General features: G+C 68.2%; 58 protein-coding genes and 2 tRNA genes (2 of these 60 cut by a window edge). 32 read left to right on the top strand and 28 right to left on the bottom strand.

Annotation, left to right across the window (positions count from 1 at the left end; translation table 11 throughout):
* The 3 genes in view from IEX71_RS17740 to IEX71_RS17730 are tightly spaced (at most 45 nt apart) and all read left to right on the top strand, a layout consistent with a single transcriptional unit that may run on beyond the window.
* Window positions 1-115: the 3' portion of a sugar ABC transporter permease gene (locus tag IEX71_RS17740; RefSeq protein WP_188838356.1), read on the top strand. It extends 1,253 nt beyond the left edge of the window; only the last 115 of its 1,368 coding nucleotides appear in the window; the start codon falls outside the window, past its left edge; the stop codon is at window positions 113-115.
* A 45-nt stretch (window positions 116-160) separates the two neighbouring features.
* A complete protein-coding gene (locus tag IEX71_RS17735; RefSeq protein WP_505674077.1) occupies window positions 161-1,384 on the top strand; it encodes an ROK family transcriptional regulator in 1,224 nt (407 codons plus the stop codon).
* Between the two features lie 33 nt (window positions 1,385-1,417).
* Complete coding sequence (locus IEX71_RS17730) at window positions 1,418-2,251, top strand: hypothetical protein (protein ID WP_188838354.1); 834 nt, start codon at window positions 1,418-1,420, stop codon at window positions 2,249-2,251.
* A gap of 37 nt (window positions 2,252-2,288) precedes the next feature.
* On the opposite strand, the gene IEX71_RS17725 is transcribed toward IEX71_RS17730, so the two are convergent.
* The gene (locus IEX71_RS17725) at window positions 2,289-2,813 is read right to left on the bottom strand and encodes a YflT domain-containing protein (protein WP_229749834.1); all 525 of its coding nucleotides are present in this window, start codon (window positions 2,811-2,813) and stop codon (window positions 2,289-2,291) included.
* Window positions 2,814-2,893: 80 nt separating this feature from the next.
* Here IEX71_RS17725 and IEX71_RS17720 point away from each other — a divergent pair, with 80 nt between their 5' ends.
* On the top strand, window positions 2,894-3,676 hold the full coding sequence (locus IEX71_RS17720) for a lysoplasmalogenase (protein ID WP_188838353.1): 783 nt from the start codon (window positions 2,894-2,896) through the stop codon (window positions 3,674-3,676).
* On the opposite strand, the gene IEX71_RS17715 is transcribed toward IEX71_RS17720, so the two are convergent.
* A complete protein-coding gene (locus IEX71_RS17715; protein WP_188838352.1) occupies window positions 3,577-4,770 on the bottom strand; it encodes a PucR family transcriptional regulator in 1,194 nt (397 codons plus the stop codon). The two genes, IEX71_RS17720 and IEX71_RS17715, sit on opposite strands and share 100 nt — an antisense overlap.
* Before the next feature lie 69 nt (window positions 4,771-4,839).
* On the opposite strand from IEX71_RS17715, the gene IEX71_RS17710 reads away from it, so the two are divergent.
* Genes IEX71_RS17710 through IEX71_RS17700 form a run of 3 tightly spaced genes read left to right on the top strand, consistent with a single transcriptional unit; the run spans window position 4,840 to window position 8,203 of the window.
* On the top strand, window positions 4,840-5,961 hold the full coding sequence (locus IEX71_RS17710; RefSeq protein WP_188838351.1) for a ferredoxin reductase: 1,122 nt from the start codon (window positions 4,840-4,842) through the stop codon (window positions 5,959-5,961).
* A 53-nt stretch (window positions 5,962-6,014) separates the two neighbouring features.
* Window positions 6,015-7,199 (top strand): fatty acid desaturase family protein, encoded by a 1,185-nt coding sequence (locus tag IEX71_RS17705; protein ID WP_188838350.1) that lies wholly within the window; start codon window positions 6,015-6,017, stop codon window positions 7,197-7,199.
* A gap of 20 nt (window positions 7,200-7,219) precedes the next feature.
* Window positions 7,220-8,203: a 2-dehydropantoate 2-reductase gene (locus tag IEX71_RS17700; protein ID WP_188838349.1), complete on the top strand. Its 984-nt coding sequence runs from the start codon at window positions 7,220-7,222 to the stop codon at window positions 8,201-8,203.
* Window positions 8,204-8,223: 20 nt separating this feature from the next.
* Here IEX71_RS17700 and IEX71_RS17695 read toward each other — a convergent pair whose 3' ends face one another.
* Window positions 8,224-8,985 (bottom strand): alpha/beta fold hydrolase, encoded by a 762-nt coding sequence (locus tag IEX71_RS17695; RefSeq protein WP_188838348.1) that lies wholly within the window; start codon window positions 8,983-8,985, stop codon window positions 8,224-8,226.
* Between the two features lie 195 nt (window positions 8,986-9,180).
* Here IEX71_RS17695 and IEX71_RS17690 point away from each other — a divergent pair, with 195 nt between their 5' ends.
* Entirely contained in the window at window positions 9,181-9,930 is a 750-nt protein-coding gene (locus IEX71_RS17690) for a hypothetical protein (RefSeq protein ID WP_188838347.1), read from the top strand.
* Between the two features lie 32 nt (window positions 9,931-9,962).
* On the opposite strand, the gene IEX71_RS17685 is transcribed toward IEX71_RS17690, so the two are convergent.
* From IEX71_RS17685 to IEX71_RS17675, 3 genes are all read right to left on the bottom strand, one after another.
* Window positions 9,963-10,613 (bottom strand): 4a-hydroxytetrahydrobiopterin dehydratase, encoded by a 651-nt coding sequence (locus IEX71_RS17685; protein ID WP_188838346.1) that lies wholly within the window; start codon window positions 10,611-10,613, stop codon window positions 9,963-9,965.
* Window positions 10,614-10,650: 37 nt separating this feature from the next.
* Window positions 10,651-11,118 (bottom strand): hypothetical protein, encoded by a 468-nt coding sequence (locus IEX71_RS17680; protein WP_188838345.1) that lies wholly within the window; start codon window positions 11,116-11,118, stop codon window positions 10,651-10,653.
* Between the two features lie 310 nt (window positions 11,119-11,428).
* Window positions 11,429-11,505: transfer RNA gene (locus tag IEX71_RS17675), tRNA-Ile, on the bottom strand.
* A gap of 151 nt (window positions 11,506-11,656) precedes the next feature.
* Between IEX71_RS17675 and IEX71_RS17670 the strand changes: the two genes are divergently transcribed.
* The 5 genes from IEX71_RS17670 to IEX71_RS17650 all read left to right on the top strand — a co-directional run bounded on the left by IEX71_RS17670 (window position 11,657) and on the right by IEX71_RS17650 (window position 16,688).
* Window positions 11,657-12,439 carry an amino acid ABC transporter ATP-binding protein gene (locus IEX71_RS17670; RefSeq protein WP_188838344.1) on the top strand — a complete coding sequence of 261 codons (783 nt, stop codon included), beginning with the start codon at window positions 11,657-11,659 and terminating at the stop codon, window positions 12,437-12,439.
* Window positions 12,440-12,530: 91 nt separating this feature from the next.
* Complete coding sequence (locus IEX71_RS17665) at window positions 12,531-13,376, top strand: glutamate ABC transporter substrate-binding protein (RefSeq protein ID WP_188838343.1); 846 nt, start codon at window positions 12,531-12,533, stop codon at window positions 13,374-13,376.
* A 106-nt stretch (window positions 13,377-13,482) separates the two neighbouring features.
* Window positions 13,483-14,163, top strand: a complete 681-nt coding sequence (locus IEX71_RS17660; RefSeq protein WP_188838342.1) for an amino acid ABC transporter permease — start codon at window positions 13,483-13,485, stop codon at window positions 14,161-14,163.
* 67 nt (window positions 14,164-14,230) lie between these two features.
* The gene (locus IEX71_RS17655) at window positions 14,231-15,154 is read left to right on the top strand and encodes an amino acid ABC transporter permease (RefSeq protein WP_188838341.1); all 924 of its coding nucleotides are present in this window, start codon (window positions 14,231-14,233) and stop codon (window positions 15,152-15,154) included.
* Between the two features lie 91 nt (window positions 15,155-15,245).
* Entirely contained in the window at window positions 15,246-16,688 is a 1,443-nt protein-coding gene (locus IEX71_RS17650; RefSeq protein ID WP_188838340.1) for an amidohydrolase family protein, read from the top strand.
* Window positions 16,689-16,707: 19 nt separating this feature from the next.
* Here IEX71_RS17650 and IEX71_RS17645 read toward each other — a convergent pair whose 3' ends face one another.
* From IEX71_RS17645 to IEX71_RS17595, 11 genes are all read right to left on the bottom strand, one after another.
* A complete protein-coding gene (locus IEX71_RS17645; RefSeq protein WP_188838339.1) occupies window positions 16,708-17,328 on the bottom strand; it encodes a class I SAM-dependent methyltransferase in 621 nt (206 codons plus the stop codon).
* Between the two features lie 154 nt (window positions 17,329-17,482).
* Window positions 17,483-17,555 (bottom strand) — tRNA-Asn (locus IEX71_RS17640).
* Window positions 17,556-17,617: 62 nt separating this feature from the next.
* The gene (locus IEX71_RS17635; RefSeq protein ID WP_188838338.1) at window positions 17,618-18,136 is read right to left on the bottom strand and encodes a hypothetical protein; all 519 of its coding nucleotides are present in this window, start codon (window positions 18,134-18,136) and stop codon (window positions 17,618-17,620) included.
* A gap of 31 nt (window positions 18,137-18,167) precedes the next feature.
* Window positions 18,168-20,051, bottom strand: a complete 1,884-nt coding sequence (dnaG, locus tag IEX71_RS17630; protein ID WP_188838337.1) for a DNA primase — start codon at window positions 20,049-20,051, stop codon at window positions 18,168-18,170.
* A 59-nt stretch (window positions 20,052-20,110) separates the two neighbouring features.
* Window positions 20,111-20,818 carry a DinB family protein gene (locus IEX71_RS17625; RefSeq protein ID WP_188838336.1) on the bottom strand — a complete coding sequence of 236 codons (708 nt, stop codon included), beginning with the start codon at window positions 20,816-20,818 and terminating at the stop codon, window positions 20,111-20,113.
* Between the two features lie 51 nt (window positions 20,819-20,869).
* On the bottom strand, window positions 20,870-21,895 hold the full coding sequence (locus IEX71_RS17620; protein WP_188838335.1) for a nitronate monooxygenase: 1,026 nt from the start codon (window positions 21,893-21,895) through the stop codon (window positions 20,870-20,872).
* Between the two features lie 76 nt (window positions 21,896-21,971).
* Window positions 21,972-23,204 carry a deoxyguanosinetriphosphate triphosphohydrolase gene (locus tag IEX71_RS17615; RefSeq protein ID WP_188838334.1) on the bottom strand — a complete coding sequence of 411 codons (1,233 nt, stop codon included), beginning with the start codon at window positions 23,202-23,204 and terminating at the stop codon, window positions 21,972-21,974.
* Window positions 23,205-23,214: 10 nt separating this feature from the next.
* Window positions 23,215-23,691 carry a hypothetical protein gene (locus tag IEX71_RS17610; protein WP_308420994.1) on the bottom strand — a complete coding sequence of 159 codons (477 nt, stop codon included), beginning with the start codon at window positions 23,689-23,691 and terminating at the stop codon, window positions 23,215-23,217.
* Window positions 23,688-24,107 (bottom strand): DUF3806 domain-containing protein, encoded by a 420-nt coding sequence (locus IEX71_RS17605; protein ID WP_188838333.1) that lies wholly within the window; start codon window positions 24,105-24,107, stop codon window positions 23,688-23,690. The genes IEX71_RS17610 and IEX71_RS17605 overlap by 4 nt, the downstream gene beginning before the upstream one ends.
* Window positions 24,104-24,379 carry a DUF2277 domain-containing protein gene (locus IEX71_RS17600; protein WP_188838332.1) on the bottom strand — a complete coding sequence of 92 codons (276 nt, stop codon included), beginning with the start codon at window positions 24,377-24,379 and terminating at the stop codon, window positions 24,104-24,106. Before IEX71_RS17600 ends, IEX71_RS17605 begins: the two co-directional genes overlap by 4 nt.
* Before the next feature lie 84 nt (window positions 24,380-24,463).
* Complete coding sequence (locus IEX71_RS17595; protein WP_188838331.1) at window positions 24,464-25,228, bottom strand: DoxX family protein; 765 nt, start codon at window positions 25,226-25,228, stop codon at window positions 24,464-24,466.
* Window positions 25,229-25,365: 137 nt separating this feature from the next.
* On the opposite strand from IEX71_RS17595, the gene IEX71_RS17590 reads away from it, so the two are divergent.
* On the top strand, window positions 25,366-26,196 hold the full coding sequence (locus IEX71_RS17590) for a sulfurtransferase (protein WP_188838330.1): 831 nt from the start codon (window positions 25,366-25,368) through the stop codon (window positions 26,194-26,196).
* 19 nt (window positions 26,197-26,215) lie between these two features.
* Here the strand turns inward: IEX71_RS17590 and pdxR are convergent, their stop codons facing one another.
* Window positions 26,216-27,625 carry a MocR-like pyridoxine biosynthesis transcription factor PdxR gene (gene pdxR / locus IEX71_RS17585; RefSeq protein WP_188838329.1) on the bottom strand — a complete coding sequence of 470 codons (1,410 nt, stop codon included), beginning with the start codon at window positions 27,623-27,625 and terminating at the stop codon, window positions 26,216-26,218.
* Between the two features lie 81 nt (window positions 27,626-27,706).
* Here pdxR and IEX71_RS17580 point away from each other — a divergent pair, with 81 nt between their 5' ends.
* A complete protein-coding gene (locus IEX71_RS17580) occupies window positions 27,707-29,011 on the top strand; it encodes an amino acid permease (RefSeq protein WP_188838328.1) in 1,305 nt (434 codons plus the stop codon).
* 4 nt (window positions 29,012-29,015) lie between these two features.
* Window positions 29,016-30,131 (top strand): threonine aldolase family protein, encoded by a 1,116-nt coding sequence (locus IEX71_RS17575; RefSeq protein WP_188838327.1) that lies wholly within the window; start codon window positions 29,016-29,018, stop codon window positions 30,129-30,131.
* A gap of 6 nt (window positions 30,132-30,137) precedes the next feature.
* Here IEX71_RS17575 and dusB read toward each other — a convergent pair whose 3' ends face one another.
* Window positions 30,138-31,343, bottom strand: coding sequence for a tRNA dihydrouridine synthase DusB (gene dusB / locus IEX71_RS17570; RefSeq protein ID WP_188838326.1), 1,206 nt, complete (start codon window positions 31,341-31,343; stop codon window positions 30,138-30,140).
* Between the two features lie 164 nt (window positions 31,344-31,507).
* Between dusB and IEX71_RS17565 the strand changes: the two genes are divergently transcribed.
* The 5 genes from IEX71_RS17565 (at window position 31,508) to IEX71_RS17545 (ending at window position 36,139) form a co-directional block, all read left to right on the top strand.
* Complete coding sequence (locus IEX71_RS17565; RefSeq protein WP_188838325.1) at window positions 31,508-32,212, top strand: GntR family transcriptional regulator; 705 nt, start codon at window positions 31,508-31,510, stop codon at window positions 32,210-32,212.
* A 73-nt stretch (window positions 32,213-32,285) separates the two neighbouring features.
* Entirely contained in the window at window positions 32,286-33,842 is a 1,557-nt protein-coding gene (locus IEX71_RS17560) for an NCS1 family nucleobase:cation symporter-1 (protein ID WP_188838324.1), read from the top strand.
* Window positions 33,843-33,874: 32 nt separating this feature from the next.
* Window positions 33,875-34,804, top strand: a complete 930-nt coding sequence (locus tag IEX71_RS17555; protein WP_188838323.1) for a universal stress protein — start codon at window positions 33,875-33,877, stop codon at window positions 34,802-34,804.
* The gene (locus IEX71_RS17550) at window positions 34,801-35,529 is read left to right on the top strand and encodes an aspartate/glutamate racemase family protein (RefSeq protein ID WP_188838322.1); all 729 of its coding nucleotides are present in this window, start codon (window positions 34,801-34,803) and stop codon (window positions 35,527-35,529) included. The genes IEX71_RS17555 and IEX71_RS17550 overlap by 4 nt, the downstream gene beginning before the upstream one ends.
* A 304-nt stretch (window positions 35,530-35,833) precedes the next feature.
* Window positions 35,834-36,139 carry an EthD family reductase gene (locus IEX71_RS17545; RefSeq protein WP_188838321.1) on the top strand — a complete coding sequence of 102 codons (306 nt, stop codon included), beginning with the start codon at window positions 35,834-35,836 and terminating at the stop codon, window positions 36,137-36,139.
* 47 nt (window positions 36,140-36,186) lie between these two features.
* Here IEX71_RS17545 and IEX71_RS17540 read toward each other — a convergent pair whose 3' ends face one another.
* Genes IEX71_RS17540 through IEX71_RS17525 form a run of 4 tightly spaced genes read right to left on the bottom strand, consistent with a single transcriptional unit; the run spans window position 36,187 to window position 39,900 of the window.
* Window positions 36,187-36,795 (bottom strand): response regulator transcription factor, encoded by a 609-nt coding sequence (locus IEX71_RS17540; protein ID WP_188838320.1) that lies wholly within the window; start codon window positions 36,793-36,795, stop codon window positions 36,187-36,189.
* 55 nt (window positions 36,796-36,850) lie between these two features.
* Entirely contained in the window at window positions 36,851-38,113 is a 1,263-nt protein-coding gene (locus IEX71_RS17535; protein ID WP_188838319.1) for a sensor histidine kinase, read from the bottom strand.
* A 26-nt stretch (window positions 38,114-38,139) separates the two neighbouring features.
* A complete protein-coding gene (locus IEX71_RS17530; protein ID WP_188838318.1) occupies window positions 38,140-38,952 on the bottom strand; it encodes an ABC transporter permease in 813 nt (270 codons plus the stop codon).
* 3 nt (window positions 38,953-38,955) lie between these two features.
* Window positions 38,956-39,900 (bottom strand): ABC transporter ATP-binding protein, encoded by a 945-nt coding sequence (locus IEX71_RS17525; protein ID WP_229749833.1) that lies wholly within the window; start codon window positions 39,898-39,900, stop codon window positions 38,956-38,958.
* Window positions 39,901-40,068: 168 nt separating this feature from the next.
* Here IEX71_RS17525 and IEX71_RS17520 point away from each other — a divergent pair, with 168 nt between their 5' ends.
* Together IEX71_RS17520 and IEX71_RS17515 are read left to right on the top strand one after the other, a co-directional pair.
* On the top strand, window positions 40,069-40,380 hold the full coding sequence (locus IEX71_RS17520) for a DUF6703 family protein (RefSeq protein ID WP_188838316.1): 312 nt from the start codon (window positions 40,069-40,071) through the stop codon (window positions 40,378-40,380).
* Window positions 40,381-40,385: 5 nt separating this feature from the next.
* On the top strand, window positions 40,386-40,790 hold the full coding sequence (locus tag IEX71_RS17515) for a Fur family transcriptional regulator (RefSeq protein ID WP_188838315.1): 405 nt from the start codon (window positions 40,386-40,388) through the stop codon (window positions 40,788-40,790).
* Between the two features lie 76 nt (window positions 40,791-40,866).
* Here the strand turns inward: IEX71_RS17515 and IEX71_RS17510 are convergent, their stop codons facing one another.
* Both IEX71_RS17510 and recO read right to left on the bottom strand, forming a co-directional pair.
* Window positions 40,867-41,646 (bottom strand): isoprenyl transferase, encoded by a 780-nt coding sequence (locus IEX71_RS17510; RefSeq protein ID WP_188838314.1) that lies wholly within the window; start codon window positions 41,644-41,646, stop codon window positions 40,867-40,869.
* On the bottom strand, window positions 41,643-42,392 hold the full coding sequence (recO, locus tag IEX71_RS17505) for a DNA repair protein RecO (RefSeq protein ID WP_188838313.1): 750 nt from the start codon (window positions 42,390-42,392) through the stop codon (window positions 41,643-41,645). Before recO ends, IEX71_RS17510 begins: the two co-directional genes overlap by 4 nt.
* 105 nt (window positions 42,393-42,497) lie before the next feature.
* On the opposite strand from recO, the gene IEX71_RS17500 reads away from it, so the two are divergent.
* Window positions 42,498-44,048, top strand: a complete 1,551-nt coding sequence (locus IEX71_RS17500; RefSeq protein WP_188838312.1) for a phytoene desaturase family protein — start codon at window positions 42,498-42,500, stop codon at window positions 44,046-44,048.
* 39 nt (window positions 44,049-44,087) lie between these two features.
* Window positions 44,088-44,723: an alpha-ketoglutarate-dependent dioxygenase AlkB gene (locus IEX71_RS17495; protein WP_188838311.1), complete on the top strand. Its 636-nt coding sequence runs from the start codon at window positions 44,088-44,090 to the stop codon at window positions 44,721-44,723.
* A gap of 15 nt (window positions 44,724-44,738) precedes the next feature.
* On the opposite strand, the gene IEX71_RS17490 is transcribed toward IEX71_RS17495, so the two are convergent.
* Complete coding sequence (locus tag IEX71_RS17490) at window positions 44,739-45,296, bottom strand: GNAT family N-acetyltransferase (RefSeq protein ID WP_188838310.1); 558 nt, start codon at window positions 45,294-45,296, stop codon at window positions 44,739-44,741.
* A gap of 92 nt (window positions 45,297-45,388) precedes the next feature.
* Here IEX71_RS17490 and IEX71_RS17485 point away from each other — a divergent pair, with 92 nt between their 5' ends.
* Window positions 45,389-46,228 (top strand): serine hydrolase, encoded by an 840-nt coding sequence (locus IEX71_RS17485; RefSeq protein ID WP_188838309.1) that lies wholly within the window; start codon window positions 45,389-45,391, stop codon window positions 46,226-46,228.
* Window positions 46,229-46,234: 6 nt separating this feature from the next.
* Here IEX71_RS17485 and IEX71_RS17480 read toward each other — a convergent pair whose 3' ends face one another.
* Window positions 46,235-46,804, bottom strand: coding sequence for a hypothetical protein (locus tag IEX71_RS17480; RefSeq protein WP_188838308.1), 570 nt, complete (start codon window positions 46,802-46,804; stop codon window positions 46,235-46,237).
* Window positions 46,805-46,904: 100 nt separating this feature from the next.
* Here IEX71_RS17480 and IEX71_RS17475 point away from each other — a divergent pair, with 100 nt between their 5' ends.
* Window positions 46,905-47,690 carry a maleylpyruvate isomerase family mycothiol-dependent enzyme gene (locus tag IEX71_RS17475; protein WP_188838307.1) on the top strand — a complete coding sequence of 262 codons (786 nt, stop codon included), beginning with the start codon at window positions 46,905-46,907 and terminating at the stop codon, window positions 47,688-47,690.
* 9 nt (window positions 47,691-47,699) lie between these two features.
* On the opposite strand, the gene leuA is transcribed toward IEX71_RS17475, so the two are convergent.
* Window positions 47,700-49,451: a 2-isopropylmalate synthase gene (gene leuA, locus IEX71_RS17470; RefSeq protein WP_188838306.1), complete on the bottom strand. Its 1,752-nt coding sequence runs from the start codon at window positions 49,449-49,451 to the stop codon at window positions 47,700-47,702.
* A 264-nt stretch (window positions 49,452-49,715) separates the two neighbouring features.
* Here leuA and IEX71_RS17465 point away from each other — a divergent pair, with 264 nt between their 5' ends.
* From IEX71_RS17465 to IEX71_RS17445, 5 genes are all read left to right on the top strand, one after another.
* Window positions 49,716-50,912: a sensor histidine kinase gene (locus IEX71_RS17465; RefSeq protein WP_188838305.1), complete on the top strand. Its 1,197-nt coding sequence runs from the start codon at window positions 49,716-49,718 to the stop codon at window positions 50,910-50,912.
* Between the two features lie 23 nt (window positions 50,913-50,935).
* On the top strand, window positions 50,936-51,565 hold the full coding sequence (locus IEX71_RS17460; RefSeq protein ID WP_188838517.1) for a response regulator: 630 nt from the start codon (window positions 50,936-50,938) through the stop codon (window positions 51,563-51,565).
* Between the two features lie 103 nt (window positions 51,566-51,668).
* The gene (locus IEX71_RS17455; protein WP_188838304.1) at window positions 51,669-52,439 is read left to right on the top strand and encodes an ABC transporter ATP-binding protein; all 771 of its coding nucleotides are present in this window, start codon (window positions 51,669-51,671) and stop codon (window positions 52,437-52,439) included.
* A complete protein-coding gene (locus IEX71_RS17450; RefSeq protein ID WP_188838303.1) occupies window positions 52,436-53,833 on the top strand; it encodes an ABC transporter permease in 1,398 nt (465 codons plus the stop codon). Before IEX71_RS17455 ends, IEX71_RS17450 begins: the two co-directional genes overlap by 4 nt.
* Window positions 53,834-53,886: 53 nt before the next feature.
* Window positions 53,887-54,703: the 5' portion of a M4 family metallopeptidase gene (locus IEX71_RS17445; protein WP_188838302.1), read on the top strand. The gene runs 350 nt beyond the window's last position; only the first 817 of its 1,167 coding nucleotides appear in the window; it begins with the start codon at window positions 53,887-53,889; its stop codon lies beyond the right edge, outside the window.

The following is a 54,703-nucleotide window of genomic DNA, read 5'->3' as shown; positions in this document are numbered from 1 at the left end:
GCGCGGCGCGAACAACTCGGCCTGGCAATGGATCGTCACCGGCCTGGTGCTGTTGCTCGCCGCGACCGTGGACGCCGTGTCCCGGCGTCGTGCCGGCGCATCCGGACTCGGCTGAGCTGCTGATGCTGCTGCTGAACGCCGCCATTCGGCCGGTCTGCTGATGGCCACGGGCGCTTCATCTGTCTCGCGTCCCGAACAGATCCGCCGGCACAACCTGTCGGTGGTGTTGCGCCACGTCCATCTGCACGGAGCCGTGTCCCGGCCTGACCTGGCCCGCAGCACCGGGCTCAACCGGAGCACGATCGGCGCGCTGGTGGGTGACCTCGTCGACCTCGGCATGGTCACCCAGCGCACGCCGGAGCGTCACCGCGACGGGGCAGGGCGTCCGCCATACCTGGTGGTGCCCTGTTCCGACGCGGTGCACGTGATCGCGGTCGACATCGATGTCGCGCGAGTCCAGGTGGCGGCGGTCGGTCTGTCCGGCGCGGTCCTGGGCCGGGTCGAATGGCGTGCGTCCGGGCGCGACCGATCCGCGGTGAGTGTCGCGGACCGCGTCGCCGCGGCCAGCCGGGACCTCACCGCCGCAACCGGCGGGACCAGGGTCGGCATCGGGGTGAGCCTGCCGGCGATGATCGACAACCCCCGCGGCATCGCCGTCTACGCGCCCAACCTGCAGTGGAGCTACGAGCCGGTCGGCGACCTGCTGCGGGAGCGTCTCGGCGACCACGTGGTCGTCGGCAACGACGCCGACCTCGCTGCGCTGGCCGAACACCGGCGCGGAGTCGCCGTCGGTTACACCGACGTCGTCTACGTCCTCGGCCGCGTCGGTGTCGGTGGCGGGGTCATCATCGGCGGTGAGCTGCTGCGCGGCAGCCGTGGGTACGCCGGGGAGATCGGCCACATGTCCGTACAGGCGAACGGCCCGGTCTGTCATTGCGGCAACCGCGGCTGCCTCGAGGAGTATGTCGGCGAGGCGGCGATCCTGCGTGCCGCGGGTGCCGCGGGCATCGTGTCCCCCGAGATGGACACCCTCTTCGATCGCGCAGAGGCAGGCGACGAGGTCGCGACCGAGGTCGTCGCATCCATCGGCCAGTGGCTCGGTCGCGGACTGTCCAACATCTCACACGTGCTCAACCCGGCGGCGATCGTCGCCGGCGGACACCTGGCCGACGTCCTGCGGCTCGCCGAACCATCGTTGCGCATCGGCCTGCAGCGCGGCATGGTCACGATCGGTCGAGCGCCGATCACCTTGCTACAAGGGCAGATTCGCGAGGCGCCACTGGTCGGAGCAGCCGAGCTCGCCTATGAGCAACTGCTCGCCGCCCCCGACCTGGTGACCTCGTTCGTCCACAACGACGCTGCCGATCCGGCGCTGGGCGGTTAGCCTGGAAGGACAGTTCACGGGACGGGGAGAGCCATGGAGTGGATCCTGCACCTCTTTGCGGTAGGTGCTTTCATCACACTGTTGACCTGCGCCTTCGGGCGCGGGGTCGAAGCCCGACTACGGACAATGGCGTGCTCGGCGGCGATGGTCGCCCTGGCATTCACGCCGGCCGGTTGGGTCGTCAATGTCGGCATGGTGATCCTGATGTTCTCCAGCGTGGAGTTCCTCTTCCGCCCCTTCCACAAGGTGCGTGACGAGGTGCTCACCGCGTTCGGCTGCCTCGCCGCGGTGACCTTCGCGGGTGCGGTCACGGGCCACTTCCCCTGGGTGGTCTTCCCTCTCGGTTGCCTGATCGCCCTCTGGTACCTCACCGGCGGGCCGCAACGCAACCGGCGGCGTAAGGCTCGCGAGCTGCAACGCAACGCATTCCATCAGGCAGCGGCACGGGAGCACTCGATGCACAACTCAAGGTTCGAGCTGAACCGCTTGTTCAACGACCCGCGGCTGCCCGTTCCCATCCGGCACAACCTGCACAGGCTGCTGCGCCGTGCCGACGGTCTCTACGCCGAGCTGCGCTCCCACCAGGCCAGCGCCCGACTGATCTTCGAGGTCGAGCAGATCCACGAGGACTTCGCACCGACGGCCGTGCGCGGCTATCTCGCGCTGCCGCCGTCGGTCGCCAACACCCAGCCGCTGCAGGACGGCAAGACCGGCGCGATGCTCCTGGAGGAGCAGATCACGCTGATGCACGGTGCGCTGGACGACATCGCCGCGGAGGCACGCACCCACGGCGCGGAGGGCCTGCTGGCCAGCTACCGGTTCCTGCAGGACAAGTTCGGCGCGACCGACGACGAGCTGAAGCTCTGACCCGGTCAGGAATCGGCTTCCCCGGCGTCCTTGCCGGTCAGGTCAGCGTCGGCCCGCCACCGGGCATGTTGTCGAGCAGCTCGTGCGCCTTCATCGCGAACTTGTGCTCCACCAGCACTTCATACTTCGTCGCGACCACCTGCGTCACCGACTGGAAGTCACGCTTTCCACCGGTGAGGCTGTACCCGATCGCGGCCCATACAGCGCCGAATACGGCGCCGAAGATAACCGTCGAGATGACGACGCCGAGCACGTTCACGCCGGACTCGAACATCGACAGGATCAACCCGATGAAGGCGCCGAACCAGGCTCCGGAGAGCGCTCCACCGGCGAGCACCCGGCCCCACGTCAGTCGGCCCACGACACGCTCGATCTGTTTCAGCTCGGTGCCGACGATCATGCAGTTCTCGACCGGGAACTCGTTGTCGGAGAGATAGTCGACGGCACGCTGAGCGTCGGCATACTCGGTGAAGACCCCCAGCGACATGGGGTATTCGAGGGTCAGGCCAGCTCGGAGGTTGGCACCTTGGCGGCCGAAGCCGCCGCTCATCGGACTCGACATACATCCAGCCTATCGACGCGCGGCGCAGAGCGGCTCAACGCCCGAGCCAGGGACAGGCGAACACCCAGTACGTTGGCCGGATGAATCGGCTGCGCAGGACACTGCACTCGGCATACCGGTCCGTTGCCGGGAGCGCCCGGGGTCGGGCCGCACTCGCCGGATTCGGGGTGGTGGCAGCGGTCCACCTCGCGTGGCAGTTCGTCGACGAGGACGAGCTGGTCAGCTCGGCGTCCCAGATCCTGCTGATGCCGGCGCTGGCCGGCGTGCTGCTCGCCGCGGACTCCGAACGCTCCCGGCTGAGGCGACTGGTGCTGGTCGCGCTCGGTGCGTCCTGGCTGGGCGACTCCGTGCCACGCTTCCTCGCCGCGGACCCCGGCTTCCTGGCCATGGTCGGCAGCTTCCTGCTCGCACAGGTCGCCTACATCGTCGGCTTCCTCCCCTATCGCGAGCAGTCGGCACCGTGGACGCGGTGGCGGGCGCGGTGGCCCTACCTCGCGGCGTTCGTCGGCCTGGTCGGCTGGTGCCTGCCCGGCGCGGGCGCCCTCGCTCCCCCGGTGATCGTGTATGGCGCTGCCCTCACCGCGATGGCGCTGCTCGCACCGGGCGTGTCGACGACTGCCGGGGTCGGTGGGGCGGTCTTCATGGCTTCCGACGGCCTGATCGCACTGCATGCGTTCGCCGATGTCACGCTTCCGGTCCACGACTTCTGGGTGATGCTGACCTACCTGGCCGGGCAGGCGCTGATCGTCGCCGCGGTCATCGCTCAGCGTCGCGAGACGCCGAGCCCGATCACCAGATCGCGCACGACGTCCGGATCGGAGAGCCGTTCGCCATACAACTCCCGGATCTGGCCCATCCGATAACGCACGGTCTGCGGGTGCACGTGTAGCTGCGCGGCGACGGCGTCGCGTCGGCCCTGCTGCAGCAGCCACGAGCGCAGCGTCTCGGCGAGCCGGTCCGCCGTCGCCGGCGGCAGGTCGGCCAGTGGCTCGAGGACGGCCGCTCGCAGATCGGCATGGGCGCTCGGATCGGCGAACGCCACCAGCGCCGCCAGGTGTTCCTCGGTGTCGACCGGCTCGCGTCGGGCCAGGCCGAGCTCGTGCGCCCGCAGTGCGCGGTTGTATGACGTGGCCGCAGCCAGCCACGGTCGCACCGGGCCGACATACGCCGGCCGTCCGGCGAGGATCCGCAACAGGTGCACCCGGCCCGGGCCGTCGGCGTCGGGGACGAGCAGCACCGCCACGGCGGGCTCCTGCTCGGACTCGTCCTCGGCGCGCAGGCAGCCCGCGCCGAGCTGGGCGGTGACCGCACTGACCCGCTCAGCCGGCAGCACCACCGCGGTCAACGTCTCCGGCGGTGACCAGTCGGCGCGATCGGCGAGCTTGCGCACGGTGGCCTCGTCGCGACCGTCGAGCAGGGCTCCCGCGAGTCGTTCGCGGCGCCGCTCACGGACGCGTCCCTCGACGGCCAGCTCCTCGGCGTGGCCGGCGACGCTCGCCGCGGAGAGGCTGTCGATGTAGGCGAAGACGAGCTCGGCGAATCGCGCGAGAGTGGACGCGTCCAGACCCGCGTCGACGGCGGCTGCGGACATGTCCTGCCAGGCGACCCGGGCACCGACGCGGTATGCCGCCAGCAGTGCGTCCATCGACCGGCCGCTGCGGGCTTCCCCCCGACCCAGGGAGTAGGCACCGTGCACCGACGCCTGCATCGGGGTGCCGGGGTCACCGCCGGGTCCGGCACCGGCCAGGCGCAGGAACCCCGCCAGCGCCAGCTGCACCGCCTGCTCGATCGCCTCCCGCATCTCACCGGCGAGCGCGCCCGCATAGCTGGGCACGCCGTCGACGACGGCGCCGACCACCCGCTCACTGACCGCAGGCAGCATCTCGGTGAGCGTGCTGATCACCGAGTCCGGTACCTCGAGGCCGACATCAGCAGAGTGAGATTGTTCGCTGCGCATAATTTAAGTATGCCGGTTCACCCGCTGAGGGCAAGAATTTGACCCTGTTGGGCAGGCACTCTGGTAGACATGACAGCTTCAGCGCACACCCGTACGCCGTCCCGCGAGGCCCCATCGGGCCGCGGCACCTGGCGCACGCACGCGTTCCGACTGGTGAAGGCAGCCACCACGCCGTTGCTGCCGGAGGACTACGTCGACCTCTTCGACCCGCTGCGCACCACATCCCAGCTGCGCGGCCGGGTCGTGTCCATCAGCCACGAGACCGCCGATGCGGTGACGGTCACCATCCGCCCCGGGCGCAGCTGGCGGGGTCACCGCCCCGGCCAGTACACCCGGATCGGGGTCGACGTGGACGGCGTGCGCCTGTGGCGCGCCTACTCGATAACCTCTGGCCCGACCTCCGGCCACGACACCGACGGTTGCATCGCGATCACCGTCAAGGCGATCAGCGGCGGCGCGGTCAGCACTCACCTCGTGGAGTCGCTGCGCACCGGACAGGTCGTTCAACTGGAGCAGGCCGACGGCGAGTTCGTGCTACCCGAGGCCCTGCCGTCGAAGATGCTGCTGCTCACCGGCGGTAGCGGCATCACACCGGTGATGGGCATCCTGCGCCATACGATCAACCGCCTGGACGACGTCGTCCTACTGCACTCGGCCCCGCGTCCCGAGGACGTCATCTTCGCCGCCGAGCTGCGCACGCTGGCTGCAAATGGCCGAATCTCCTTGCAGGAGAGGCACACCGACGTCCACGGCATGCTGGACACGGCCGAGCTGGACGAGCTGGTGCCCGACTGGCGTGAGCGTGAGACGTTCGCGTGCGGGCCGGCCGGCATGCTCGAGGCCCTCGAAACCCATTGGGAGACAGCAGATCTGGCCGACCTCCTGCACACCGAGCGGTTCCGGCCCGCCCTCGCCGAGCCCGGCAACGGTGGCACCGTGCACTTCACCGGCCTCGACCGCGACGTCGAGTGCGACGGCGCGCAACCGATCCTCGATGCCGGCGAGGAAGCCGGCGTGCTCATGCCGTCCGGCTGCCGGATGGGCATCTGCTTCGGCTGCGTCCTGCCCCTGCGCGAAGGCTCCGTCCGGGACCTGCGCACCGGCGAGACGACGACCGCCTCCCCCGGCGACGGCGTCCTCGTCCAGACCTGCATCTCCGCGGCTGCCGGCCGCTGCGACATCGATCTCTGACCCGACCACTTCACTCGACCTCTGACCACCATTCCGATCCGGAAGGACACACCATGACTGCCCTGCAGAAGAAGGAACACAACCCGGTCGCGCACCTGACCCGCGACGACATCGAGGCACTCGGCAAGGAGCTCGACGCCGTGCGCGCCGACGTCCTCGAGGCTCGAGGCGCCAGCGACGCGGCATACATCCGCAAGGTCATCAAGACGCAGCGCGGCCTCGAGATGGGCTCCCGCGCACTGCTGCTCGGCTCGCGCTGGAAGTCCGCGTTCGTCATCGGCACCATCGGCCTGACGGTCTCGAAGGTGTTGGAGAACATGGAGATCGGGCACAACGTCATGCACGGCCAGTGGGACTGGATGCGTGACTCGAAGATCCACTCCACCACCTGGGAGTGGGACAACGCCTCGCCGGCCGACCTGTGGAAGCACAGCCACAACGAGCTGCACCACACCTACACCAATGTGCTCGGCCGCGACAACGACCTGGGCTACGGCATCATGCGCGTCGACGAGGATCAGCCCTGGACACCGTTCTACCTCGGCCAGCCGGTCTGGAACTTCGTCAATGCCTGCTTCTTCGAGTACGGCATCGCGGCATACGACCTCGAGCTCGGCAAGTACTTCATCGGGCGCAAGGACAAGGCGGTCTTCAAGCGCGACGCGAAGAAGGTCGTCAACAAGATCCGCGCGCAGGTCACCAAGGACTACGTCGTGCACCCGGCACTCGCGCTGCTCACCGGCTCAGCTCGCCGTACCCTGATCGCGAACTACACGGCCAATCTCGGCCGCAACCTGTGGACCCACTCGGTCATCATGTGCGGGCACTTCCCCGAGGGCGTCGAGACGTTCACGAAGACCTCGATCAAGGGCGAGACCCGCGGCGACTGGTACCTGCGGCAGATGATCGGCTCGGCCAACATCCACGGCTCCAAGGCGATGCACATCGCGACCGGCAACCTGTCCTTCCAGATCGAGCACCACCTCTTCCCCGACCTGCCGAGCAATCGGTACTCCGAGATCGCGCCGAAGGTGCGCGACATCTGCGAGCGCTACGGCCTGCAGTACACCTCGGGATCGCTGCCGCGACAGGTGGGTTCGGCGTGGATGAAGGTCATCCGGTTGTCGCTGCCCAACCACCTGGCGGCACGCCTGAAGCGCCAGAAGCGCCGCACTCCGGTCGTGCCCACCGCACTGCCGTCGCAGCAGCCCGCGAGCGCTACGCCGACCGCCGCCTGACCACTCCCTAGGGTGTGGCAATGACGATCTGTGTCTTCGGGGCCGGCAGCATCGGGTGCTACGTAGGTGGCCGGCTCGCCGCGACCGGCACGCCGGTCACCTTCGTGGGTCGCGAGGCCATGCGCGAGCAGGTTTCGGGCGGCATACACCTGCGGGGCCGAGACGGTGGATCCCTAGAGGTGACACCGGATTTCGGCACTGATCCGGCTGTCGTCGGCGACGCCGATCTGGTGGTCGTGACGGTCAAGTCCGGCGCGAACAAGCAGGTGGCCGATCAGTTGCGGCCGCTGCTCGCCGCGGGCGCGGTGGTGCTCAACCTGCAGAACGGTATCCATGGCGGCGCGGAGTTGCGCGACCGGCTGCCCGGTCATCGGGTGGTCACTGGCATGGTCGGCTTCAACGTGGTGCGCGACGGCGCGAGCTTCCAACAGACCACCGCCGGCGAGATCATGGCCGCCACCGACCCGGTGTGGGAGACGTATGGCGCAGCGTTCGCGACCGCCGGCGTCCCGGTGGAGCAGCGCTCGGACATGGACGCGGTGCTGCGCGCCAAGTTGCTGCTCAACCTCAACAACGCGATCAACGCCCTGTCCGGTCTGCCGCTGCGGACCGAGTTGAGCGACCGTAGTTTCCGGCGCTGCCTGTCGCTGGCGCAACAGGAGGCGCTGCGGGTGATGGCGCGTTCCGGGCCGGCGCCGGCGCGGCTCACCGCGTTGTCGCCGTCGCTGATGGCGCGTGCGCTGCGGGTGCCGGACCGGGTGTTCCAGAGGCTCGGCAGCAAGGTGCTGGCCATCGATCCCACCGCACGATCGTCCATGGCGGACGACCTTGCCGCGGGGCGTCCCACGGAGGTCGACTGGATCAACGGCGCCGTGGTCGACCTCGCCGGTGAAGTGGACCTGGAAGCGCCGGTGAATGCCCGCCTGGTTGCGCTGGTGCACGACGCGGAGCGCGCCATACATCCGCGGTGGACGGGTGCCGAGCTGCTCAACGCCCTGCGCTGATCAGCCGGGATCGGCAGAGTTCAGGCGTCACGGATCAGTGCTGCGACCTCCCGCGGACACTGTTGCGGCAGGCCGTGGCCGGCGCGCGGCACGGTCCGCATCGACGCGCCCACAGCGTCGGCCAGCGCGCGACACCACTGCTCGCTCACGACCCGGTCGTTCTTCCCGCGCGCGACCGTGACAGACGCCTGCACCCCGGCGAGGACCGCCTGCGCGGATCGGCCGAGCTCGTCGCTGAAACCCGTCATCACGGACGGGTCCGCCGTCACGTAGTCACGCGTCGCCTGCACGAGCGTGCGCGGCGCCTCCCGGAACACCCCGCGGGCCAATGCCCACATGTGCTGTTTCAGCTCCGGCCATCGGCCGTCCGGCGACGGTGACAGCAACACCAGTTTGCCGACGACATCCGGTGCGGCGGCAGCGAACCGGGCGGCCGTCATGGCTCCCATCGAGTGGCCGACAACGTCCGCGCGCTCGATTCCCGTGCTGCGCAACCACTTGAGCAGATGGCGCGCTTGCGCGTCCGCACTCATCGAGTCCGCGAGCTCAGCACTGTCCCCACAACCCGGCGGGTCGACGATCAACACTCGTCGTTCGGGCGACAACATCGGCACCAGCCAGGAGTAGGCGCGGAAGGTCATGCCGAGACCGGGGACAAGCAGCAACGGAACCGTCCCGTAGTTGACACCGGGTCGCTCTATCCAGCAGAGCTTCGAACCGGCGACATCCGAGGCGTCGGACACGAAGCCGTCGGGCATCCCGAGCCGTTGCACCAAGCGCATCGTCCAAGGATGCCTGAGCCAGGAGCTTCGTTCGACATCGCGTGACTGCTCGGTGGTCGGCTGGTGACCAGCGAGTGAACATGTCCTCGAATCGTGAGCTTTTGCAGCAGCTTCCGGCTCATCAACTATGGCGGTCAACCGTGTCTCGGCCTACTGTGTCTCGCAGCGCCGCGCTCCGGCACGAGGAGGACAACCATGAGGAACAGAGCTGTTGCCACAGTCGTCACCGCACTGTTGAGCCTCGCTGTGTGGTCGACAGCGACGACTTCGTCAGCCGCACCTCCCGTAGCGGTCACCGGAGCAACCGTGGACGACGGATGCGTGGCGAGCCTCCATCTGCCGGAGCGCCTCGTGGTCAGAAACGCCGGGAATGACATCTCCGCTTATCTCAATGCGGCGGTCGGCTACTCCGCAGAATGCACCGAGTGGGATCGCTACAACCAACTGAGCTGGGCGGCGGACGGCCCGGACGGCACCAGGGCGAACGTGTCGGTCGCGACTGAGCGCTGTGGAAGCCCACTGCTCGCCGAGAACTTCGTCTTTCTCGGGGTGCCTCCGGCGCTCGGCAAACTGACGTTCACCGGCCACGGCACCTCCCAGTGCGACAACCACACGATCACCGAGGCACCGCAGACCATAGATGCCCGGGTCGCCTCCAGCACCTCGACCACGGCCAGTCGGTCGGGCGGCGTCGTCACGATCACGGCGCACGCATCACGGTTGTGGACCTCGACGAACACCTTCGGGGTGTATGCCGGCGCCACCGGGACCATCCTGGCCAGTTCCGACGGCGTGACCTGGAAACCGTTGAAGAACCTACGAACCGGATCGCGCGGGACCTACACGTACAGCTACCACACCGCTGCGCACCTTCGTTATCGCACGCTGGTGCCGGACGCTCAGTGGGTGTGGGGCCACCTGTCGGCGGCGACCGCGCCGATCTGAGGGTCCCGGATCCGAGGCGGTCGGCGCAGGCCTCAGTGGGCGTCGGGCCAGGGCGCGATGTCGACCTCGTTGCCCTCCGGGTCGGCAAGCGTCCAGAAGAGCGGCGCCTTCGCGTCATACACGATCCGGCCGCCTGCCTCGACGGCTGCGGCCACCCGTGCCGCGGCCTCGTCCTCGGGCAGAAAGAGGTCGACGTGAACGCGATTGCGTTGTGACCGAGGCTCATCCATCTGTTGGAAGTGGACCCACGGGCCGTTGCCGAACGGGTCGATGAGGTCCTCGTCCCCGAACTCGTCGTATCCCAGGACGACCTGCCAGAACCGCTTGACCGCCGGCTGCGAGACGGCGTCGATGGTGAGTTGCATGCTGCTCACCGAGCCCGGATCTGCTTCGACACCCAATTCCCTTGCTGCCGCAGAGATCTCGCGCGCCAGCGCTACATCGCGCCCGGTGATGCCCGGCAACTCGTGGGTCCAGGTGCGGACGCCGACGTGGCCGTAGCGAAGGTCGACATCGGGATGGTGATCGGCGGCGTCGGCGAGCCGGCCGATCTCGGCGACGAGCTGCACCCCGGTCGCGAACGACCCGGTGCGGAACCTGGCGCGAGCGCCGTCCCCGGTGATTCGCCAGTCGCCGACGCCGTCGGCCGCGTGGAATTCTTCGGACGAGACTTCCTCAGGCATGGCGATCACGGTACGCCGGGCCGGCGATCGTTGCCGATCAGCCGACGGGGAAGTACGTTGCGACAGCTGTCAGGGACATGCCGTCGGCCGAGACCTGACCGCTCACGCTGGTCGATACCGCCAGAGAGTTGTTCAGGATCGGGTAGTAGTCGGAGTTCCATTGGATGCCGCTGAGATCTTGTTCGGGACTGAAGGTCCGCAGCGGGAACCCTGTAGTGCTGGCGCAGGTGAAACTGTCGGTCCCCAGGCCCGGGGCGTTCTTGCCGGTCTGGTGGACGCCAGTGCACTGGACCGGGCCCATGACTGGGTCGCGGTAGTTCGCCTCGTACTGCGTCGTGGCCATGTTCTTGCCGCCTTGCGTCGAGCCGACCCAGCCGGTGAGGACCACTCCCGTTACGTCGCTGGTGCCGGGTGCGCGATCCGACTGTCCGGCATTCGCGAATGCCGGCACTGGTATGGCGAACGTGACGGCAGCGACGGCGACCGCGATTGCAGATTTACGCATGGTGAGACCTTTCCTCATCGGTGCCCTGGGACACCCGTGTGATGAACGAGTTCGGTCGTCGAGACATGCAGAGAAGCAATGCGAGCGGGGAACGGCACGCGTGAAGAGGCCCGTGCCGTTGCCGACCGGGTCGTGATCGGTGGCTGAACTCGACCGGCAACCTGTGTTGTCGATCGGCTGAGGCTAGTGGGACGCATGCGCACGGACCCGGGTTATTCCTGGGTTGTTCCTGATTATTTCGGGTGACCGTGCGAACCAGGCACATTTGCCCGCCGGACTGCTCCGGCCACGGCGAAACGGCGCGTGTCCTTGGTGGGGCGACTGGGGCTTGAACCCAGGACCGACGGATTATGAGTCCGCTGCTCTAACCGGCTGAGCTATCGCCCCGTGGTGCAGGCACATTCTGGCATCACCATCGGCGGCGCCGTGCGGTGAGGTCCGCTCACGCCATACGCATTGGCAACAGCCTGGCAACGAAATCGCGCCGTACCCCAAAAAGATCAAATTTCGCTGAGCGCGGCTTGTAGGGTTCTTACTCATGACGGACCAGGCGCCCCCGGCGGGTGAGACCAACGTCGCGTCGGGCGAGGCGCTCGTACGTATGGCGGGGGTCAACAAGCATTTCGGTGATCTCCACGTGTTGCGCGACATCGACCTCGAGGTCGCCAAGGGCGAGGTCGTCGTCGTGCTCGGCCCGTCCGGGTCGGGCAAGTCGACGCTCTGCCGCACGATCAATCGGCTCGAGACCTACGAGAGCGGCACCATCACGATCGACGGTCAGCCGCTGCCCGAGGAGGGCGCTGAGCTGGCCAAGCTGCGCGCCGACGTCGGCATGGTCTTCCAGTCCTTCAACCTCTTCGCGCACAAGACGATCCTGCAGAACGTCACGCTCGGACCGATCAAGGCACGCAAGATCGGCAAGGCCGAGGCCGAGCAACGGGCGATGGACCTTCTCAAGCGGGTCGGCGTGCAGGAGCAGGCGGAGAAGTACCCCGCCCAGTTGTCCGGCGGCCAGCAGCAGCGCGTCGCCATCGCACGCTCACTGGCGATGCGGCCCAAGGTCATGCTCTTCGACGAGCCGACCTCCGCCCTCGACCCCGAGATGATCAACGAGGTTCTCGACGTCATGGCCGGCCTGGCCAAGGACGGTATGACGATGATCGTGGTCACCCACGAGATGGGCTTCGCCCGTCGGGCCGCCGACCGGGTGGTCTTCATGGCCGACGGCCAGATCCTCGAGCAGCAGGCACCCGAGGAGTTCTTCGCCAACCCACGATCCGACCGCGCCAAGGACTTCCTGTCCAAGATCCTCACCCACTGAGAACCCATGACCTGACGCCGAGACGCCCGCCGTCACCCCGATCGCGTCGACAACCCTTGCGATTCGTCATACAAACCGGAGGAGAAATCTCATGAAGTACCGCGCGATCTACGCCGCCACGGCGGCTGCCGCGCTCGGCCTGGGCCTCACCGCATGCGGTGGCAGCTCCGGCGGTTCGAGCGCCAAGGATGCCGTCTGCAAGCTGCCCGACAAGGGCCCGTCCGTGAAGATCGGAATCAAGTACGACCAGCCCGGCCTCGGCTTGAAGGACGGCGACAAATACACCGGTTTCGATGTCGACATCGCCCGTTGTGTCGCCGCCGAAATGGGCTACAGCAAGGTCACCTTCGTCGAGTCACCGTCGCCGCAGCGCGAGAAGATGCTGGCTGCCGGCACCGTCAAGATGATCGTCGCGACCTACTCGATCACTCCGGAGCGGTTGAAGGAGGTCGGCTTCGCGGGCCCCTACTTCGTCGCAGGACAGTCGCTGCTGGTCGGCAAGGACTCGAAGATCAACAGCGTCAAGGCGCTCAGCGGCAAGAAGGTCTGCTCGGTCACCGGATCCACCTCGGTCGACAACCTCAAGAAGGAGCAGCCGAAGCTGGTGCCGCAGAAGTACGACACCTACTCCGCGTGCGCCGAGGCACTCGCGTCCGGATCCATCGACGCGATGACCACCGACGACGCGATCCTGGCCGGCTACGCCAACCAGCCGCAGTACAAGGACAAGGTCAAACTCGCCGGAGGCACCTTCAGCGAGGAGAACTACGGCATCGGCCTCAAGAAGGGCTCGGCCGACTGCAACAAGGTCGCCGCCGCCATCAAGAAGACCCTCGACAACGGCAATTGGAAGAAGGCGCTGGAGAACAACCTCGGCGCCGACTACAAGTACAACAAGGACCTCAACCCGCCGAAGTCACCCAGCTGCAAGGCCTGAGTCCTTCGGCCTGACAACGAAGTTCGGCCGGCCGGTGGTGACCATCCGTCACGTGGCCACCACCGGTCCGGCACCCATCATCCGATTGAGATAGGAAGGGCACCGCGTGTCATCGCTCTTCTCCGACTATCAGATCTGGACCGCGCTCTGGGCGACCGTGAAACTCACGCTCATCAGTGCGGTCGGCAGTCTGATCGTCGGCACGATCGTTGCGACGTTGCGGTTGTCGCCGGTCGGCGTGCTGCGCTTCGTCGGCACGTCATACGTCAACATCTTCCGCAACACCCCGCTGACCCTGATCATCCTGTCGTGCAGCTTCGTGCTCTACATCCAGCTCGGGATCTCGCTGGCCGACTCGGCGGACCCGAAGTTCGCCGACGTCAACGGTTTTCGGCTTGCTGCGGTCGGTATGACGGTCTACCACGCGACCTACGTGTGTGAGGCGCTGCGGTCGGGCTTCAACACCATCCCGATCGGCCAGGCGGAAGCAGCCAGATCGATCGGCCTGACGTTCAGCCAGACCATGCGCGAGATCATCCTGCCGCAGGCGTTCCGCGGCGCGGTCGTGCCGCTGGGCAACACCCTCATCGCACTGACCAAGAACACCACGGTCGCGGTGACCATCAGCGTCTACGAGTTGTCCGGAGTCCTCAAGACGGTCACCGAGCGTGATCCCGGACTGCTCAACCTGGCGTTCATGGTGGTGGGTGCGTTCTTCATCCTCCTGACGTTGCCGATGGGCGTCGGACTCGGCTGGCTCGGCAAGCGTGTGGCGGTGAAACGATGAGAGTGAGCGCAGCGAAGGAACCAAGGGCGCAGACGCATCGCGAGACCCGACGAAGGAGGGCAACGCGATGAGTGCATCAGTCCTTTTCGACGCGCCGGGCCCCAGGGCCAAGCGGCGTTACGCGATCCTCGGTGCAGTCGGCGGGTTGGTCTTCGCCGCCGTGATGGCCGTGGTGATCTGGAAGCTGGCCGACAAGGATCAGTTCGCCAGCACCAAGTGGAAACCGTTCGCCGAGTGGAGCACCTGGAAGAACTACATCCTCCCCGGCCTGCGCGGCACGTTGATCGCCGCTGTGCTCGCCATCGTGATCAGCCTGGTCCTCGGCGCCGCGTTGGCGATGTTGCGGCTGATCGAGGTGCCGAAGCGCAAAGGCCCAGCCGCGGTCGCGGTTCGTGCGCTCCGCTGGGTCGTCACGGCCTGGGTGGAGTTGACCCGTGCCCTCCCCGTGCTGCTGATGATGCTCTTCATCTTCGGCTGGCTCAGTGCCCACGGCCAGGGCAGCGGTAGCGGACCGCTGATCGCGACCGTCGCCGGCCTGGTGTTCTACAACTCCTCGGTGATCTGTGAGGTCATCCGGTCCGGTGTCGACCAACTGCCCAGCGGTCAGCGCGAAGCGGGCAGCTCGATCGGACTCAGTGCCGGACAGACGGTGCGCATCATCCTGCTCCCGCAGGCGATCACCGCCATGCTGCCGTCGCTGATCAGCCAGGTCATCGTGGTCCTGAAGGACACCGCGCTCGGCTACAACGTCCTGTATGGCGAGCTGCTCTACAAGAGCAAGCCGGCCACCTCGCTCAACGGCAACATCTTCGCGATGCTGATCGTCCTCGCGGTCATCTACATCGTGATCAACTATGCGATCAGCAAGCTCGCCACCTGGGTGGAACGCCGTCTGCAGGCGCGCGGACGCAAGGTCGCACCGGCAGGTGCGGCCGGTGATCCTGGGGGGCCCGGCAACGCGCCGGGTGTCGTGGCCGGCGGCGGGATCTGACGGCGGGATCGCAGCTGTCACAGTGATTCCGGCGCCGGCACTGGTTCGCACCTGACATCCTCGGTGATGTCGCTCATCGAGGAGGAGAACCATGACCCGGACCCTGTTCACCGCGCCGTACATCGTCGCGTATCAGGACGGCGGTCACCGGTTGCTGCGCGACGGCTGCCTGGTCGTCGAGGACGACCGCGTCGTCCATGTCGGCGCCACGTATGACGGGCCGATCGACGTCCAGCGGCACCTGCCGGACCGGATCATCACGCCGGGCTTCATCAACACCCATTCCCACCTGCACTCCTCCCCCATCGACAAGTCGGTGCAGGAGGATCACGGGCCGCGGCAGTTCTGGCTGACCGGCCTGATCGAGATCCTTCCCGCCGAGGACGCCGGGCTCACGACGGCCGGCATGCGCAGCTGCGTCGACTACTCGCTCATCGAACTCGCCCGGTCGGGAACCACGACGGTCATGCACCTCGGCGACGAGGCGGACTACGTCGCCGACGAGTTGGACCGGGTCGGGTTGCGCGGGTATGTCGCACCGTCCTACCGGTCCGGCCGGTGGTTCACCCCGGACGGCAAGCGCGTCGACTACGAGTGGGACCTCGCTGCGGGGCAGCGAGGGTTGGACCGTGCTGTCGAATTCGTCAGGGCGCAGAGTTCACGCGCGGGCGGACGCGTCCAAGGATTCCTCGGTCCGGCGCAGGTCGACACCTGTGCGGCGGAGTTGCTGCGCGACACGAAGCAAGCGGCCCGCGAGCTGGGTGTTCCTGTCTCTTTGCATGCCGCACAAGGGGTTTGGGAGTTTAACGAGATGACCCGGCGGCATGGTCGGACACCGATCGAGTGGCTCGCGGACATCGACTTCCTCGGGGCGGACACACTGCTCGGTCACGCGATCTTCATCACGGGGAACAGTTGGGTGAACTTCGCCGGGGACGACCTGGCACTGCTCGCCGAGTCCGGAACGTCGGTGTCGTACAACGCCTGGTGTTTCGCGCGACGCGGCATCCTGATGGAGTCGTTCCCGGCATACGTCGAAGCGGGCGTGAACATGTGCATCGGCACCGACACCGCGCCGCAGTCCATGATCGAGTCGCTGCGGTGGACGGCGATCTCCGGGAAGATCACGTCGAGGCGAGCCGACACGTCGACCGCCAAGCGCGTGTTCGATGCTGCGACGGTGAATGCGGCCAGGCTCTTCGGCCGCGACGACCTGGGACGAATCTCCAGCGGTGCCAAGGCCGACCTGCTGTTCTGGCGGACCGACTCCTTCGGAATGGCGCCGTTGCGGGACCCGATCCGGAACATCGTCTACTACGCGCAGCCGTCCGACCTGGCCGACGTCTGGGTCGACGGTCGACCGGTCGTCGAGGACGGTGCGGTCCTGGGCACCGACCTCGAGGAAGCTGCGCGAGGCGTGCAAGCCGCCGGTGAGCGCGTCTGGGCGCACTGGCACGAAGGCGACTGGGCGGGACGGACACTGGAAGAGCTGGCACCGACGACCTTCCCGGAATTCGTGGATCCGCAACGCTGAGCGGAGCTGCCGTCCGCCGCTACGGACTCACCGGCCGCGCGATGCCTTCGAAGCGGGCGCTCAACGCCTTGGGGCCGAATCCGTAGCAGGTGTCCAACCTGGTCGGCTCCATTCCGCCGGCGCGCAGGATCTGCGGTATGTCGCGGTCGAGATGACATCCACCCGCGACGCGTTGCTGCAAGCCGTCGAGGCGGTGCTGCCAGCGGCGGACGTTCTCATCCGGTGCGAGCCCGTGCTCGACGAAGTGCAGCTGCCCACCGGGACGCAACACCCGCCGGAACTCCCGCACCGCGGCCACCGGGTCGGGAATCGTGCACAGGCTCCACGTGCACAGCACCGCATCGACCGATCCGTCGGCGAGCGGAAGTCGTTGCCCGTCGAGGCCGACCACCTGCACCGGTGCCGTGGCCGCGGCGATGCGATCCGCAGCAAGACGCACCGAAACCCGTGACGGCTCAACGGCATGCAGCTGAATGACGTCGGCGGGCAGGTGCGGGAGGTTCAGTCCGCTGCCGAAGCCGATTTCGGCGACCTCGCCATGTAGACCCGCGCACACGCGCTGCCGCGCCGCCCGGGTCTCCGCGTGATCCATGATGCGGTTCATCAGGTGTGGGAGCACCCGATCGGTGTAGATGCCCATGCGGGGATTCTCCCAGCTGTTGCCCGCCGCTGACCGGCGAATGCCATGGGACGTGAGGCTTATGTCAGCCCCGATGACCTCGAACGAGCCGGCCGAAGTCGTGACTGCATCGGCATACGAAGAACGGCCCGGAAATCCCGGGCCGTTCGGCGTGCTCCCCCACTTGGACTCGAACCAAGAACCCTCCGGTTAACAGCCGAATGCTCTGCCAATTGAGCTACAGGGGATCGCGTGTTGTGCGCGTGCAGAACCATAGCAAATTCGCCCGCCCAACAACCAATCGGCCGTGCTACCGAAGGCCGACCGCATCCTCGACGAACGCCCTCGTCCGGGCCACCGCGTCCTGGACCTGCGGGTCGTCGGCGCGCGCACCGCGCCCGAGCACCGTCTGGGTCAGCAGAGTGTCGTGCTGCAGGTCCCGGCGTATGACGACACGGCCCGATCCACGACCCTCCAGCGGCAGCTCCTCGGCGAGCACGATGCTGGCCCGAACCCGCTCGTGAAAGGTCTCCGGCAGCCGGGTGTCCTGCTCGCCGAATGTCCACTGCCCCGGGCGTTTCCGGTCGATCCAGGTCACCGTCAGGCTCCAGGTCTGCGACTCCCACTGGCCGGCATCGACCTCATGCCAGGGGCGGGCGGTCACCTGCCCGTCAGGGCTCACGACGGTGAGGTGCCAGTTGGTCGCGACGATGTGCGCGCCGGTCAACTTGTCGATCGCCGAGGCGAGCACGCGCTCGCCTTTGGGCAGGTCGAGTTGCTCGAGCACCTGTGGTGGGAGTTGCGGTTTGGCACGCTTCAGGAAGGACATGGTGCCTCCATTGTCCACTGCTGCGAGGACGTCACTCGACGCTGGCCGACAGGTTCGCCAGCGCGCGCTGCTGGGACATGAGTTCGGCGGAGATGGCGCGGCCCTGCTCGGGGTCTTCGGTGCGCAGCCGTGCGCTCATCAGCTCGTCGATGCGTCGCCGCAACGCCCGACCGCGGATGCCGATGACCAGCGACCGGATGTAGTGCCAGTCCGGCCGACCCTGGCTGTCCAGCTTGGTCGGCAACGACTCGACGGCGAGCCGGGCGACCAGCGGCCGAACTGCTTCCGGCACCGCCTCGTTGATGGCCGAGACCCACGCCCCCTGACTGCGCGTCGGGTCGATCCCCACCTCGCGGACCGCCTCGAAGACCGCCCGGTGCCCCGGTGCGGTCAGGTCGCCCGGATCGACCGGCTCCAGCTGCTTGGTCGGCATCGCGCCGGGGAACTGCACCAGACACTGCAGCAACATGTGGTCGGCGCGCACGATCGGGTCGCGCAGGTTCGGCGGTTGGTATGCCGGTGCGGCTGCCGCGGCCTCCGGCGGTGCCTCCGCCTGCCGGTCGCGGGTCTTCTGGGCCGCCTCGGCGATGCCGCCCCGCGGGGCGCGGCGTACGGCCTGGGTGAAGTCGTCGACGTGGACGCCGATGTGCCGCGACACCTCGCGGATGAGTTCGTCCCGGCTCAGCGGATCGCGGATGTCGGCGACGATCGGCGCGAGCGCGCGGGTGGCGGCCACCCGGCCGCCGACCGAGTCCAGGTCGAAGCGCTCGAGCGTGGTGCGGACGACGAACTCGAACATCGGTGTCGCCTCGTCGACCAGCTTGCGTACTGCCTCTGGCCCGTCGGCGATCCGTAGCTCGCACGGGTCCTGTCCGTCGGGAGCGACCGCGACATACGCCTGGGACGCCCAGCGCTGGTCCTCGTCATACGCCTTGAGCGCAGCCTTCTGACCGGCGGAGTCGCCGTCAAAGGTGAAGACGACCTTGGCCGGGTCTCCCCCACGCTCGTCCCGCAACAGCCGGCGCAGCAGCTTGATGTGCTCGACCCCGAAGGCGGTGCCGCAGGTCGCCACCGCCTGGGTCACCCCGGACAGGTGCGCCGCCATCACGTCCGTGTAGCCCTCGACGATCACGGCCTTCCGGTCGTCGGCGATGGACTTCTTGGCCAGGTCGAGGCCGTAGAGCACCCGCTGCTTCTTGTAGATCGCGGTCTCGCCGGTGTTGAGGTATTTGGCCGGGCGCGGGTCGTTGTCGAAGATGCGCCGCGCGCCGAAGCCGACGGTGTCACCGGTGATGTCGTGGATCGGCCAGAGCAACCGGCCCTGGAAGACGTCATACCCGCCGCGGTTGACCAGGCCGGCCGCCAGCAACTCGTCGCGGTTGAATCCCTTGTCCCGCAACAGGTTTGCAAGCGCGTGACCGTCGGTGGGCGCGTAACCCAGGCCGAACTGCTCGGCGATCTCACCGTCGAAGTCGCGGCCGCGTAGATAGTCGCGCGCGGTGCGCGCCTCCGGCATGCTCGGCAGCAACGATGCGTAGTATTCGGCGGCCACCCGGTGTGCCTCCAGCAGGCGGGTGCGCCGCCCGATGCTCTCCTCGCGGGGACGGACACCGTCCTCGTAGTGCAACTCGACGCCGACCTTGCCGGCGAGGCGCTCGACCGCCTCGGCGAAGCTCAGGTGGTCGACCTCCTGCACGAAGGAGATGACGTCGCCGCCCTTCTGGCAGCCGAAGCAGTGGTAGAAGCCCTGGGTCGGGTTGACCGAGAAGCTCGGAGTCTTCTCGTCGTGGAAAGGGCACAGGCCCACCAGGTTGCTGCCGGAACGGCGCAGCGTGACGTGCTCACTGACAACGTCCTCGATCGAACTGCGCTCCTTGACGAGTTCCACGTCTTCGGACTTGATGCGACCCGCCATAACACCGGCAGTCTAGGTGGCCGCGGTTGCTGGTCGGGCAGCCGTCCACAAGGTTGCGACTAGTGGTCGACTGTCGCCAGGTCACGGACGGCGAAGCCGTGGTGCTCGAACTCTTCGTTCAGGACCGTGCGCAGGCACTCGGCAACGGTCCTCCCCCGCGCGTATGGCGGCCACACGTCGTCGTCCGGCACGGGTGCCGGCGCGGCCAGGTCCTGCTGCGTGCAATCCGCCAGCCAACCGGTCAATGCGGCCGACTGCGGCGCCCGCACCGTCAGCACATCCTCGAGTGTCGGGTCGGCGGCCGGGTCCACGCCGGGCGCGGAGCCGGCCGGCACCGAATCGATCGTCAGCCCCACCGGCGAGAAGGGCTCGGTCCTGCCCAGGCAGCACCGGACGAACCACGAGTCGTGCACGAACACCAGGTGCCTCAGGGTCTGTATGGCGGACCACTCGCTGCCGACGGACTCCCGCTCGAGACCCGGTGTCGCCCGCAGGCGCTCCACCGTCGCCGCCCAGGCGTCCTGCAACTGCCGCCACGCCTCCCGCAGGTCGACGACGTCGTCGGAGCGGATCAGCACGCGCACCGGATGACGGCGGTCCAGCTCCGCCTCGACATAGGGCATCACGTCGACACCGTTGACGGTCACCTCGCCGAGCAGGCCGTCCAGCTCGACGCCGCGCATGACGCAGCCGACGAATCGGGCTCCGTCGAGCATGCACTCGCGGAACTCGGCGCTGGTGAGATCACGATCGACGAAACGCTCCATGTGCGGAGCCTATGACCGTGCTGCGACACCCTGCCGGGTCATCGCTCCGCGTCATACGAGATCGGCCGTCAGCGCCGCGACGACGTCAGCGGCCGGGCCGGGGCGTGCCTGCCGCCAGCCGGTGCCGGCCCACAGGGCGACGAGCTCACGATCGCGGGTGCTGGCGCCGGCCGCACGCAGCGGCTTGGTCAGCTGGTTGACGATGGGGTAGACGGGCACGGCGACCGGATCGAGGCGCGCCACGAACTCATTGCGTATGGCGCGCGCCGGACGACCGCTGAACGCGCGTGTCACGACCTGCTCGGTCAGGTCGGGGGCGGTGAACCCGGCGCGGTGGGCGTCGTTCATGCCCGACTCGTCGGTCAACAGGAACGCCGAACCGCATTGCACCGCAACGGCTCCCGCGTCCAATGCCTCCGACACGTCGGCGGCCGACATCACCCCGCCGGCCACCACGACGGGCGCCTCAGTGACGGCCAGCACCTCCGGCAGCAGCTCGCGCCAGCCGGACGTGTTGGGCTCGGCGTCGACGGTGTGGGTGCCGCGGTGTCCGCCGGCATCGGTGCCCTGCAGGCAGAGCAGGTCGGCGCCCGCGGCGACGGCCGCCTGTGCCTCGGCGGCGTCCGTGACGGTCGCCAGGATGGTGGATCCGACGGCGTGCAACCGCTGCACGGCGTCGACCGGTGGTGGCCCGAAGATGAACGACACGACGGCGACCCGCGCCTGCACCAGGGCGTCGACCTTCTCAGCGAAATCGTCCGACCCGTCCCACCGGGGCTCGGGCAACTGCACCCCTGCGGACTCGGCGACCGGCCCGAGCGCCTCGGCATACGAACGCAACCGGGCGCCGTCCTTCCCCTCGTCGACGGGTGTCGGCAGGAAGAGGTTGACCCCGAACGGCCGGTCGGTCAGCGCGCGGACCCGGCCGATGCCTCCGATGAGCTGCGCGCCGGTGAGGTAGCCACCGGGCAGCAGACCGAAACCGCCGGCGTTGCTGATGGCCGCGGCGAGCTCCGGCGTGCCGGTGCCCGCCATCGGCGCACCGACGATCGGCAGGGGCGAGAGACTCCAGTTCATCTCTGGTACTCCTCAATTGAGATCGGGGCCCCCGCGAAGTATCGGAGCGAGGAACGAGCGGAGAACTTCGTGGGGTTCAGCTCCATTCTTCGGCGAGGGCACGAGCGCGGTGATCGGTCAGTGACGCGATCTGGTCGACGACGACGCGCAGGGCTGCCGCGTCGTCGACCGCACTTGCATGATCCTCCGCGAAGAGCGGATCCAACCGCTCGGGGTGCTCCTGCAGCACGGTGAAGAGCGTTTCGATGATCCGGCGTTGCTCGGCCTGCAGGGTGCGGCGGGCGTCGGTCATCATCACCCAGCGGGCTGCGACCGCCTTGAGCATCACGCATTCGGCGAGCACGTCCGGCGGAATGACGACGTCGGCCGCGTAGCGAGTGAGCGGGCCGTCACCGAACTTGTCACGGGTCGCCTGCTCGGCGGTGCCGACGAACCGGCCGATCAACCTGCTGGTCATGTCCTTCAGCTCGGCGACCCCCTGCCGCCCCGGGCGCTGCCGCTCCGGTATGACGCCAGAGGCCAGCAGACGCTCGAACGACCCTGCCAGCTGGGCGGTTTCGAGTTGCGGTGCGTAGATGCGCCGGGCCACGTCGGCCAGCGCGTCGATCTCGGTGCGGGACCGCAGTGCACGCACGTCGATGAGTCCGGAGGTGACTCCGTCCTCGACGTCATGGACCGAGTAGGCGACGTCGTCGGCCCAGTCCATCACCTGCGCCTCGACACAACGTTGCCGGCGGCGCCCGCTCGGCACGGTGGAGCGAACCCAGCCGAAGATCTCCTCGTCGGTGGCATAGCACCCGAACTTGCCCGGATACGAACGGCTTTCGCCGCGACGCCACGGGTATTTGCTTGCCGCGTCGAGCGAAGCACGGGTGAGGTTGAGGCCCACAGAGTCGCCATTGACCCGCGAGCGCTTGGCCTCCAACCGAGTCAGGATGCGGAAGGTCTGCGCATTGCCCTCGAACCCGCCGATGTGGCCGCAGAGCGCGTTGAGCGCCGCCTCGCCGTTGTGCCCGAACGGTGGGTGCCCCAGGTCGTGCGCGAGGCAGGCCGTGTCCACGACATCGGCATTGCAGCCGATGGCCTCACCGAACTCGCGGCCGATCTGGGCGACCTCCAACGAGTGCGTCAGCCGGTTGCGGATGAAGTCGTGGTGCGGTTGCATCACCTGCGTCTTCGCGGCGAGCCGACGCCACGCGGCCGAGTGCAGGACGCGTGCCCGGTCACGGGCGAAGTCGTCGCGGTCGGCGCGCTTCTGTGCAGGGTCCTCCCGCACGAAGCGCTGCCGGTCGTATGCCGAGTAGCTCATACCCGCCCGCTCATGCGGTGTTGCCCGTGCGCAGGCTGCGCAGGGCGGTCCCCAGCGATCGCACCGACCGCTCCCGGTAGCCACCCATCGCGAGGCCCGCGTTGCGCTCGAAGACATTGCGCGACGCGAAATCCCCGGTGCGCACCCACGACCAGGCGAGCGCCGCGCCATACAACGGCAGGAACGGGAGTCCGCCGCACACGACGTACTGCCAGCTGTGCTGCTCCTCGTGGGTGATCAGGTCCGGGTCTTCCTGCTGCAACCGGTCCCAGTCACTCCTGGAGATCAGCACGTTGCCGACGGTGAAGGCGCCCGCGATCGGGAATCCGAACCGGTAACCACCGGCCAGGTAGAGCCCGCGCGGCCCGTCGGCCACGTGGGCGCCGCCGACCCGCGCGATCGCGAAGCCGAGGGCCGTCGAGCCGTTGGCCCAGTTGGCACACCACTTCAGCCGCGCTGCGGCGGTCATCCCTGCGGTCGGATTCACGCGTCGGTGCCCTCGATGTTCTTCAACAACTCCCGTGCGAAGACCGGCAGCCAGCCCCGCTGCCGCTGCTCCCACGCCTGCGCGATCGGGTCGATCGGATAGAGCACCCCGAGGTCGTCCGCCGACGACAGCGCGAGGTCGGCGCCCTCCCCGTCCTCGACCACCCGCCATTGCAGGCCCGAATTGCGTTGCAGGTATTCGCCCATCGCCATCGCGATCATCGTCAGCGTCGGCGTGGGGTCGACGCGGTCCGCGGCCGGGGTGAGCAGGACCTCGTGCACGTAGGCGTCGTATGCCGTGCCGATCGACTCCAGGTCGTCCACGTCGATGCCGGCGGCCTGCGCGTCACCGAGCCAGCCGGTCAGCGCGCGTTGCGCCTTCCGGTCCAGTGGCTGGACGACGATCTCGGCGGTCATGAGGCCGACTGGTAACGCGCTGCGGAGCGAGCGCGTGCCTTGGCCGCCTCCTCCTCACGGTCCTTGGGCGGCGCGGTGGTGACGAGCGCGTCGAGCAGCTCACGGCTGGCGAGGGTGATCGCGGCGACCGCCTTGTCGTAGGCGGCCTGGTTGGCCTTCGACGGCTTGGTGCTCCCGGCGATCTTGCGGACGAACTGCAGCGCGGCCGCGCTGACCTCGTCGTCGGTGGCCGGCGGCTCGAAATTGTTCAGCGGACGGATGTTGCGGCACATGCCTCCATTGAACCCGATAACGGCACGGCATACGAGCAGCGCACGCCGGGAGCATGGCCCCCGGCGTGCGCCGTGTCGACGTGCTCAGGCCATCTGCGCGCGGGCCTGCCGCGCCGCCCTGCTCGCCCGTTTGGCGGCGCGACGACCGACGTCGCTGCCGCGCTCACGCACGGCCTCGGCGACGACCGGACCGTGCTCGCGTGCGGCCTCGGCCACTGCCTCACCGCGTTCGCGGACCGCCTCCGCGACGACGGGTGCCTGCTCCCTGGCGACGGCGGCCAGGTGGGCGCCGTGCTCCTTGGCGGCCTCGGCGACATTGCCGACGGTCTCCTTCAGCGAGCTGACGGTGTCAGCGCTCTCGCTGCTCGAGGGCAGCGCGGAGGACACCGCTTCACCGGCGCGGTGCGCGGCCGCACGACTGCGCCAGGCGGCACTCGGCTTGCCCTCGGTGTCGACGGCAGCGATGAGCAGGCCGCCCACGAGGCTGACGTTCTTGAAGAAATGCACCTGCTGCTGCGCCCGCTTCGCCGGGTCGTCCTCCTGCCAGAACGCGTGGCCGGCGAGTGTCGTCGGCAGCAGGGTGCCCGCCAGCACCACGGAGGCGACACGCGGGAACTTGCCGGTGGCCAGCATCAGTCCGCCGACGACGTGTACGGCGCCGTTGACTCGGACCGCGGTGGCTGGGTCGGCCGGGATGAGCGACGCGACCTGGCGCGGCAGCACCGAGCGAAGTTTGTCCACCACCGGGGCCGCTGCGGGCGCCGCGTGGTCAGGGTTGCGTAGCGAACTGAAGCCGGCGGTGACGAAGATCGAGGACAACATCGGGCGGGCAAGGCGGCGAACAATCACGGGCTGGCCTCCATGGGTAGAACTCGTTGCTCGAGTGCCCTTCAGGGCACCCCGGACGTCCCGAGCCTACCCAGACTCGCCCGATCCACACGCCCACCGCCGTTGCGACCGGTCCTCGTGCCCAGCAGACTTCAGGTATGACGCGTCCCACCCATCCGCTGATCATTCCGACCGCTCTGTCGACGATCCTCGACTCGGTGACGGTGATCGACACCCGCTGGAAACTGGGCGAACCGCTGCGCCGCCACGCCTACGACGAGGGGCACCTGCCCGGGGCCGCCTGGGTCGAGTTCGAGGGCGTCATGGCCGCCGAACCGGGCACCGGCGGACGGCATCCGATGCCGGACCGCGACGTCTTCACGGCGGCGATGCGCGCCGCCGGCGTGGACAACGATCGCCCGGTCGTCGTCTACGACGACGACGACTCGCTGGCGGCCAGCCGGTGCTGGTGGCTGTTGAAGTACTTCGGCAAGGAAGACGTCCAGGTCCTGGACGGTGGTTTCGCCGCGTGGCAGGCGGCCGGCCTGCCGGTGTCGACCGATGAGCCGGCTCCGCCGGAGGGCGACTTCTACCCGACCGACCCGGGTGCCGCACTGCTCGACGCGGACGGGGCCGCGGACTTCGCCGCGGGCAAGCTGCTGTTGGACGCGCGCCCCGCGGACCGGTTCGCCGGCCGCAACGAGACGGTCGACCCGGTGGCCGGGCACATCCCGGCCGCCGTCTCCTCCCCGTCCCTGGCCAATGTCACCGAGGCCGGCCCGTTCCTGCCGCCGGACGACCTGGCCATGCGCTTCACCGGGCTCGGCATACGGACCGACAGTGAGGTGGGGATCTACTGCGGCTCAGGAGTGCAAGCGACCCATCTGGCACTCGCGCTGGAGGCGAGCGGCATACGCCCGAGGACCAGCATCTACATCGGTTCGTGGTCACACTGGATCACCGACCCGGAGCGCCCTGTCGAGAAGTGACCCACTCGTGGGCGGTTCGTCACCGACGTAACGCCGCGCCGATCCGGCGGACCGCTGCCGGGATGCGTTCTTCGTCGATGTGCCGCAGACCGAGTGCGAGGCCGTGCACCGGGGACTGCTCGACGTATCGCGGGGACAACGGCTCGACACCGACACCCACCGCTGCGAGCGCCGCGACGAGCTTCCGGTCCGACCGTCTCTGGTCACGGAACCTCGTGCAGACGTGCAGTCCGGCAGTGGAGAGGTATGGCGTGAGGACGTCGTCCAACGCGGCGAGTTCGCGCAGCAGCAGCGACCGCCTGCCGGCATACACGCGGGTCGCGCGGCGGACGTGCGCCGCCAGCAGACCTTCGGCGAGGAAGCGCGCCATGGCGCCCTGGGTCACGGTGTCGCCCTGCCAGTCGGTGAGCATCTTCGCGGTCCGCAGCGCCGGCTGCAGCGACCGCGGTGCCACCAGGTAGCCGATTCGGAGCATCGGCATCAGCACCTTCGAGAACGACCCGACGTAGGCAACCCGGCCGCATCTGTCGAGGCTCTGCAGCGGTGCGAGCGCCCTTGACTCATAACGGAATTCACTGTCGTAATCGTCCTCGACGATGAGCGCGTGATGGGCCACCGCCCAGTCCAGCAGCGCCGTCCGCCGGCGCAACGACATCACCGCACCGGTCGGGAACTGGTGGGACGGTGTGACGTAGACCAGTCGTGCGTCGTCCGGCAGCGCGTCGACCACCAGGCCCTCCTCGTCGACCGACACACCACGCACCACGGCGCCGTGCGAGGCGTAGAGCCGGACCGCGGCCGTGTAGCCCGGGTCCTCCACTGCGACCGTGTCACCCGGCTCGAGCAGGACCCGGCAGATCAGGTCCAGCGCCTGCTGTGCTCCACCGGTCAGCAGGATGTCCGGCCCGTCGGTCACCACCGAGCGCGACAGACGCAGGTGCCGAGCGATCTCGGCCTGCAGCCGAGGGTGCCCCGAACCGTCGTAGACCGGCTGCTCCTGCAGCGAGGGCCGCAGGGTCGCCGACACCAGGCGGCGCCATACGGCGAACGGGAAGAGACGGGTGTCCGGGCCTGCGACCGACAGGTCGAACTCCAGCGACGGCGAGTCCGGAACGGCGGCCGGCAACCGCTCCCAGGTCGCTAGCGGCTGCACCTCCCCCGCGGGCGCCGACGCCGGACGGACGGGTCCGACCTCGCGACTGACGAAAGTGCCTGCGCCGACCCGTGATTCGAGGTAACCCTCTGCGGTGAGCCGGTCGTATGCCGTCGCGACCGTGCCCCGAGCGACCCCGAGCTCGGCCGCCATCGTCCTGCTGGCGGGCAGCTTCTCCCCGGGAGGCAGCCGGCCGGAGGCGATGCCGTCGAGCAGGTGCTGGTAAATGCGCGTCGTCCGATCGCCGGGGCCGGACAGGTCGACGAGGAGGTCCATCACTCCACCGTAGATTGGCCCAATCAGATTGACCAGGAATGGATCTTCTGCAGGCCATTGATGGGAGAGCATCCTCGGGGCATGAAGAACTTCCTGTCGGTGCCGCAGGGTGCCGCACTCTCGATCGGAGCGGTTCTCGGCACCGGCGTCATCACCCTGCCCGCACTCGGCGTCACGGTTGCCGGGCCAGCATCGCTGGTCGCATGGATCGCGTTGGTATTGCTCAGTGTTCCGCTTGCCGCGACGTTCGCGGCGATGGGTTCGCGCTACCCCGAGCGCAGAGGTGTCTCGGCATACGTGGACCGGGCGTTCGGCTCGCGCGCCGCGGGCGCCGTCGGCTGGTGCTTCTTCCTGGCTGTGCCGGTCGGTGCTCCCCCGGCCAGCCTGATGGCCGGCGCGTATGTCGCCGAAGCGGTCGGCGGGGGCCGCACCACTGCGGTCCTGACCGGGGTGGTGCTGATCGTCGGCGTCGGGCTGCTCAACGCTGCGGGGCTGCGCCTGTCCGGGCGGGTGCAACTCGTGCTCACGGCAGTCCTGGCCGGACTGATCTCGGTCGCCGTCGTCGTCGCGGCGCCGCACGGGACCACCGAGCACCTGACACCGTTCGCACCGCACGGGATCGGCGCCATCGGCTCAGCTGCCGCGCTGCTCGTGTGGGGTTTCGCCGGCTGGGAGGCGATCGCGCCGCTGGCCGGTGAATACCGCAACCCGCGGCGCGACCTGCCGCGTGCCACCGCCATCGCGCTGGTCGTGGTCGGGGTCCTCTACCTCGCGCTCGCGGCGGCGACCGTCCTGGTGCTCGGACCCGCTGCGGCGGACACCGCGGCACCACTGTCCGCGCTACTCGTGGTCGGGGTCGGCGGACCGGCGCGCGTCGTGACCGCGGCCATCGCGGTGATGCTGACGTTCGGGGCAATGAACGCATACTTCGCCGGAGGCTCACGGCTCGGGGCGGCGCTGGCGGCCGATCGGGCGCTGCCCGCGGCGCTGGCCAAAGGTTCCGAGGCCGGCGGAGTGCCGCGCCGCAGCCTTGCGCTGGTGACCGGGCTGGCGCTCACGGCGTTGCTCGCCAACGAGGTTTTCTCGTTCGATCTGACCCAGTTGATGTTGCTGGCCACCGGGTGCTTCACAGCGGTGTACGTGCTCGGCGCCGCCGCCGCGGTGCGACTCCTGCCCCGTGGGAGCGCGGGGTGGTGGACGGCAGTGCTCGCGTTCGTCAGCGTGTGCGCGCTCCTGGTGATGAACGGCGTGCACGTGCTCTGGGCGCTCGGAGCCGCCGCGGCTTCACTGGTCTACCGCGCCATCCGCCGCGACCGACCTGATGTTCCGGCCGTTCCGGCTGCAGCCGACCAACAGCAGGCCGAGGAGGTCGCTCCGGCAGGATGAGGGGATGCCCGCAGCCAGCAACGACCCGATCACGGATGCATCCTCCCTCGCCGCACGGTTCGCCGCTGCCGCGCCGGGCGCTCGCCGAATGCTCGGCCACGAGTTCCGCACACCGAGCGAAGCGCTCACCGCGGTAGCGGAAAGTGTTGACCCCACTGCCGATTGGGACTGGTATGGCGAAGGCGGCCTCGTCACCGAGCTCGAGGCACGCGTGGCCGGCCTGCTCGGCAAACCCGCCGTCGCATTCTTCCCGAGCGGGGTGATGGCTCAGCAGGCCGCCCTGCGGTGCTGGACCGACCGGTCCGGCTCGCGGCGCGTTGCGCTGCCCGATCTGTCGCACGTCCTGCGGCACGAGCTGGACGGTCCGGCGCTGTTGCACGACCTGCAGTACGAACGCCTGGGTTCCGGTCGGCAACTGCCGACGGTCGAGCACTTGGACGCCATACCGGGGCCGCTCGGTGCCGCGCTGTTGGAGGTGCCCCTGCGTGAGGCCGGCTTCGTACTGCCGACGTTCGACGAGTTGGCCGAGTTCAGCGACCGCTGCCGTGACCGCGGAGTGCCGCTCCATCTGGACGGCGCACGCCTCTGGGACTCCACGCCGCACCTCGGGAGGTCGCTTGCGGAGACGGCCGCGCTGGCCGACAGCGTCTACGTCTCGTTCTACAAGGGACTCGGTGCGTTCGCCGGCGCTGCACTGGCCGGACCGGAGGACTTCGTGGCCGAGGCACGCCAGTGGCGCCGCCGACTCGGCGGCACGATCTTCGGCATGACCGCGTATGCCTCCTCCGCCCTCGCAGGTTTGGACGCGCACCTGCCACGCATGGCCGAGTACCACGATCGGGCGGTCGAGATCGCGGCTCTGCTGCACGACCGGGGCCTGCGCGTCATACCGGACCCGCCGCACACGCGGGAGTTCGTCGTCTACGCGCCCGGAGATCCGGAAGCGTTGCGCGAGAAGGTGATCCAGTTGTTGGAACGGGACCGGGTGGTCGCCGTCCGAGACTGGACCCCAGCCGATGTCCCTGGATGGTCGTGGACCGAGGTGTCCATCGGCTCGGCCACCATGCGAGGGAGCGCGCGCGAGGTCGCCGACGCCATCGCATCGGTCGCCCTCGACTGACGAGCGTCAGCCGCCGCTGTTGAACTCCTCCGCCGCGGCCACGTCGCGGCGCGTGTCGTCGTCGACCGTGCGCGAATCGAGCCAGCCCTCCGGGAGCACGACGTGGCGCTCGGAACCGGCCCGGCCACGTGGGCCCTCGGATGCCTCACCCGGCCATGGCTGGTCGAGGTCGAGACTGCCGATCAGGTCGTCGAGCGACGCCAGCGACTTCACTAGGCCGAGGCCGGCACGCAACTCCGAGCCGACGCGGAATCCCTTGAAGTACCAAGCGATGTGCTTGCGTATGTCGCGGCAGGCCTTGTCCTCGGACTCGAAGAACTCGGCGAGGTAGACCGTGTGCAACCGCAGCGTCTCGGCGACCTCGCGCATGGTCGGTTGCACCCTGGTCGAGCCGCCCGCGAACGCCGCCGCCAGGTCGGTGAACAGCCACGGGCGACCGAGGCAACCGCGGCCGACGACGACGCCGTCGCAACCGGTCTCCTGGGCCATCCGGATGGCGTCCTCGGCGGACCAGATGTCGCCGTTGCCGAGCACCGGGATGCTCGTGACGGCCTGCTTGAGCTGTGCGATCGCGTCCCACTGCGCATGACCGGAGTAGGCCTGCGCGGCCGTGCGCGCATGCAGGGCGACGGCTGCGGCGCCCTCGCCCTCGGCGATGCGGCCGGCTTCCAGGAACGTCAGGTGCTCCTCGTCGATGCCCCTGCGCATCTTGACCGTGACCGGGATGTCGTATGGCGCCGCAGCCTTGACCGCTGCCGACACGACGCCCCGGAAGAGGTCGGTCTTCCACGGCAGTGCGGATCCTCCGCCCTTGCGGGTGACCTTGGGCACGGGGCAGCCGAAGTTGAGATCGATGTGGTCACAACGGTTCTCGCTTGCCAGGATGTGGGCTGCGCGGCCGGTCGTCTCGGGGTCGACGCTGTAGAGCTGGATGGACCGCGGCGACTCGTCGGGGTCGTGCTCGATGAGTCGCATGGTCATCGCATTGCGCTCGACCAGTGCCCGCGAGGTGATCATCTCGCTCACGTAGAGGCTGGTCGCGCCCGATGCGCCACCGGCCGTCGAACCGGCATCGCCATACCTGCGACACAGGCGACGGAACGCCCGGTTCGTGATGCCCGCCATCGGCGCCAGCACCACGGGTGAGGCGATCGTGTGCCTGCCGATCTGCAGCGGCGCAAGCACGGGTGTCGGGGTGAGGGTGTCGGTCATGTCGTCATACATGGTCCCAGGAGGGCGGCATTCAGCCAAAACCGCCAGTGCCGTCAGTCAGAAATAGAACAGGTACGGATGTGGGCAAAGTTGGCTGGTCAGGCGCGAAGCGACTGTCAAGCAACGTTGCACGCACCGTACTGAGGCGCGGGATACTGGACCGAATGGTTACTGATGCGAGTGAGTGGACCCGCCAACTCCGCCGAGCGGATGGTTACGCGACGGGTCCCTACGTGCTGAGCGAGTTGCGACGCGTCATCGTCGCCGGACAGCTGCGTCCGGGAGCCACCCTTCCCGTCGACGAGATCGGCGCCTTCTTCGAGGTGAGTCGGATCCCGGTGCGTGAAGCCCTCAAGACGCTCATCGGTGAGGGCCTCGTACGCCACCAGCCGCGCGGCGGATACACCGTCACGGTGCTGAGCGGGCCGGAGTTGCACGAGCTCTATCTGGTCCGTGGGGCGCTGGAGGCCGCCGCCATCGAAGCCGCCACCGCGGCCGCGACCGCAGACGACGACGAGCGCGCCCACGAGATCCACCAGCAGCTGACCGCAGCCATCGACGCCGACGACGTCCACCGATACCAGAACCTCAGCCGTGCCTTCCACGAGACGTTGCTGGCTCCGTGCGGTATGCCGCGGCTGCTGCACATGCTCGGCCTGGTCGCCGACCTCACCGAGCCGTCGCAGGCGATGAGCCTGCTCGACGCGACGCAGCGGGCGGAGCTGCAGACCGATCACGCGCTGATGCTCGATGCCTTCCTGCGCCGCGACGGGGTGCATCTCAGCGCGGCCGCCCGGCGTCACCACGGACGGCTGACGGCATACATCGACGAGGCGCGCAATGGCCAGGGAGATATATCTGTCCCCTGACGGATATATCTGTCGGGCCGTACCACCACCGACCCCGCGCTCCTAGATTTCTCCCAACCGCTTAGGAGGCGCGATGTCGAACACCGAACGCTTGGACCAGCCACTGGAGCACAGCCTGCAGGACGTGGCGGTCACCGATGTCCTGGCGCCCGCGTGCGACCAGCGGTTGTACAACTTCGACATCGCACCGTCCAGGAAGCAGGGCCGCACCTGGAGCTCGTACAACATCTTCACCCTGTGGGCCAACGACGTGCACAGCCTCGGCAACTACACGTTCGCCATCGGGCTGTTCGCGCTGGGCCTGGGCGCGTGGCAGATCCTGCTCGCGATGGGCTTCGGCTCCCTCTTCCTGCTGGTCCTGCTGACCATCTCCGGCTTCGTCGGCTACAAGGTCGGCGTGCCGTTCCCGGTGATGAGCCGGATCAGTTTCGGCGTCCGTGGCGCGCACATCCCCGCGCTGTTCCGCGGCGGCGTCGCCATCGCCTGGTTCGGCATCCAGACCTACCTGGCCTCCCTGGTCTGCAACATCCTGGTGCTCGCCCTCTTCCCGAGCGCGGAGGTCCTGACCGAGCACAAGCTGCTCGGCCTGAACCACCTGGGCTGGATCTGCTTCGCCGCGCTGTGGGTCATCCAGGTGATCATCGCCTGCTACGGCATCGAGATGGTCCGCAAGTTCGAGGCCTACTCCGGCCCGATCATCCTGGTGACCTTCCTGGTCATGGCCATCGCCGTCGTCATACAGGCGAAGGGACACATCACCTGGGAGCCCGAGGCCACCCGCAACGGCAAGCCCTGGGCGCTGCACGGTTGGGACATGTGGCACGAGATCCTCGCTGGAGCCTCCGGCTGGGTCGCGATCTACGGGACGTTCGTGCTGAACTTCTGCGACTTCACCCGCGGCGCCAAGTCGAAGCGGTCCGTCGTGCTGGGCAACGTCGCCGGCATACCCGTCAACATGCTGTTCTTCGGCTGCATCGTGCTGCTGCTGGCCGGCGGCCGGTTCACCGTCGACGGCAAGGTCATCGCGGGCCCCGAGGACGTCGTACACACCTTCGCCACGCCGTTCCTCGTGCTGGCCTGTCTCGCACTGGTCGTCCTCACCATTGGCGTGAACCTGATGGCGAACTTCGTCGCACCGGCATACGCGCTGACCAACCTCTCCCCCAAGAAGCTGGACTTCCGCAAGGCGGCCATCATCTCCGGAGTCATCGGCTTCGTGATCTTGCCGTGGAACCTCTACAACTCCCCCGCCGTGATCAACTACTTCCTCGGTGGCCTGGGCGCTGTCCTCGGGCCGTTGTTCGGCATCGTGATGGCCGACTACTGGGTGCTGCGCAAGCAGCAGATCAACGTTCCCGATCTCTACACGTTCGACCCGGACGGTGACTACTACTACAGCAAGGGCGTCAACAACCGGGCCGTGATCGCGCTCGTCCCCTCGGCGCTCATCTCCATCGCCTTCGCGTTCTCCGGCCAGATCCACGAGCTCAACGCATTCAGCACCTTCGCCCCGTTCTCCTGGTTCATCGCCGCCGGCATCGCATTCGTCCTCTACCTGATCGTGGCCGACCGCTCACGCACCTTCCGTGACGTCGACGGCGAGGCGATCGCCGTGCAAGCGCACCACTGACGTCCCACCACTCACGTCGAAGGAGAACCCTCATGACGACGATCGTCGCTTACCAACCGGGAGCCGCCGGACTCGAGGCGCTCCGGCTGGGCGCGTTCATCGCGCGGTCGACCGGCTCACGCCTGCTGGTGACCATGGTGATGGAGACACCGTCGGCACCGTCCGTCGCACGGGTCGACTTCCAATACACCAGTCTGCTCCGTCAGCAGCTCATCGCCGAGCTGGAGGAAGCGAAGCCGGACGCCCCGAGCGATGTCGAGACCGAGTTCCGCATCCACGACGCCCGCTCGGTGCCCAGCGGCCTGGCGGAGCTCGCCGAGACCGAGGCCGCCGACGTGATCGTCGTCGGCAACTCCACCCACGGTGTGCTCGGCCGGGTCAGTCTGGGTAGCGTCACCAATCACCTGGTGCACTCCAGCCCCGTTCCGATCGCGTTGGCACCGCGTGGATTCCGCGTCGACACCGACGATCGGGTACGACGCGTCAACGCGGCATACGGGGGCGTCGCCGGCACGTCCGGACTGGTCCTCGCGGCAGCGGGCATCTGCATCGAGACCGGCGCCGAGCTGCGCCTGACGTCCTTCTCCCTGCAGTCGCGCAGCATCACGACCGACCTCATCGCGGAGGGCGAACTCCGCACGACGGTGACAGCCGACGTGCGCGAGCGCGCCGCGGAAACCCTCGCCGAGGTGCGCCGCCTGCCCAACGCGCCGAACATCGCAGAGACCGCGGTCGGTTTCGGCGAGGACTGGGCGGACGCCATCGAACACGTCAGCTGGGACGACGGGGACGTGCTCGTCGTCGGCTCCAGCGACATGGGCGCCGGACGCCGGGTGTTCCTCGGCTCCACCGGTATGCGCATCGTCCACGAGTCCCCGGTCCCCGTGGTCGTCGTGCCGGGCAGCGCCGTACAGACCCTGGTCGATCGGGCCGAAGACACCCGAGCGGAGGCAGGCCGATGAAGATCCTGGTCGTCAATGTGAACACGACCGAGACCATGACCAAGTCCATCGGCGAGGCCGCGCGGGCTGCCGCCGCACCGGGCACCGAGATCATCCCGCTGACGCCATACTTCGGCGCCGAGTCGTGCGAAGGGAACCTGGAGAGCTACCTGGCCGCCGTGGCGGTGATGGACCGGGTCGTGACGTATGACGGCGAGTACGACGCCGTCATACAGGCCGGGTATGGCGAGCACGGCCGCGAAGGCCTGCAGGAAATGCTCGACGTCCCGGTCGTCGACATCACCGAGGCCGCGGCATCCACCGCGCAGTTCCTCGGGCACAAGTACAGCGTCGTCACGACCCTGGACCGCACAGTGCCGCTGATCGAGGATCGTCTGCTGCTGGCCGGACTCGACCGTCGGCTCGCGTCGGTGCGCTCCTCCGGGATGGCGGTGCTCGAGCTCGAATCGGACCCGGAGCGTGCGCTCGAGGCGATCGTGCGCGAGTGCGAGCTGGCGGTGACACAGGACAAGGCGGAGGTCATCTGCCTCGGCTGCGGTGGCATGGCCGATCTGGAGGCGAAGGTCAAGGAGCGCACCGGCGTCCCGGTCGTCGACGGTGTCGCCGCGGCGGTCACCATCGCCGAGGGCCTGCACCGACTCGGGCTCCGAACGTCCAAGGTGCGCACCTACGCACCGCCGCGCCCGAAGCAGATCACCGGCTGGCCGATCACAACCAACCGTTGATTCGGTGAGCGCACCGACACCTCCCAACTGGCGACCGTCGCCGGTTAAACACCGGTCACGGGTGATTCGCGCACTCAACCAGCGACCGTCGCCGGTTACGCACCGATTCCCGCACGACGCGCACCCCCAACCGAGGATCCCCTCGCGATACCGTCGGCTCTCAGCACCGTGGGCGGTCGCTCTCGGCGGGTGAACGGTCGATCCGCGCGAGTCCGGTCGCAACCGGCGCAAACGTGCCAGTGTGGCTGTTCGGGAACTCGACGAGTTCCCGAACAGAACAGACCACGTGATGTTAGGAAGACCCGTGCCTCAGTTGATCGTCACCTACGGCCAGCCAGACGACCCCGCTGCTTTCGACAGTCATTACACGTCGATCCACCGGCCGCTCGTCGACAAGATCCCGGGCCTGCAGGGCTGGCATGCCGGTCATTGCGCCACGACCGACGGTTCCGAGGCGCCCTATTATCTGGTGGCCGTTCTGAACTTCGAGTCGCAGGAATCGCTCGCTGCCGGAACGGGGTCGCCCGAGGGACAGGCCGCTGTGGCGGACGTCGCCAACTTCGCCACCGGCGGGGCGACGATGCTGGTCACCGACGACCTCGTCGGCTGATCCGGCCCGGAGAGGTCTCCTGCTGCGCGAGCCTGACCGGCTGACGGCTACAGCCAACCGTTGGACTCGGCAATCTGGGCGGCTTCGGCGCGGGTGCGGGCGCCGGTCTTGCCGATGACCGCCGACAGGTGGTTGCGGACGGTCCCCTCGGACAGGAACAGCTCCTTGGCGACGTCCGCGACGGTGCCGCCGCGTCGTGCCGCACGGAGCACATCGGTCTCGCGTGCGGTCAGCGGTGACTCCCCCGTAACGAGGCTGTCGGTCGCGAGCGCGGGATCGACGACACGCAGACCCTGATGCACCCGACGGACGGCGTCGGCGAGCTCACGGGCCGGAGTGTCCTTGACGACGAATCCCGCTGCCCCTGCTTGTAATCCGCGACGCAGGTAGCCCGGCCGACCGAAGGTCGTCACGATCAGCACACGCGCCGACGGCACCGCCTTGCGCAGCTCGGCGGTGGCGGTGATGCCGTCCATGCCCGGCATCTCGACGTCCATCAGCACCACGTCGGGCTCGGCCTCCCGCGCGGCGTCGACGACCTGGCTGCCGTCGCCCACTTCACTGACCACCGTGAGGTCGTTCTCCAGCTCGAGCAGCGCCGCGAGAGCCCCGCGCACCAGCGCTTGGTCGTCCGCGAGCATCACTTTGATGGTCATGCGGGTCCCTGCGAAGTATCGGAGGCGCGGAGCGGAGGAAAACTTCGTGGGGTGCTCATGCCGTTGCCTCTCCCGATGGCCGCCCGACTGTATGACGCTGGGCGACGTCCTGCGCATCGGGCCCCTCAAGGGGGCCAGGCGTGTCCGAACTCGCCACGACCGTGACCGAAAAGCCGTGTGGTTCCACGGATCTGGTGATCAGCACGGCACCGGCGGACAGCGCGCGTTCGCGCAGGCCGGCCAACCCGTTGCCGTCACCGGCGCTCGCGGCGCACCCCACGCCGTCGTCCCGGACGGTGATGGACGTCGGCGTCACGGTGATGCTGCAGGTGGACGCCCTGCTGTGCCGCAGCACGTTCGTGACGCTCTCGCGCACCGTCCACGCGAACGGCTCGACCAGATCGGCCGGCACCTGGTCCAGTGCCGTCGGGGTGCTCGCGGTGATCCCCGCGGCGGCGAGCGCTTCCTTGGCCCGGGCCAGCTCGCCGGACAGCGAGATCTCCCGGTAACCCTCGACCGCGCGTCGCACGTCGGCCAGTGCCGTCCGGGACAGTCGTTCGAGGTCGGCCACCTCGGTCCGCGCTCGTTCCTCGGCGCCGGCGTCCATCAACCGGCCGGCCAGCTCGGCCTTCACCGTGATGACGGTCAGCGAGTGCCCGAGGATGTCGTGCAGGTCGCGCGCCATCCGGTTGCGTTCCTGTTGGACCATCAGCTCGGCGTTGACCTGGCGCGACTCCCGCAACTGGTGCTGGCGTCGGCCGGCGACCATGCCGACGGTGATCGCGACACCACCGAATCCCAGGCCGACGAAGGTGCTCGGATCGGCATGCCAGCCCGGCAGGTTCCACAGCAGCACATAGGCGACGGCTGTCGAGAACACCGTTATCCAGCCCCAGATCAGTGGCAGCGTCCACAGGCCCGACAGGGCGAAGAAGATGGCAGCGGCGATGCCGTCCTGTCCGACCGCGACGATGCAGACGATCGCGAGCGCTCCCAGGCCGAGGTACCGGAGCACGTCACGGGACCGCACCTGATAACCCCACGGGTAGGACAGCCGGAAGAAGGCTGCCCGGCACGCGTAGAAGTGCCACAGGTAGACGACGCAGAACACCGGCACGACGACGACGCCGACCATGCCGCCCACGGTGTCGATGTGCCGGATGGCGTCGATGAACGGCTGCAGCATCCAGAAGAGCCAGACACCCGCCCAGAAGAGCATGATCAGCCGGTTGCCGACCGACTCCTCGGAGTCCGCGTCGAATGCAGCAGCCAGCGCCGAGGGACGTTTCGGCGCCGGTTGTTGCCTGTTCGTCTTCATTGCCCGCCAGTCTGCCAAAGTCCGCGTCACACGCGGCTGGTGTCGCGCCGGAAACGCCATACGGCGCCGGCGAAGAACAGCCCGATCCACACCACACCGCTGACCAGCCACATCGGGTCGAACGAACCACCCAGCATCGGGTAGCGCGCGATCTGCGACAGGCCCCACATCGGCGTGAACGACGCGACGGTGCGCATGGTGTCGCTCATCACCGCGAGCGGGTAGAAGATACCTCCCGCGAACGCGAGCAACGAGATGCCGGGGCCGAGGATCTGCATGGCGTTCTCCGACGGCACCAGGTAGCCGACGAAGAGCCCGAGCGAGGCGAATAAGCTGCCGCCGATCCAGGTCAGCAGCAGGCTGACCGGCCAGGCACCGGTCGACATCGAAGCCCCGGTGGAGGCGCCGATGACGAAGACGATGATCACCGGGAGCGCGGCCGTGATCATCGCGGTGATCACCTTCACCGCGATGTATGACGGGCCGCTGAGCGGGGTCAGACGCAACTGCCTGCTCCAGCCCTGCGCCCGCTCGACCGCGACGCCGGCACCGATGGCGCAGGATGCAGCCAGCGCGCCATACAGCGCGAAACTGATCATCTCGTAGGCCTTGGGGTCGAAGTCCGTGCCCCGCCACTTGCTGGACTGCGGGACGCCGAACGCGACGTAGAAGACCAGTGGCAGCAACACGGTGAAGATCAACGTGCGCTTGTTGCGCAGCACTCGCAGCAGCTCGATGCGCAGCAGGCGGCCGTTGAAGCCACCGTGAGCGGGGACCTTGCGATCCAGATTGATGTGTTCGGCGGTGGGGACCACCTGCACGGCTGTGTAGTCGGTCATCGGTCAGGCTCCTTGCTGGTCGTCGTCGCCGGTGAGGGCGATGAAGGCGTCCTCGAGGCCCCGCGCGGTGATCTCCACGTCGCGGGCGTTGGTGTTCGCGAAGAGGTAGCGAGCCACCGCGTCGCTGTCCTTGGAGTGCAGCGAGACCGAATCCCCCTGCAATTCAACAGAATCCACACCCGGTATGGCGGCCAGCTGCCGGTCGCTGAGACCGCTCATCGTGGCGCGGACCGTGCGACCGGTGGCCATCGCCTTGATCTGTGCGCCGGTGCCGTCGGCGACGATCTGACCCTTGCGGACCAGGACGATCCGATCGGCGTACTGGTCGGCCTCCTCGAGGTAATGCGTCGCGAAGAGCACCGTGCGGCCACGCTGCGCGTCCTGCCGGATGGCGGACCAGAAGTCGCGACGGCCGGTCACGTCCATGCCCGTGGTCGGCTCGTCCAGCACCACCAGCGCAGGGTCGGAGACCAGCGCCATCGCGAAGCGCAGTCGCTGCTGCTGGCCACCGGAGCACTTCTGCACCTTGCGGTCACCGATGTCGGCGATGCCGGCCCGCTCGAGGCACTCGTCGACCGAGCGGGTCTGGACGAACAGGCTCGCGGTCAGGTCGACGGTCTCGCGGACGGTGAGGTCCTTCAGCAGTCCCCCGGACTGCATGACCGCCGCAACCAGGCCACGGCCGATGGCGTCGCGCGGGTCCATGCCGAAGACGCGTGCGGTGCCCGCGCTCGGCATGGACAGGCCCAGCATCATGTCGATGGTGGTCGTCTTGCCGGCGCCGTTCGGGCCGAGGAAGGCCACGATCTCGCCCTGCGCGACGGTCAGGTCGAGGCCGCGGACCGCGTGCACCGAGCCGAAGCGCTTCTCCAGGCCGACGAGTTCGATCGCCGGCGCCCCCTGCGGATCCGGGATGGTCGTCGCTCCCGGCTGTTGTGTCGTCATCATGCACAGCACTCTTCCGAAACCTGAGACCCGGTGCCCCTGTCGCCGATCATGACCCGCCCATGACATCGGTCATGGGCTGCCTGCGGCACGAGGACGCGGATCCCTCGCAGCCGGGCTCAAATCGAGGGACGAGATCTCGAGTTGCTTTCGCCCGATATCCTGGAGTGAATGTCAGCCACTTCCCGCCCGAGCGTCAGAACCTCGCCCCTCCGTGTCCGCGTCGAACACGCCAGTGACCCACTGCTGCAGCGGATCGCCCGTGCACCGCGTGCGCTTCCCGCTGTCGTCGTGCTGCTGCTCCTCGTCGTCGGGGCCGCTTTCCGCGGCATCGTCGGCACGGTCTGCTTCGGTCTGTGTGCTGTCCTCGTCGCCTGGCTGCTCTATCTCGCCTGGCCGCGGATCGAGCCGATCGAGCGGATGATGCGCGCTTCGGTGCTGCTGCTCACCGTCGCGCTGGCAATCGTCAGCGCCGGGTTGTGATCTCGATGGCCGCAAAACAACCCGCCCGCCGCACCACCCGCCAGCAGGTCGCGGTCGCCGATCAGTTGCACGACCAGGAAGACTTCGTCTCCGCCCAGGAACTGCACTCCTCCCTCAAGGAGAGCGGCGAATCCGTCGGACTGGCAACGGTTTACCGGATCCTGCAGACCATGGCTGCCGACGGTGAGCTGGATGTCCTGCGGGCGCCCGACGGCGAGTCGATCTACCGCCGGTGCAGCACCGGCCACCACCATCACCTCGTATGCCGCAGGTGCGGCCGCGCGGTCGAGGTCGAAGGCCCGCAGGTGGAGCGCTGGGCAGCCGCAGTCAGTGCGGAGCACGGTTTCACCGAGGTGGAGCACACGGTGGAGATCTTCGGCGTCTGCGCCGAGTGCGCCGCGAAGGCCTGACGTTTCCACCCGCATCCCGGCCCATTCCTATGCCGAAAGGGAGTTACAGCTCCCGGTTGGCCGAGTAGAAGCCCGGTCAGCTCTTGGCTGCGTCGATCGCGCCACCGAACCGCCGATCACGCTCCGCATATATCTGTATGGCGCGCCACAGGTCGCGTCGGTCGAAGTCTGGCCAGAGGGTGTCGAGGAAGACCATCTCGGCATACGCGGACTGCCAGAGCATGAAGTTGCTGGTGCGCTGCTCGCCGGATGACCGCACGAAGAGGTCGACATCGGGCATGTCCGGCCAGGTCAGGTTGCGCGCGATGGTCTTCTCGTTGATGGAGCTCGGTTTGAGCTTGCCGGCCTGCACCTGCTCGGCGATCCGGCGCGTGGCGTCGGCGATCTCGGCGCGGCCGCCGTAGTTGACGCACATCTGCAGCGTCATCACCGTGTTGCCGGCGGTGATCTCCTCGGCCCGCTGCAGCTCCTTGAGCACCGAGCGCCACAGCCGCGGTCGTTGGCCGGACCAGCGACAGCGCACACCCCAGGAGTGCAGCAGGTCGACGCGGCGCCGGATGACGTCCCGGTTGAAGCCCATCAGGAAGCGCACCTCGTCGGGTGAGCGACGCCAGTTCTCGGTGGAGAACATGTATGCCGACAGGTTTTTCACACCCGCGTCGATGCACCCGGCGATGACGTCGATCAGCTGCGCCTCGCCGGCCTCATGACCCTTGGTGCGCGGCAGCCCGCGCTGGTTGGCCCAGCGGCCGTTGCCGTCCATGACCATCGCGATGTGCTGCGGCACCAACTCGGCGGGTATGACGGGGGGTGTCTCGCCGCTCGGGTGCGGGAAGGGTCGGGACACTGCGCTCATCGGGTCGTTTCCAGGGAAGGCGTTCGGTCCACGAGACGAAACGATCTCACGCCGCGCTCCAGGTGCCACTGCACGTAGGCGGCCACCAGTCCGCTGCTCTCCTTCCGGGCCCCGGGGCTGCCGGCATCGGCGACCTCCCAGTCACCGGTGAGCAACGCGGCCAGCAGCGCGAACGTCTCCGGGTGCGGCGCCGCGCTGCCCGGCGTCCGGCACGAATAGCAGACGGCGCCACCGGAGGCGAGGTTGAACGCCCGGTGCGGACCGGTCGCACCACATCCCGCACAGTCGACGAAGCTCGGCGCCCAGCCGGCGATCGCGACGGCGCGCAACAGGTAGGAGTCCAACACCAGCCCCGCGTCGTGCTCTCGGTGGGCCAGCGACGCGAGGGCGCCGGCGAGCAGGTTGAACTGCTGCGGCACGGCCTCGTGCTCCTCGACCAGCCGCTCGGCGGTCTCCAGCATCGCCGTGGCCGCGGTGAACGCGCCGTAGTCGCGCGTGAAGCGTTCGCCGTAGGGGGCGATGATCTCGGCCTGGGTGACGGTGTCGAGCGAGCGACCCTCGTAGCACTGCAGGTCGACGATCATGCCCGGCTCGAGGCGGGCTCCGAACTTGGACCTGGTGCGGCGCACGCCCTTGGCCACTGCGCGGATCTCGCCGCGACCGCGCGTCAGCATGGTGACGATGCGGTCGGTCTCCCCCAGCTTGTGGGTGCGCAGCACGATGCCGACGTCGCGATAGGTAGCCATGACCGGTCCATTGTCGCCGATGCCATGTGAGTCGTCGCACTGCCACGCTGCGGAGTGCCGAGAAAGTGACGACGGTAGCGACATACTCGGCCTTAGGCTGCCCCCATGCCACGTTCTCGGTATGACGTCATCATCGTCGGCGGCGGTCACAACGGCCTGACCGCGGCGGCCTACCTGGCCAAGGCCGGCAAGTCGGTGCTGCTGCTGGAGCGCCAGGCCGGGCTCGGCGGAGCCTCGGTGTCGGCCGACGCATTCACCGGGATGGGCGCATATCTGTCGCGCTACTCCTACCTGGTCAGCCTGCTCCCCCGGAGGATCATCGACGACCTGGGCCTGCGGATCTCCTTGAAGCGCAGACGTTTTGCGTCATACACACCCGTGCCGGACGGCGACGGCGGCCTGCTCGTCGACCACGGGGACCCGGCGGCGACCGCAGCGTCCTTCGCGGCGATCGGCGCGCAGGACGACCTCGCAGGCTGGGACGATTTCTACGCACGAGCCGGCCGTATGGCGCAGGCCCTGTGGCCGACCGTGACGGAGCCGTTGCGGCGCCGGTCCGAGGTCGTCGACAGCATCGGCGACGACGCGATCGTGCGCGATTTCCTTGACCGGCCGCTCGGTGAGGCGATCGAGTCCGGGGTCAGCGACGACCTCGTCCGCGGCGTGATCCTGACCGACGGGTTGATCTCGACGTTCGCGAGTGCGCACGAGATCGACCTGCAGCAGAACATCTGCTTCCTCTACCACGTGATCGGCGGTGGCACCGGCGACTGGGACGTGCCGGTGGGCGGGATGGGTGCGGTGTCCGGCGCGCTCGAGCAGGTGGCGCGCGACGCCGGCGCCGAGTTGCGCACCGACTGCGAGGTGATCGGTCTGGACGACGGCACCGTGCGCTGGCAGTCCCGGGGCGATGAGCACGTCGCCGACGCCGGCCAGGTGCTCTGGGCGGCAGCACCTGCCGTGCTCGACGGGCTGCGTGGCCGGACACCTGCGGCCGCCGAGGGCGCCCAGGTCAAGGTCAACCTCCTGCTGAGCCGATTGCCGAAGTTGCGCGAGAGTGCGGTGGCTCCGGCGGCCGCGTTCGGTGGGACGTTCCACATCAACGAGACCTACTCCGGACTCGAAACGGCCTACCAACAGGCGCTTTCCGGCCAGGTGCCGTCGCCGATGCCGGCGGAGATCTACTGCCACTCGTTGACCGACCCGAGCATCCTGTCACCGAAGCTGCAGGCATCCGGGGCACACACGCTGACCGTCTTCTCGTTGCAGACCCCGGACCGGTTGTTGACCGGTGGCGATGCCGAACGCGACCGGTTGCAACGTGCCGTCCTGGACTCACTGTCCAGTGTGCTCGCCGAGCCCATCGAGGACGTCGTGCTCGCCGATCACGACGGCAATCCCTGCATCGAGACCAAGACGACGCGCGACCTGCAGGACACGTTGCGTATGCCGGGAGGGAACATCTTCCACGGTCCACTCTCCTGGCCGTGGGCAACTGATGACGAACCGTTGGACACGCCTGCCCAGCGTTGGGGTGTGGCCACCCCGGACGTCGGAATCCTGCTGGCAGGAGCGGGATCCCGGCGCGGCGGCGGAGTCAGCGGCCTGGGTGGATATCACGCCGCGCGCGCCGCATTGGAGACCACGAAGGACTAGACATTTGTTCGAATGAATGTCTAGTCTGGGTCTGTGAACATGGCGCTGCAAGGCTCATTGCTGGATCAGATCGACGACGTCGGACTCCGGCCGCTGGTCGGCGCGATCCGACGCGTGGAGCTCACTCGCGGCGCATGGATCGACCTGCGACCGGGATGGCTCACCGGGGCCGACGAGCTCTTCAGTCGTCTGTCGCTCGGTGGGAGCGCGGGCGTCGACTGGCAGGGCGAGCGGCGGCAGATGTACGACCGCGAGGTCGCCACCCCGCGGCTGCTGCGCTTCTACCACGCACACGAGACATTGCCGGATCCCGTGCTGACACAGGCACGTTCAGCCTTGTCCGCGCACTATCGTGGCGAGCTGGGCGAGCCCTTCACCACCGCCGGCATGTGCCTCTACCGCGACGGCCGTGATTCGGTGGCGTGGCACGGTGATCGCATCGGACGGTCCAACACGCACGACACGATGGTCGCGATCGTCTCGATCGGCCAGCCGCGCACCTTCGCCATGCGGCCGGTGGGTGGCGGAGCGTCGATCCGCCATACACTCGGACACGGCGACCTCATCGTGATGGGCGGTTCGGCCCAGCGCACCTGGGAGCATGCGATCCCCAAGAGCAGCAAGGCGACCGGGCCGCGCATCAGCATCCAGTTCCGCCCGTATGACGTCCGCTAGCTCACCCCACGTCCCTCAGAGGTCCGCGCTCGTCTTGCCGAAGATCACCAGATCGACCCGTCCGGTATGGGTGTAGCCCGCCGAGCGCAGCACACCCTCCTGGCGATAGCCCGCCGCGAGCGCGGCCTTCTGTGAGCCGAGATTGCCTGTCGCCGAACGAATCTCGACACGCTCCATGCCCTGCTCGCGGATCGCCCAGTCCCCCAACAGCCGCGCAGCCCTACCGGCGAGCCCGTGCCCACGATGGTCCGGCGACACCCAGTAGCCGATCTCGGTGGTCCCGCCGCGCCAATCGGTCTTCTTCAGATCGATCATGCCGGCGAACTCGCCGTCCCGCTCGATCGCGCGGACGATGCCGAAGCCGCTGCGCCAGACCGCGCGTGCCTGCTCCGTGACGAAGCCGAACGCGTGGCTTTCGTCATACGGATTCGGCAGCGGAAGCCACTGCTGCGTCAGCGGATCCCGGCATGCTCGGACGATGTCCGGGACGTCGCCGACGCCCGGCGCGCGCAGCACCAGACCTGCACTTCGCAGCGAGATGTCGTCATACGTTCTGTCCACCGGGGCGCTCACCGCGCGAGTGTCGCACAGGACGGCCGGCGGAAGCAGCCACAAAATCGAGGGAACCTGACCACCGGAGGACGGCACACGACTACAGTCCGCGCATGACCAACTCCTCCGTGACCCGGCGGCTGGTCGTTGCCGGTGGGCTCTCCACCGTCGGCGCCGTGCTCCTCGGCGCCTCCACCGCTGACGCCGCCGGTATGACGGCCACCCAGCTGACCGCGAAACTGAAGGCGTACCAGTCCAGTCGGGGTGGCACGTTCGGTGTCGCGTTGTACGACCGGCGCAACCACCACACCTTCACTTTTCAGGGTACTTGGCGCAACGAGACGCTGAGCATCGTCAAGGTGCTGATCATGGCGACGGTGCTGCGCCGCTGCCAGGAGCGCAAGGTCAATCTCACTTCGACCCAGGTCTCGCAGGCCTACGCGATGATCACCCGCAGCGACAACACTGCGACGAACGCGTTGCTCACCTGGGCCGGAGTGTCGAACGTGCGACGAGTCGCCGGGCTGTACGGGATGACCAGCACCGTCATACAGGGCGGCACCACGGCGGGCGCGAGCAACTGGTGGGGCTACTCGACGACCACACCCCGGGACCAGATCGTGCTGATGACCGGCATCATCTGGGGCACGACGGTGATCTCGGTCGCCAACCGGGACTACCTCAAACGGCTGATGGCGCAAGTGACTTCGTCGCAACGCTGGGGTGTCTGCGTGCCGCCACTGCCGACGAGCAACGCGTGGAACACCAAGAACGGCTGGGGGCCACGCACCGGCGGCTACCGGCTGAACTCGGTCGGCCACATCTACGGCAACGGTCGCAACTACAACGCCGTGATCCTCAGCAGGGCTCCCCAGGGGTTCTATTACGGACGGGACACCGTCAACGGCGTCTCGAAGATCCTGTATGCCGCCATGGCGTCGCCGCTGAGCTGACGGCGGTCAAGAACCGGAGCCCACGACCGCCGCGATCACAACCACGAGGATCACGAGCAGCAGCACGAGCGCGAAGAAGCCGATGAAGAAGCCCTTGCCGCCCCGCTTCTGCTTGGTCGGCCCCATCGCGCCCTTCAGGAACTGGATCATCGGCGCCGCATAGAAGACCGGCACCGACTGACCGGGCTGGACGTCGACGTCATACGACGCCTGGCCGTATTTGACGATCCACGTCGCGTAGGCGCTGACGGTGTGCCGCCCAGCAGGGACCGGCAGGCGATTGAGGCCGTATGACGCCGGCACCGGGTAGCCGTCGATCTGCACCTGCGGAGTGAGCATGTTGGACGTCATCGCGCTGCCCTGCAGGGTCAGCTCGATGTACCCCTCGGGGCCGAAGTTCCCGGGATGCCGTGGCCCGGGAGCAGGGAAACCCTGTTGCTGCTGATAGGGCTGTGGAGCCCCGAACGGCTGTTGCGGAGCCGGCTGCCCCGGCAACGGTTGCCCACCGCCGGGCTGCGAGCCACTGTGGTTCGGTGCCTGCCAGGGGTTGTTCGAGGGACCTCCAGGTTGAGTCATGCCCGCAGCCTAAACGCGGCGGACCGACGTGTCAGCCTGACCAGCCGTCGGCCGTTAATGCCTCGCGCGCTGTCGGCGGACAGCCCTAATGTTCGCGTCTGTGACGACACGAGACTTCCTGACCATCATTCACGACGAGTCCGCCCGGTTCCGTGCGGCGCTGGCGGATGCCGCCGACAACACCGTTCCCACCTGTCCGGACTGGTCGACCGACGACCTGCTCTGGCATCTGACCGAGGTGCAGTGGTTCTGGGGCACGATCGTGTCCCAGAACGTCGCCGACCCGGAGGGACTCGACCATCCGCAGCGACCGGAGGGGCGCGACGCGATCCTGGTCGCTTTCGACGACGCGAGTCACGCCCTCCAGGACACGCTGCGGACGACCGCACCCGAAGACCGTCGGTGGATGTGGGCTACCGACGAGGCACTGCACACCGCCGGCTACATCCGTCGGCGCCAGGCGCACGAGGCGATCGTCCATCGGGTCGACGCCGAGCTGACCGCCGGCCACGAGGTGTCCGCCATCGACCCGGAGCTGGCGGCCGACGGCATCGACGAGGTGGTGGACGTGATGTACGGCCGCGACCACCCGCTGGTCACGTTCCATCCGAGCGACGGGAGCGTCCTGGAGTTGGTCGCCACGGACGTCGACCGGCGCTGGATCCTGCAGCTCGGCCGCGAGACCGCCAGCATCGACGGCGAAGACATCGACGACGCCAACTTCCGGCCAGCACCGAACGCCACTCCGGTTGCGACGATCTCGGGCACCGCCGCCGACCTCGATCTATGGCTGTGGAACCGCCCGACTGCCGGCAAACTCGTCGGCACCGGCGACCAGCAGACCCTCGACGCCATCAACGAAGTGCTTGCCGAGGGTATGCAGTAGCCGACCGGCTCAGGCGTCGGCGGTCGCCGCGTCGCGCTCGGCGCGGTTGACCGCGGACAGGATCGCCGTGAGCGACGCCTTCACGATGGAGCTGTGTACGCCGACGCCCCAGATCACCCGGTCGCCGATCGCGCACTCGAGGTATGCCGCAGCGCTCGCGTCACCACCGGTCGACAGGGTGTGCTCGGCGTAGTCCAGCACCCGCACGTCGACGTCGATCGTCGACAGGGCGGCGGTGAAGGCGTCGATCGGGCCGTTGCCCTCACCCTCGACGGAGATCTGCTCGCCGTGATCGGTCATCACCGCGACGATGCGATCGCGGCCGTCCTCGCTGCTCTCGAGCGTGTGCGTGATCGGCCGGAAACGACCCCATGCCGACTCGCCCTCACCGGTACTGGGCAGGTATTCGTCCTGGAACGCCTGCCAGAGCCGCTCGGCGGTGACCTCGCCGCCGATCGTGTCGGTGTGCTTCTGCACGACACCGCTGAACTCGATCTGCAGCCGGCGCGGCAGATCCAGCTGGTGCTCCGTCTTGAGCAGGTAGGCGACCCCGCCCTTGCCGGACTGGCTGTTGACGCGTACGACGGCCTCGTAGGACCGGCCCACATCGTGTGGGTCGATCGGCAGGTAGGGCACGCCCCAGACCAGTTCGTTGATCTTCTTGCCGGTCTCGGCCTCCTGCCGCTGCATGTCGGCGAAGCCCTTGTTGATGGCGTCCTGGTGGGAGCCGGAGAACGCGGTGAACACCAGGTCACCGCCATACGGGTGCCGCTCGTGCACCGGCAACTGGTTGCAGTGCTCGACGGTCCGGCGGATCTTGTCGATGTCGGAGAAGTCGATCTGCGGGTCGATGCCCTGGCTGAAGAGGTTCAGGCCCAAGGTGACCAGGTCGACGTTGCCGGTGCGTTCGCCGTTGCCGAACAGGCATCCCTCGATGCGGTCGGCGCCGGCCTGGTAGCCGAGTTCGGCTGCGGCTACGCCGGTTCCGCGGTCGTTGTGGGGGTGCAGGCTCAGCATTACCGACTCGCGGCGGTTCAGGTGCGCGGACATCCACTCGATGGAGTCGGCGTAGACGTTCGGGGTCGCCATCTCGACCGTGGCCGGCAGATTGATGATCATCTGGTGATCCGGCGTCGGATCGATGATCTCGATGACCTCGTTGCAGATCCGTGCCGCGAACTCCAGCTCGGTGCCCGTATAGGACTCCGGGGAGTACTGGAAGTAAACGTCGGTCTCGGGGACCGTCTCCTCCAGCTTCTTGACCAGCCGGGCGGCCTGCGTGGCGATGTCGACGATGCCGTCCTCGCCCAGGCCGAACACGACGCGCCGCTGCAGGATGCTCGTGGAGTTGTAGAAGTGCACGATCGCCTGCTTGGCGCCACGTATGGCGTCGAAGGTGCGCTCGATCAGCTGGTCACGGCACTGGGTCAACACCTGGATCGTCACGTCGTCCGGGATGTGTCCACCGTCGATCAGCTGACGTACGAAGTCATAGTCGGTCTGGCTCGCGCTGGGGAAACCGACCTCGATCTCCTTGTAGCCCATCCGGACGAGCAGCTCGAACATCCGCAGCTTGCGCTCGGCGTTCATCGGGTCGATCAGCGCCTGGTTGCCGTCCCTGAGGTCGACGGCGCACCAGCGCGGCGCCTTGCTGATGATGGTGTCCGGCCAGTGCCGGTCTGGCAGCTCGACCTTGATCTGCTCGTGGAACGGCACATACTTGCCGGTCGGCATGGAGGTCGGCAGCTGGGGGTGCTTCATGTCTCGCCTTTGCGGATGAGTGCTGGGCTTCGGCCCGGGCAGCAACAACACCGCGGCGAGGACGGCCGAATTTCAGGCCCCGCCGCGGCAACCAAGAAGAAGCACGTATGCCGCATGCACGTCCCGGATTTTACGGCACCGGTCGCCGTCCTGTCCACGAGACGGACATCACGTCCAGGGATCGGACCTCCCCCGTTGCGTCATACCTCGGCATACATCCTGCGACCGATGTGTCGCCGTCCGGCCTCCGCCACACTGGTGGGCATGCCACAGATCTGGGAGCAGGGTCGACCGACGCGTCGCCAGCTGATCTTCGATCTCGCCTGCGCCGCCGCGTTCACTGTGCTGATCGGGCTCCTCTACAGCACGACCGGCGACGCACAGATGGTTGCCGTCGTCGTGCTCCTCGGTGGTGCTCTGGCCGTACGCCGTGTCAGCCTGCCCACGATGATCCTGCTCGGGCTGGCGGCGGCCGCGATGCAGTTCGCCCACCCGGAGTGGACGCTGCAGCTCGCGGTCGCCGACGTCGCGTATGCCGCACTGTTCTTCATGCTCGGCGCGCACCGTCGGCTCGCCGTCCGCCGCTTCGGGCTCGTCGCGGCCGGCGTGGGCTGCAGCGCGCTGCTGCTCTGGATGGCAACGCTCGCCGGGATCGGGGGGTCGACGAAGGAACACGTCTTCGCGGCTGTGGCCGTCACGGCCATGGCCGCGCTGGTGTGCGTCGGCGGCTGGGTCGGCGGATACCTCCGGCTGCAGCGGCGGCGTTCGATCCAGGCCGAGCTGGACCGCGTCGAGCAACGCCGGCTGGCAGAGAGCTACGAGCACGAGTTGCAGCGCAGCCGGGTCGCCGCGGACATGCACGACATCGTCGCCCACTCGTGGGCCGTCGTCGCGGCGCAGGCGGACGGCGCCCGCTATGCACTGCAGGCCAACCCGGACGCGACCGAACGGGCGCTGGAGGTCATCGCCGAAACGGCCCGCTCCACCATCGCTGACTTGCGGACCATCCTGGCCGAGCTGCGCGACAAGGACGCCGAACACTCGACGCCCGGCTACGAGCAACACGACCGCCTGTTACACCGAATGCGGTTGACCGGCATGGTGATTCACGATCGGCGCACCGGCGAACCACCGACCTCCTCGCTCATCGCACTGACCGCATACCGGCTGCTCAGCGAGTCGCTCACCAACGCGCTGAAGCACGGCGACCTGCAACAGCCGGTCCGCGTCGACCAGGACTGGACCGACGGCTACCGGCTGCGCGTGCGCAACGTGATCGGCATCCCTGGGGACGGCACGGGGCAGGGCATCGTCGGGATGATGGAGCGTGCGTCCATCGCCGGCGGGCACCTCGAGTCGCATCGCGTCGGTGACGAGTGGTTCGTGGACGCCGTCATACCCGATCCACAACGCAGCGGCGTCGCGGACGCCCCGAACCCGAAAGAGTCGGCCACCACGTGACGAACCCACCGATCCGAGTCGCAATGATCGACGATCAGGCGCTCTTCCGCAGCGGCCTCAGTCTCGTCATCGACAGCCAACCGGACCTGACCGTGGTCGGTGACGCGGCCGACGGCGCCGATGCAGTGGACCTGGTGCGCCGGGCCTCCCCCGATGTCGTGCTGATGGACATCCGGATGCCGAATGTCGACGGGGTCACCGCGACCAGGACACTGTGCGCGGAGTTCGGCGACGACGCACCGAAAGTGTTGGTACTGACCACTTTCGACCTCGACGCGGCGGTGGCGGACGCCATCGACGCCGGCGCGAGCGGCTTCCTGCTCAAGGACGCGCAACCGGAGTTCCTGCTCGGCGCGATCCGCGCGGTCGCCGCCGGCAGCCAGGTGGTGGCCGCCAGCGCGACGAAGGCGCTCTTCGAGAAGGTTCGCGCACACCAGACCCGGTCGCCGGGCGCGGAATTCGAGCAACTCACCGGGCGTGAACGCGAGATCCTGCTGCGTGCCGCACAGGGCCTGTCCAACGCCGAGATCGCCTCTGTCGAATACCTTTCCGAGGCCACCGTGAAGACCCACATCTCGCGTGTGCTGGCCAAGCTGCAGCTGCGGGACCGCGTGCAGCTGGTCGTCTACTGCTACGAGCACGGCCTCCTCTGATCGCAGGTTGTATGGCGCGCGCGGCGCCATACAACCTGGGATGTAGTCGAATTCGGTCCCGGGCCCGATGTGTCGAGCGGGCCTGGACCGCGACGCTGGACGCATGATCACACCACCCACCACACGCAGCGACGGAACCGTCGTCTCCTTCCGTCAGGCCAGCAAGAGCTACGGCACCGGACCCGGCGCGGTACATGCTCTGGACAACATCGACGTCGACATCCGGCAGGGCGAATTCACTGCCATCATGGGCCCGTCCGGCTCCGGCAAGTCCACCTTCATGAACGTCGCCGCCGGTCTCGACGACGTCTCGAGCGGCGGAGTCTTCGTCGACGGACAGCCGCTGCACACGATGGACGACACGGCACGAACCCTGTTGCGCCGCCGTCGGATCGGTTTCATCTTCCAGTCCTTCAACCTGGTGCCGACGCTCACCGTCACCGAGAACATCACCCTGCCGTTCCGGCTCGCGGGGCAGCAGATCACTCAGGACGAGCAGCATTGGATCGACCACCTCGTGCGAGTGCTCGGCCTCACCGAGCGCACCGGCCACAAGCCGGCCGAACTCTCCGGCGGTCAGCAACAGCGCGTCGCCATCGCTCGAGCCCTGGCCGCACGGCCCGCGATCATCTTCGCCGACGAGCCGACCGGGAACCTCGACACCCGGTCCTCGGGCGAGGTCCTGCGGCTGATGCGTTCGGCCGCAACGGAATACGGGCAGACGATCGCCATGGTCAGTCATGACCCGATCGCCGCGTCATACGCCGACCGGGTGCTGGTGCTGGCTGACGGCCGCATCGTCGCCGACCACGGTCGGCTCGACGCACAGCAGATCTCCGGTCTCCTCCTCACCGCGGAAGGTGTCGTCGCATGAAGCGCGATCTCGTCCTCGGCTCGGCCCGCGAACTCGGAACCGTTGGTCTGGTGGCCGGCCTGTCCGGGGCGTATGCCGGCGCGCTGCTGATGTGCAGCACCATGCTGTCGGCGATGAGCGATGCCGACGACGGCGGCTCGGTGGGCGTGCTGCTGGGCGTCGTGTCGAGCGTCTTCATCGGTATGGCGCTCTACGTCGCTGCCATCGTCATCTCGGCGGGTGTGACAACGGTGATCGCCGGTCGGCTGCAGCAGATCGCGACCCTGCGGCTGCTCGGTGCGAAGAGTTCAGACCTGCGGCGGTCCGTCGCACACAGCACCGCCCGAATCTGCTTGATCGGCAGCCTGATCGGTGTTGTTGCGGCGACAGTGGTGACCGATGTCGTCCGGGTCGTGCTCGTCCGTCAGGACCACCTCCCGGAGGCGAACTACCCGTGGTTCTCCGTGTCCTCGCTCATCGCGGTGCTGGCGATCACCGGAACGGCGGCCGTCGCCGGTTGGGTCGGGTCACGCCAGGTGCTAGCGGTCTCCCCCGCCGAGGCGCTCGCCGGCAGCGCGGGCGCGCGCAGCACCGATCGGCGGCTGAGCCGGTTGCGCGTCATCTCCTCGATGCTGCTGCTCGCCGGCGGCTGCGCACTCTTCGTGCTCGCCACGGTGCTGGGCGAACGCGGCGTGACCTCCGGCTTCTTCGTGGCCTTCCTCGCGGCATGCGTCACGTCCACCGGGCTGCTGATCGGGGCGCGCTTCGTGCTGCCCGGCGTGGTGGCGCTGCTCGGACGGTTGGTGGGCACCGACGCCGCGAGCGCTATCGCCCGGCGCAACGCCGTTGCCGATCCCGCGCGCACGACGCGTTCGACGCTGGGCCTGTTCATCGGGGTCGCCCTGATCACCACGATCGCGTCGGGCACCTCGGCATTGCAGTCCTCGGTCGACTCCTGGCACGGTCTCACCGCCCACCAACGCGACGTGGCACACACCATGCTGTCGGTCGCCTCGACGGTGACGATCATGGTCGGTGTCGTGTCGTCCCTGATCGCAGCCGTGGGCTTCGTCAGCACCATGTCACTCACGGTCATCCAGCGACGTCACGAGCTCGGGTTGCTCCGTGCGCTGGGGTTCACCGGCGCGCAGGTCCGCGCGATGATCACCAAGGAGTCCGTCGCCATGTCGGCGGCCGCGACGGCCGCGGGCATCGGCGTCGGCCTTTGTTACGGATCAGAGAGTGCACAAGCGCTGGTCGGCGCGGAGACACCCGGCTTCGTCTGGGGACTGCCGTGGCTGATCCTGGTCGCCATCGTGCTCGCCGCGGTCGTCGTCATCCTGCTGGCGTCCCAGCCACCCGCCCGCCGCGCGATCGCGACCTCGCCGGTCACCGCACTCCGGATCGACGCCTGATCGGCCGGTGCTGTCGCACCCGATTGTCAGTGGACGGGTCCACGATGGAAGACATGAGTCGCCGTACCGCCTGTTGTCAGATCGTCCCGCCGCACCTGCTCCGCCGGCTCGCCGAGGCCGGTGAGCCCGACGCCGCGCGTGCCGCGCAGCACACCCTGGAGACCAGCCTGCGGCATGCCGGCCAACGGTCGGTGCGCACCGCACAGTCCTCCACCCGAGGGGGCAACGGTGCGGTGGGTCTGATCCCGCCGGAGCTGCGGGGCCGGGCCGAGCAGTCCGGCGACTACGAGCTGCCCGCGAACACCGTGCGACGACAAGCGGATTCGTCCGCGCCGTTCCGACCGGACCGCAGCATCTACGACGCCGGGCACACCACCGACCTGCCCGGCACGAAGCGCCGGGGCGAGGGCGACCCGGCCAGCGACGACGAGTCGGTCAACGAGGCCTATGACGGCCTCGGCGACACGTTCTCCCTGTATGCCGATGTTTACGACCGCAACTCCCTGGACGGCAACGGGCTGCCGCTGCTCGCGTCCGTGCACTACGACCGCAACTTCGACAACGCCTACTGGGACGGCGAGCAGATGGTCTTCGGCGACGGTGACGGCGTCTATTTCACGTCCTTCACCGACTCCGTCGACGTCATCGGCCACGAGCTGACCCACGGTGTCACCCAATACACCGCGGGCCTCACCTACGTCGGGCAGTCCGGCGCACTCAACGAGTCGGTCTCGGACTGCTTCGGCTCGATGGTCAAACAGCGCGTCAACGGCAAGACTGCGGCCGACGCCGACTGGCTGATCGGCGCGGGCCTCTTCACGCCGAAAGTGCATGGTGTGGCGCTGCGTTCGATGAAGGCACCGGGCACGG

It is taken from the genome of Flexivirga endophytica (genome assembly GCF_014640635.1).
Taxonomy (GTDB): Bacteria; Actinomycetota; Actinomycetes; order Actinomycetales; family Dermatophilaceae; genus Flexivirga; species Flexivirga endophytica.
This window is presented reverse-complemented; position numbering and strand designations above follow the sequence as displayed.

Bases quoted from the DNA above. Each gene is read 5' to 3' on its own strand.
- IEX71_RS17735 (WP_505674077.1), top strand. From the start codon at position 161: ATGGCCACGGGCGCTTCATCTGTCTCGCGTCCCGAACAGATCCGCCGG.
- IEX71_RS17730 (WP_188838354.1), top strand. From the start codon at position 1,418: ATGGAGTGGATCCTGCACCTCTTTGCGGTAGGTGCTTTCATCACACTG.
- IEX71_RS17725 (WP_229749834.1), bottom strand. From the start codon at position 2,813: ATGTCGAGTCCGATGAGCGGCGGCTTCGGCCGCCAAGGTGCCAACCTC.
- IEX71_RS17720 (WP_188838353.1), top strand. From the start codon at position 2,894: ATGAATCGGCTGCGCAGGACACTGCACTCGGCATACCGGTCCGTTGCC.
- IEX71_RS17715 (WP_188838352.1), bottom strand. From the start codon at position 4,770: ATGCGCAGCGAACAATCTCACTCTGCTGATGTCGGCCTCGAGGTACCG.
- IEX71_RS17710 (WP_188838351.1), top strand. From the start codon at position 4,840: ATGACAGCTTCAGCGCACACCCGTACGCCGTCCCGCGAGGCCCCATCG.
- IEX71_RS17705 (WP_188838350.1), top strand. From the start codon at position 6,015: ATGACTGCCCTGCAGAAGAAGGAACACAACCCGGTCGCGCACCTGACC.
- IEX71_RS17700 (WP_188838349.1), top strand. From the start codon at position 7,220: ATGACGATCTGTGTCTTCGGGGCCGGCAGCATCGGGTGCTACGTAGGT.
- IEX71_RS17695 (WP_188838348.1), bottom strand. From the start codon at position 8,985: ATGCGCTTGGTGCAACGGCTCGGGATGCCCGACGGCTTCGTGTCCGAC.
- IEX71_RS17690 (WP_188838347.1), top strand. From the start codon at position 9,181: ATGAGGAACAGAGCTGTTGCCACAGTCGTCACCGCACTGTTGAGCCTC.
- IEX71_RS17685 (WP_188838346.1), bottom strand. From the start codon at position 10,613: ATGCCTGAGGAAGTCTCGTCCGAAGAATTCCACGCGGCCGACGGCGTC.
- IEX71_RS17680 (WP_188838345.1), bottom strand. From the start codon at position 11,118: ATGCGTAAATCTGCAATCGCGGTCGCCGTCGCTGCCGTCACGTTCGCC.
- IEX71_RS17670 (WP_188838344.1), top strand. From the start codon at position 11,657: ATGACGGACCAGGCGCCCCCGGCGGGTGAGACCAACGTCGCGTCGGGC.
- IEX71_RS17665 (WP_188838343.1), top strand. From the start codon at position 12,531: ATGAAGTACCGCGCGATCTACGCCGCCACGGCGGCTGCCGCGCTCGGC.
- IEX71_RS17655 (WP_188838341.1), top strand. From the start codon at position 14,231: ATGAGTGCATCAGTCCTTTTCGACGCGCCGGGCCCCAGGGCCAAGCGG.
- IEX71_RS17650 (WP_188838340.1), top strand. From the start codon at position 15,246: ATGACCCGGACCCTGTTCACCGCGCCGTACATCGTCGCGTATCAGGAC.
- IEX71_RS17645 (WP_188838339.1), bottom strand. From the start codon at position 17,328: ATGGGCATCTACACCGATCGGGTGCTCCCACACCTGATGAACCGCATC.
- IEX71_RS17635 (WP_188838338.1), bottom strand. From the start codon at position 18,136: ATGTCCTTCCTGAAGCGTGCCAAACCGCAACTCCCACCACAGGTGCTC.
- dnaG (WP_188838337.1), bottom strand. From the start codon at position 20,051: ATGGCGGGTCGCATCAAGTCCGAAGACGTGGAACTCGTCAAGGAGCGC.
- IEX71_RS17625 (WP_188838336.1), bottom strand. From the start codon at position 20,818: ATGGAGCGTTTCGTCGATCGTGATCTCACCAGCGCCGAGTTCCGCGAG.
- IEX71_RS17620 (WP_188838335.1), bottom strand. From the start codon at position 21,895: ATGAACTGGAGTCTCTCGCCCCTGCCGATCGTCGGTGCGCCGATGGCG.
- IEX71_RS17615 (WP_188838334.1), bottom strand. From the start codon at position 23,204: ATGAGCTACTCGGCATACGACCGGCAGCGCTTCGTGCGGGAGGACCCT.
- IEX71_RS17605 (WP_188838333.1), bottom strand. From the start codon at position 24,107: ATGACCGCCGAGATCGTCGTCCAGCCACTGGACCGGAAGGCGCAACGC.
- IEX71_RS17600 (WP_188838332.1), bottom strand. From the start codon at position 24,379: ATGTGCCGCAACATCCGTCCGCTGAACAATTTCGAGCCGCCGGCCACC.
- IEX71_RS17590 (WP_188838330.1), top strand. From the start codon at position 25,366: ATGACGCGTCCCACCCATCCGCTGATCATTCCGACCGCTCTGTCGACG.
- pdxR (WP_188838329.1), bottom strand. From the start codon at position 27,625: ATGGACCTCCTCGTCGACCTGTCCGGCCCCGGCGATCGGACGACGCGC.
- IEX71_RS17580 (WP_188838328.1), top strand. From the start codon at position 27,707: ATGAAGAACTTCCTGTCGGTGCCGCAGGGTGCCGCACTCTCGATCGGA.
- IEX71_RS17575 (WP_188838327.1), top strand. From the start codon at position 29,016: ATGCCCGCAGCCAGCAACGACCCGATCACGGATGCATCCTCCCTCGCC.
- dusB (WP_188838326.1), bottom strand. From the start codon at position 31,343: ATGACCGACACCCTCACCCCGACACCCGTGCTTGCGCCGCTGCAGATC.
- IEX71_RS17565 (WP_188838325.1), top strand. From the start codon at position 31,508: ATGGTTACTGATGCGAGTGAGTGGACCCGCCAACTCCGCCGAGCGGAT.
- IEX71_RS17560 (WP_188838324.1), top strand. From the start codon at position 32,286: ATGTCGAACACCGAACGCTTGGACCAGCCACTGGAGCACAGCCTGCAG.
- IEX71_RS17555 (WP_188838323.1), top strand. From the start codon at position 33,875: ATGACGACGATCGTCGCTTACCAACCGGGAGCCGCCGGACTCGAGGCG.
- IEX71_RS17550 (WP_188838322.1), top strand. From the start codon at position 34,801: ATGAAGATCCTGGTCGTCAATGTGAACACGACCGAGACCATGACCAAG.
- IEX71_RS17540 (WP_188838320.1), bottom strand. From the start codon at position 36,795: ATGACCATCAAAGTGATGCTCGCGGACGACCAAGCGCTGGTGCGCGGG.
- IEX71_RS17535 (WP_188838319.1), bottom strand. From the start codon at position 38,113: ATGAAGACGAACAGGCAACAACCGGCGCCGAAACGTCCCTCGGCGCTG.
- IEX71_RS17530 (WP_188838318.1), bottom strand. From the start codon at position 38,952: ATGACCGACTACACAGCCGTGCAGGTGGTCCCCACCGCCGAACACATC.
- IEX71_RS17525 (WP_229749833.1), bottom strand. From the start codon at position 39,900: ATGATGACGACACAACAGCCGGGAGCGACGACCATCCCGGATCCGCAG.
- IEX71_RS17520 (WP_188838316.1), top strand. From the start codon at position 40,069: ATGTCAGCCACTTCCCGCCCGAGCGTCAGAACCTCGCCCCTCCGTGTC.
- IEX71_RS17515 (WP_188838315.1), top strand. From the start codon at position 40,386: ATGGCCGCAAAACAACCCGCCCGCCGCACCACCCGCCAGCAGGTCGCG.
- IEX71_RS17510 (WP_188838314.1), bottom strand. From the start codon at position 41,646: ATGAGCGCAGTGTCCCGACCCTTCCCGCACCCGAGCGGCGAGACACCC.
- recO (WP_188838313.1), bottom strand. From the start codon at position 42,392: ATGGCTACCTATCGCGACGTCGGCATCGTGCTGCGCACCCACAAGCTG.
- IEX71_RS17500 (WP_188838312.1), top strand. From the start codon at position 42,498: ATGCCACGTTCTCGGTATGACGTCATCATCGTCGGCGGCGGTCACAAC.
- IEX71_RS17495 (WP_188838311.1), top strand. From the start codon at position 44,088: ATGGCGCTGCAAGGCTCATTGCTGGATCAGATCGACGACGTCGGACTC.
- IEX71_RS17485 (WP_188838309.1), top strand. From the start codon at position 45,389: ATGACCAACTCCTCCGTGACCCGGCGGCTGGTCGTTGCCGGTGGGCTC.
- IEX71_RS17480 (WP_188838308.1), bottom strand. From the start codon at position 46,804: ATGACTCAACCTGGAGGTCCCTCGAACAACCCCTGGCAGGCACCGAAC.
- leuA (WP_188838306.1), bottom strand. From the start codon at position 49,451: ATGAAGCACCCCCAGCTGCCGACCTCCATGCCGACCGGCAAGTATGTG.
- IEX71_RS17465 (WP_188838305.1), top strand. From the start codon at position 49,716: ATGCCACAGATCTGGGAGCAGGGTCGACCGACGCGTCGCCAGCTGATC.
- IEX71_RS17460 (WP_188838517.1), top strand. From the start codon at position 50,936: ATGATCGACGATCAGGCGCTCTTCCGCAGCGGCCTCAGTCTCGTCATC.
- IEX71_RS17455 (WP_188838304.1), top strand. From the start codon at position 51,669: ATGATCACACCACCCACCACACGCAGCGACGGAACCGTCGTCTCCTTC.
- IEX71_RS17450 (WP_188838303.1), top strand. From the start codon at position 52,436: ATGAAGCGCGATCTCGTCCTCGGCTCGGCCCGCGAACTCGGAACCGTT.